This window comes from Mesorhizobium sp. YIM 152430 (assembly GCF_029210365.1).
GTDB lineage: Bacteria > Pseudomonadota > Alphaproteobacteria > Rhizobiales > Rhizobiaceae > Aliihoeflea.
The window spans coordinates 55,769-111,423 of record NZ_JARGES010000015.1; the positions used below are offsets into that span (position 1 = coordinate 55,769).

The following is a 55,655-nucleotide window of genomic DNA, read 5'->3' on the forward strand; positions in this document are numbered from 1 at the left end:
ATGCCGGCCCCTTGGCCGCTTCCGGCAGGCCGCTGACACCCAGCGGACGCCCGAGCCGCACATTGCGGCCCAGAACCCGGCGCGCCGCCTCGGCCATGCCGGTCAACTGGCTCGCGCCGCCGGTCATCACGACCCGCTTGCCGACCACGTTGCCGTAGCCCGACTTGTTCAAGCGGTCGCGCACGATCTCCAGCGTCTCCTCGACGCGCGCGCGAATGATTCGGTTCATCACGGAGCGCGGCACCTGAAGCGGCACCTCGCCGTCCTCGCCCATCGGGTTGATGGTGACAATGTCGCGGTCGTCGCCGCCCACGGTAAGCGCCGAGCCGTGCATGACCTTGAGACGCTCCGAATGGGAGAGCCGCGTGGAAAGTCCTTTGGCAAGGTCCATCGTGACATGCGTGCCGCCGATCGGCATCGCGTCGACATGGACGAGCTTGCCGTCAGCGAAAATGGCGAGCGTCGTCGTGCCGCCACCCATGTCGATGCAGGCCGCGCCCATCTCCATCTCGTCCTCGACCAGCGAGGCGAGGCCGGAGGCGAAGGGCGTGGCGACGAAACGCTCGACCGACAGATGCGAGCGGTTGATGCAAAGTTCGAGATTGCGCAGCGGGGCGGCATCGGCGGTTAGGACGTGCATGTCGACGCCGAGCGTCTCGCCGACCATGCCGCGCGGATCGCGCACGCCGCGCTCGGCATCGAGCGAAAAACCGATCGGCATCGAATGGACGACCTCGCGCTCGGTGCGCTGCACCTGCTTTGCGCCGGCGGCAAGAACGCGGGTGATGTCGCTCTCGTCCGCTTCGTGACCGCCGAGATTGACGGTGGCGCTGAAGACGCGGCTCTTCAGCCGTCCGGCGGAGGTGTTGACGATCAGCGAATCGACCGTCAGGCCCGCCATGCGCTCCGCCGCATCGACGGCGAGCCGGATCGCCTGCTCGGCGCGGTCGAGATCGACGATGACGCCGGACTTGATGCCGAGCGACTTCTGGTGCCCGATGCCGAGGACGCGCGCCTGATGCGTGCGTCCGGGCAGCATGTCGCTCTGCTCGCGCGGTTGCAGCTTGGCGATGATGCAGCACACCTTGCTCGACCCGACATCGAGCACCGTGACGATGCCCGACCGCTTTGCCTGCTTGGGCTTGTCGGAGGACAACCAGCTCATGTGCGCTTCTCCGGGACGTATTTCTTGCCGAGCCGCTCCTTGAGCATCGCCTGGCGCTGTTCCATGGCCGCTTCGGTGAGCTTGAGCACCATACGGCCGGCAAGACGCATGTCGACAACGGTCACGTCGCGCGAGAAGAGTTCCTGCGCGCGATCGGCCTCGATCACCGCGGCGAGCGCCTTTTCGTAGCCGGTTGCCGGAAGCTTGACCGTGGTCCCGTTGCGCAGGCGCAGGTCCCAGCGCCGGTCGGCGACGCGGATATAGGCGCGGGTCTTCGAGGCGAGTTCGGGATAGGCCGCCATCGTCTTGAGGAATTCGGCGGCATGATCCTCGGCGCCGCGACCGACGATGACGGGCAGTTCGGCGTGCTGGCTGCGCGCCAGCGGCGTGATGACCCGGCCGTTTTCCTCGATGACCCACAGACGATTGCCATGCTGCCAGACCGCGAACGGCACCCGCTCGACGAGCGTCACGGCGAGCGTGGAGGGATAGACTTTCTGGACGTCGACGCTCTCGACCCAGGGAAGCTGCGCGATGCGGCCCCGTGCATCCGCGGCACTGAAGCCGATCAGCGAGGTGAAGCCGTCGAGCCCGACCGACTGGAAGATGTCGATCTCGGAGGTGAAGCGGTTGCCGACGATCTCGATGTCCTCGATGGCAAAGCCGGTCCGCGCGGTGATCGACTGGACGACGCCCGGCATGTGGCCGCCGACGACGGCGCCATAGACCACGGACGACCCGATCAGAAGCGCGCTCGCCATCAAGGCGGCGAAACGCGGCGGCTCGACCTCGCCGGAGGTCCAGCGATAAAGGTGGCGCGCGGGGCGGCGAAGGAGGCGCGGCAAAACGAACGCATCACGCGCCGACCATGTCGACCGTCCGGTTCGATTTCCTAACGCAGGCACGATGCGTCCTCCACCATCCAACTCAACAATTCGCCGAAGCCGTGACCGGCATGTTCGGCCAGTTCGGGCACAAGGGACGTCGGCGTCATGCCTGGCTGCGTGTTCACCTCCAGCCAGATGATCTCGCCATTTTCCGAATGGCGGTCGTCGTAGCGGAAGTCAGAACGGGAGACGCCCCGGCAGCCGATTGCCTGATGTGCCTTGAGCGCGAGTGTCTGTATTTTTTGGTAAATATTTGGTGAAAGATTTGCCGGGCATTCATGTTTTGAGCCGCCTGCGACGTATTTCGAATCGTAATCATAGAAGGAATGGCCGACCGGGATGATCTCGGTGACGCCGAGCGCCACATCGCCCATGACCGCGCAGGTCAGTTCGCGCCCATGCACGAATCGCTCGACCATCACAACGTCGCCATAACGCCAGTCGGACGAGCCGATGACCTGCGGCGGATGCGCCTGATCTTCCTTGACGATGACCACCCCGAAGCTCGACCCTTCATTGACCGGCTTGACCACGTAGGGCGGCTTCATCGGATGGTCGCGGCCGATCGAATGGCGATTCATGACCCGCGATTCGGCCACCGGAATGCCCGCCGCCTTCGCGACGCGCTTGGCCTGCTCCTTGTTCATCGCCAGGGCAGAAGCGAGCACGCCGGAATGGGTGTAGGGAATTTCGAGATATTCGAGGATGCCCTGGATGGTGCCGTCCTCGCCGAACGGGCCATGCAGCGCATTGAACGCGACGTCGGGCCGAAGCTCGGCGAGCACGGAGGCGACGCTGCGGTCGACGTCGATCCGGGTGACGCGATAGCCCGCCGATTCCAGCGCGTCCGCACACGGATTCCCGGAGGCAAGAGACACCGGCCGCTCGGAGGAAAATCCCCCCATCAAGACGGCAACGTGCTTTTGTACCATACCCGGAAATCCCCTCTTCCGTCGGATCGAAACCTGCGTCGATCGAGCCCCATGAATCCGCAATCGGCAGGCACAATTCGCCTCCCGTCCCCTCACGCATCATGCGTGGCCGACTCAAATCAGATAACGCCGCAAGTCCAAGGAATCAGATCGCGGATTCCGTGGCAAGGGCTTCGGATTCAGGGAAGATTATTTTTTATGAACCGGCGTGATTGAAGGTTCAGGAACTGGGTGGCGAACCGGCGAATGGCTCGACCGCATGGCCGGCTTTCGCCACGCCCAGGCGCTTGATTTCCCAATCGAGGACGATGCCCGAATTTTCCGCGACGCGGGCACGGACCGTTTCGCCGAGAAGTTCCAGATCATGCGCCGACGCATTGCCGGTGTTGATCATGAAATTGCAGTGGAGCGGCGACATCTGCGCGCCGCCGATCATCAGCCCGCGGCAACCGGCCTTGTCGATCTCCTTCCAGGCCGAGCTGCCCTCGGGATTCTTGAAGGTCGAGCCGCCGGTCTTCTCCTTGATCGGCTGCACCGTCTCGCGGTGATGCTGGACCTCGTTCATCGCCTTCTGGATTTCGGCAGCGTCTTCGCGATGGCCCTCGAAAAGCGCACCGGTGAAGATCAGATCGGGAGAAACCGACGAATGGCGATAGGCATAGCCCATCTGGGCATTGGACAGGATGTGCCGATTGCCCTTGCGATCCATGGCATAGACGTCGACGACGCGCTCGCGCGTCTCGGTGCCGTTGGCGCCTGCATTCATGCGCAGCGCGCCGCCGATGGCGCCGGGAATGCCGTGGTAGAAATGAAAGCCGCCGATACCCGCGTCGAGCGCGGCTGCCGCAACCCGTTTGTCCGGTGCGGCTGCGCCGGCGCGGATGCGCGTCTCGTCAAGCACTTCGACCTGCCCGAACCCCTTGGCCGACAGGCGGATGACGACGCCCGGAATGCCGCCGTCGCGGACGAGAAGGTTGGAGCCGATGCCGACGACCAGCACCGGCACGTCGGCCGGCAGGAGTTTCAGGAACGCGGCAAGGTCGTCGTCGTCGGCCGGCTGGAACAGGAGTTCGGCCGGCCCGCCGACGCGAAACCAGGTGATCGTCTCCATCGGCGCGTTCGCCGTCAAACGCCCGCGGATGGCCGATACATCACCAAGCCGTGCCAGGAGCGCATTGCCGTCGATCATGCCGCCGCCTCGAGCGAGCCGAGATCCTTGGGCAGCGCATAGGCCCATTGCGTGATGTTGCCCGCGCCGAGGAAGACGACGAAATCGCCGGGCTGGACGAGATCGCGGATCGCAGGCGCAATCGCTTCCGGCCCGGCGAGCAGGCGCGCATCGCGGTGCCCCCCGGCCCGGATCTGCGCCACCAGCGTTTCGGCGCTGACGCCCTCGATCGGCTCCTCGCCGGCAGCATAGACCGGGGCGATCATCACCGTGTCGGCATCGTTGAAGCAGGAGGCGAAATCGTCGAACAAATCGCGCAGGCGCGTGAAGCGGTGTGGCTGGGCGATCGCCACGATGCGGCCCTGGCAGGCCTCGCGCGCGGCCTGGAGAACGGCCCTGACCTCGACCGGATGGTGGCCGTAATCGTCAAAGATATGCGCACCGTTCCACTCGCCCGTCAGCGTGAAGCGCCGCTTGACGCCGCCGAAGGCCGACAGGCCCTTGCGGATCGCATCCGCGCCGAGGCCCAGTTCGTGCGCGACCGCGATGGCGGCGGTGGCATTGGAGACGTTGTGGCGGCCCGGCATCGGCAGGCGAAGCCCTTCGATGATCAAGGTCGCATCGCGCTTGCGGTTGCGGATCATCACGTCGAATAGCGACGATGCGCCGTCCATGCGGTGATTGTAGAAGCGGACATCGGCCTGCGGATTCTCGCCATAGGTGATGACGCGCCGGTCCTCGATGCGGGCGACGAGCTGCTGCACTTCCGGGTGGTCGATGCACATCACGCCGAAGCCGTAGAAGGGCACGTTCTCGACGAACTGGCGGAACGCCTCGCGCACCTTCTCGAACGAGCCGTAATGGTCGAGATGTTCCGGGTCGATATTGGTGACGACCGCGATTTCGGCCGGCAGCTTCAGGAAGGTGCCGTCGCTCTCGTCGGCCTCCACCACCATCCACTCGCCCTCGCCCATGCGGGCGTTGGTGCCATAGGCGTTGATGATGCCGCCATTGATGACGGTCGGGTCGAGCCCGCCGGCGTCGAGCAGCGTCGCGACCATCGAGGTCGTGGTCGTCTTGCCATGCGTGCCGCCGATCGCGACGGCCTGGCGAAAGCGCATCAGTTCGGCGAGCATTTCGGCCCGGCGCACGATCGGCAGAAGCTTCTCCCGCGCAGCAGTGAGTTCGGGATTCGACTTCTTGATCGCGGTCGACACGACGACCACCTCGGCCTGGCCGAGATTTTCGGCCCGGTGGCCGACGAAGCACTCGATGCCCTTGTCGCGCAGGCGCTGGACATTGGCGCTCTCCGACTGGTCTGAGCCCTGCACTTGATAGCCCAGATTGTGCAGCACTTCCGCAATGCCGCTCATGCCGATGCCGCCGATGCCGATGAAATGCACCACGCCGATTGTCTGCGGCATTTTCATGGGGTGCCTCCTTGGCTGAATTGCGTGACTGTCTGGCCCGCCGCAATAGCCTCCGCGAGGTCGGCAAGCAATGTCGCCGCATTGGGTTTGCCGACAGAATGCGCCGACTGCGCCATTTTGGCAGCGCGGTCGGGATCGCTCATGAAGCCTTCGATCAGTTCGGCGAGCCGCTGCGGGGTCAGCCCCGGTTGCGGCTCGACCAGCGCGCCGCCGGCAGCGGCAAGCGCGGCCGCATTCGCCGCCTGGTCATGGTCGAGCGCATGGGGATAGGGAACGAGGATCGAGGGGCGGCCGATGACCGCGAGTTCCGAAACCGTCGACGCGCCCGAGCGCGAGATGACGAGTTGGGCCGAGGCGATTCGTTTCGCCATGTCCTTGAAGAAGGGCGAGACCTCGGCCTCGATGCTTAAGTCTGCATAGGCCGCCTTGACTGCCGCCTCGTCGTCGGCGCGCGCCTGCTGGGTGATTTTCAGCCGCGCCCGCAATTCGGGCGAGAGCGCGCGGATCGCCTCAGGCAGGGCGCTGGAGAAGAACTGCGCGCCCTGGCTGCCGCCGAAGACGAGAAGGTGGAACGGATCGCTGGCGCGCGAGACGGTGTAGGGCATCGTCGACGCCTCGATGACCGAGGGGCGGACGGGATTGCCGGTGACGACGATCCGGCTGTCCTTGCCCGCTTCGAGGAAGCCGCCGGCGATCGCCTTGGCGCGGGTCGCGAGCGCCTTGTTGGCGCGCCCCATGACGGCGTTCTGCTCATGGAGCATGGTCGGCACGCCGCGACGCGTCGCGGCATAGAGCGGCGGCAATGTCGGATAGCCGCCGAAGCCGATGACGACCTTCGGGCGGATTGTCTCGATGATCTTCGAAGCCTGCCTCACGCCCGACCACAGCGCCCAGAAGGTGCGCGCGAGCGCGATCGGGTTCTTCGAGCCGATCGTGGCGGAATGGACCGGATGGACCTTGGAGGCCGGAAAATCGCCGGCGAAGCGCCCTGCCCGGTCGTCGGTCGCCAGATGGACGAGCCAGCCGCGCGCGATCAGTTCGTGGGCGAGCGCCTCTGCCGGGAAGAGATGACCGCCCGAACCGCCGGCCGACAGGAGCATCAAACCCTTGCTCATGTCATTCCGCCGCCGGCAGGGGTTCGGTCATCGGCTGGGCGCCGAAGCCGCGGCCGGAAAGAACGCTGCGCCGCTGAGGCTTCTTGCGCGACAGCGCGAGCACCATGCCCATCGAGATCGCCATCGCGACGAGCGACGAGCCGCCATAGGAGATGAAAGGCAGCGTCATGCCCTTGGCGGGAAGAAGCTGGAGGTTCACGCCCATATTGATGATCGACTGGAAGCCGAAGAGGATGACGAGGCCGCTGATCGCGAAGCGGGAGAAATCGTCGCTCTCGCGGCTTGCCGCCGCGATGCCGCGCAAGACGACGAAGGCGAAGAGGCCGGCGATGATCAGGCAAAGGATGAGACCGAATTCCTCGGCCGCGACCGCGAAGACGAAATCCGTGTGGCTGTCCGGCAGGATGCGCTTGACCGAGCCTTCGCCCGGCCCCTGCCCGAGCCAACCGCCGCGCACCATCGCCTCGTGGCCCATATCGGTCTGGTAGTTGTCGCCCTCGCCGGTGAAGAACCGGTCGATGCGGCCCTGGACGTGATCGAAGGAGAAATAGGCGCCGGACGCGAATGCGACCGCGATGCCGCCGAGGACGACGATCCACAGCCACGGCAGCCCGGCCATGAAGAACATCACGCCCCAGGTCGCGACGACCAGGATCGACTGGCCGAGATCGGGCTGGGCGACGAGAAGCGCCAGCACGACGCCCAGCAGCATCATGGAGAAGAGATTGCCGGGGACGGCATTCGACCGCGCCCGTTCGGCAAAGAGCCAGGCGCAGATCACCACGAAAGCGGGCTTCATGTATTCCGATGGCTGGATCGAGATGCCGGCCAGATGAAGCCAGCGCCGCGAGCCCTTGATCTCGGCCCCGACGAAAAGCACCGCGACCATCATGACGAGCGAACCGACGAGCATGACGAGCGCGAGACGCCGCACGAGCCGCGCATCGAGGAAGGAAACCAGCAGCATCACGACGAGCGCCGGCACCATGAAGATGATCTGGCGGGTGACGAAGTGGAAGCTGTCGAGGCCGATGCGCTCGGCGACGGCCGGGCTTGCGGCGAAGGAGAGCACGACGCCAAGCAGCATCAGTGCCATGAACGCCGCCAGGAACCAGCGGTCGATGGTCCACCACCACTGCGCGACAGGACTGCGGTCGACGCGACTGATCATTGGGAAGTCCCTCCGAAAGAAACGAGCCCGTCGAGCGCATGGACCGCGCTGCGGAAGGCTTCGCCACGAACCTCGAAATTCTTGAACTGATCGAAACTGGCGCAGGCCGGCGAAAGCAGCACGACCGGTTCGCTCGAGGCGTCACCAGCAGCATCGCGCGCGGCGTGCGCGACGGCCGCGTCCAGCGTGCCGGCGATTTCGAACGGTGCCGCCTCGCCAAGAGTGGCGGCGAAGGCGGGTGCGGCCTCGCCGATCAGATAGGCACGCGCGATGCGCGGGAAGAAGGCACGCAGCGGCTCGATGCCGCCTTCCTTGGGCAGGCCGCCGGCTATCCAGTAGATGCGCCCGAAGCTCGACAGCGCGGGCGCGGCGGCTTCCGCATTGGTCGCCTTGGAATCGTTGACGAAGAGGACGCCCCGGCGCGTGCCGATGATTTCCATCCGATGTGCAAGACCCGGAAAGGTCGAAAGGCCGGCCTGGATTTCCGCACGCGTCAGCCCAAGCGCGTCACACGCGGCAATTGCGGCGAGCGCATTTTGGGCATTGTGCTGGCCGCGCAGCGTGCCGATGCCTTCGAGCGAGGCGACCGTCTCGCGCCTGCCGCCGGACGCGCGGACGAGATCGGTGCCGGCGGCGAAATAGCCATCCGTCAGTTCAAGCCGCTTGGAGATGCGGATGACGATATGGCCCGCCGCTTCGAGCCGCGCTGCGATCTGCTCGCAGTGAACGTCGTCGACGCCGACGATTGCGGTATTGCTGCCGGCGACGAGGCGTTCCTTGATCGCCGCGTAGTGCTGCATCGTGCCGTGGCGGTCGAGATGGTCTGGCGTCAGATTGAGGAGGATGCCGACGGTCGGATCGAGCGACGGCGCGAGGTCGATCTGATAGGAGGAACACTCGACGACATAGTGGCGCTCGGGCGTGATCGACTCCAGCGTCATCACCGCCTTGCCGATATTGCCGCCCATCTGCGTGTCGCGGCCCGCATGGGAAAGGATGTGGGCGATGAGCGCCGTCGTCGTCGACTTGCCGTTGGTGCCGGTGATGGCGACGAGCGGCGCTGCTGGCGCGCTGCGCCGGCGCTCGCGCGCGAAGAGTTCGATATCGCCGATGATCTCGACGCCGCTGCCGCGCGCCAGGTCGACCGTCCAGTGGGGCTTGGGATGCGTGAGCGGCACGCCGGGCGCCAGCACGAAGCTGGCGAAGCCGTTCCAGTCTGCCTGGCGCAGGTCTCCGACGGGAACGCCTGCCGCTTGAGCGGTCTCGACGCTCTGCGGATTGTCGTCGAAGGCCATGACGTCGGCACCGCCCTCGACCAGCGCGCGAGCGGTGGCGACACCGGAGCCGCCGAGCCCGAAAAGCGCGACCTTGCGATTGGCGAAGGAGGCGGCCGCGATCATGACGTCACCGCAGCTTCAAAGACGAAAGGCCGACAAGGGCGAGGATGACAGCGATGATCCAGAACCGGATCACGACCTGGCTCTCCGTCCAGCCGAGCTTTTCGAAGTGGTGATGGATGGGCGCCATCAGGAACACGCGCTTGCCGGTCATCTTGAACCAGCCGACCTGGATGATGACGGACAGCGCCTCCATGACGAAGAGCCCGCCGATGATGGCAAGCACGATCTCGTGCTTGGTGGCGACCGCGACCGTGCCGATGAGACCGCCCAGCGCGAGCGAGCCAGTGTCTCCCATGAAGATGGCGGCGGGCGGCGCGTTGAACCAGAGGAAGCCGAGCCCCGCCCCGATCACGGCGCCGAGAATGACGGCAAGCTCGCCCGTGCCGACCACGAAATGGATTTGCAGATACTCGGCGAAGACGGCATTGCCCGACAGATAGGCGATGACGCCGAACGCGCCGGCCGCCACCATCACCGGGACGATGGCAAGGCCGTCGAGGCCGTCGGTCAGGTTCACGGCATTGCCCGCGCCGACGATGACGAAGGCGGCGAAGGGGACGAAGAACCAGCCCAGGTTGAGCAGGAAGTCCTTCACGAACGGAAAGGTCAGCGAGGAGGAGAACGGCGCCTCGCCGGCATTCATGATGACGAAGGCCGCAGTCCCGGCAATCAGGAATTCGACGGCAAGGCGCGCCTTGCCGGAAAAGCCCATATGCGACTGCTTGGTGACCTTGAGATAGTCGTCGTAGAAGCCGATGGCACCGAAGCCGAGCGTGACGAGCAGCACCGTCCAGACATAGATGCTGGTCAGGTTTGCCCATAGCAGCGAGGCGCCGATGATGCCCGTCAGCATCATCAGCCCGCCCATCGTCGGCGTTCCGGCCTTCTTGAAATGGGTCTGCGGTCCATCGGCGCGGATCGGCTGGCCGCGCCCCTGCCGGATGCGCAGCGAATCGATGATCATCGGCCCGAAGATGAAGACGATCAGCGCCGAAGTGATCAGCGCGCCGCCGGTGCGGAAGGTGATGTAGCGGAAGACGTTGAAGGCCGAAACCTGGTCCGCCAGCGCTACGAGAAGCAATAGCATTGTTGTTCTTGTCTCCGCCTGGCCTCAGGCCGTGTTTACTTCGTCCGCAACAAGGGTCTGCGCTGCGGGAAACGTATCGCGCAAGGCTGTCACGAGCCTTGATGAGCCGATGCTCTTCGACGACTTGATCATGACGACGTCGCCGGCGCGCACCATGCCCAGAAGCACCGGCTGGAGGTCGGCAACGCTATCGCGGTGCTCGACGCGCAAACTGTCGGGCAGCGCTTCGGCGAGCGCCTTCATCTCGGGGCCCGCAAGAAGCACGACGCCTGTTGCCTGCGGATCGATCGCCTCGGCGAGTTCCGCATGGAGTTTTCTGGAATGTTCGCCCAGTTCCAGCATGTCGCCAAGGACCGCGATCCGCCGGCCATGGCCGTTGATCGGCGCGGCCTGCAACACGTCCATCGCGGCGCGCACCGATGCCGGATTGGCGTTGTAGCTCTCGTCGATCAGGAGGAATTCGCCCTGGCGGTGGCGCAGGCGGTGGCGTGCGCCGCGCCCCTCCTCCGCCGAAAGGTCGGCCAGCGCATGAGCGACCTTCGCCATGTCCGCGCCCGCGAGATAGGAGGCGGCGAGAACGGCGATGGCGTTCTGCACCATATGTCGGCCCGGCGCCCCGATCTTGGCGACGAGTTCCTCGCCCGCCATCTTGGCGGTGAAGGTCGAGCCTTCCGGCATAAGCTTGGTCTTGACCAGCTTGAAGGTCGCGCGCGAATGCTCCCCGAAGCCCCAGACATTCTCGACGCCGGCTGCGCGCGCAGCCTTTTCGAGCTGCTTGAAGCGGGTATCGTCGCGATTGATCAGCGCGTGTCCGCCCGGCTCGACGCCTTCGAAAATCTCGGCCTTCGCCGTCGCGATCTCTTCCAGATTGCGGAAATGGCCGAGATGCGCAGCGGCGATCATGGTGACGATGGCGATGTGCGGGCGCACCAGCTTGACCAAGGGACGGATCTCGTCCGGGTGGTTCATGCCGATCTCGAACACGGCATAATCGGTCTCCGCCGGCATCCGCGCAAGCGTCAGCGGCACGCCCCAGTGATTGTTGAACGACTTGTCGGAGGCGTGGACGCTGCCGACCGACGACAGCGCCTTGCGCAGTGCTTCCTTGGTGCTCGTCTTGCCGGCCGAGCCGGTGACGGCGATGATCTTGCCCTTGGCGCGCGCGCGCGCGGCGATGCCCGCCTTCGACAGGGCTTCGAGCACGTCCGGGACGACGATCATCGGACCGTGCAGGCGGCCGAGGGCCGGCAGCTTCCCCTCGGAAACGACCAGCAGGCCGGCGCCGGCCTTGATCGCGGCGGTGGCAAAGTCATGCCCGTCGAACTGGTCGCCCTTGATGGCGAAGAAGGCGTCGCCTGGCTTCAATGTCCGGCTGTCGATGGAAATGCCGGTGATGCCTTCCGGCATCGTGCCGACGGGACGGCCAGCCATGGCAGCGACGAGATCGGCGGTGGTCCAAAGCAGGCTCATGCTGCGCGCTCCCTCAGCGCCGCCCGCACCTCGTCATGATCGGAGAAGGGCAAAGTGACGTCGCCGACCGTCTGCCCTTCCTCATGTCCCTTGCCTGCGACGATCAGCGTGTCGCCCTGGCCGAGTTGCGCCACCGCCTGGCGGATCGCCTCGCGGCGATCGCCGATCTCGGTGGCGCCGGGCGCGGCTTCCAGGATCGCGGCGCGGATGGATGCCGGTTCCTCGGAGCGCGGATTGTCGTCGGTGACGATCACGAGATCGGCGAGACGGGCGGCGATTTCGCCCATGATCGGCCGCTTGCCCCTGTCGCGGTCGCCGCCGCATCCGAACACCACGATCACTCGGCCCGTGGTGAAGGGCCGGACGGCGGACAGGACGTTTTCGAGCGCTTCGGGCTTGTGCGCGTAGTCGACATAGACCGGCGCGCCGGCCCTGGTCGTGCCGACGAGTTCGAGCCGGCCGGACGCGCCCTCGAGCTTGCGCAGCGCCGCCATCGCGGTTGAAGCCGGTGTGCCGGTCGCCATGCACAGACCGGCCGCGACGAGCGCGTTCGAGACCTGGAACTCGCCGGCGAGCGGCAGGTCGACCTCGTAGATCGTGCCGGCATGGCAGATCTCGGTGCGCTGGCGGTGGCGGCCGTGCTCGACCCGCTTCAGTTCGAGGAAATTGCCGGCGCGGCCGACGGTCAGGACGTCGAGCCCCGCAGTGTTGCTGGCATCGATCGCGCGCGCCGACCACGGATCGTCCGCGAAGATCACGGCCGGCGCGGATTCCGCCATCAGCGTATCGAAGAGGCGCATCTTGGCGTCGAAATATTCGTCCAGCGTCGCATGGTAGTCCATGTGATCGCGGCCCAGATTGGTGAAGCCGGCGGCCGCGAGGCTGACGCCGTCGAGGCGGCGCTGGTCGAGACCGTGGCTCGACGCCTCCATCGCCGCATGGGTGACGCCTTCGCCGGCGAGTTTCTTCAGAAGCTGGTGCAGCGCGACGGGATCGGGGGTCGTCAGCGACCCGTATTCGGTGAAGTTCGGCGAGATGACGCCCGTCGTGCCGATACTGGCGGCGGCAAAGCCCTCATGCGCCCAGATCTGGCGCGCGAAGCTGGCGACCGACGTCTTGCCGGCCGTTCCGGTGACGGCGACCATGGTCTGGGGCTGCGCGCCGTAGAAGGCGGCGAGGGCGAGTGAGAGGCTGCGGCGCGGATCGGCGGTTTCGATCAGTGGCACGCCGGCGGGAATTTCGGTGCCGGGCATGGCGAGAACGGCAACCGCTCCCCGCGCAACCGCGTCGGACACGAACTTCGCGCCGCTCGTCTTCGCGCCGTCGAAGGCGGCGAATACGTAGCCGGGCTCGACCTTGCGCGAATCGAGCGCAAAGCCCGCCACTTCGATCGCGCCGGCTTCCGGCGGAACGATGGCTTGGGCGGTGGCGAGGTCGGCGAGTTTCATTCGTTTCCAGTCGGATGGCTGCCGGCGGTCGTGCGTCGCTGGCGGGAATCACTGATAGGCGGCGAGCAGAGCCCCACTTTCATGGCTGAAATCTGGCTTGACGCCAAGAAGCGAGGCCGAGCGACGCACAATGTTACCAGCCATCGGGGCAGCGTTGAGACCGGCCGTCGCACCGAGGCCGGGTTGTTCGGGTTTGGGTTCGTCGATGATGGTCAAGACGATGTATTCGGGATCGTTGAGCGGGAAGCCGGCGAGGAAAGCATTGAAGCGGATGCCGCTGACATAACGCCCGTTGACGACCTTTTCGGCCGTTCCGGTCTTGCCGCCGACGAAGTAGCCGGGCACGTCCGCCCGGCGGCCCGAACCGCTTTCGGTGTTGTAGCGGAAGAGATAGCGCATCGCATCGCTGGTCGACGGATTGAGCACCTGAAGCGCCGACCCCATCGCCTGTTCCTCGGTGCGCGGCAGGAAGGTCGGATTGATCAGCCGCCCCCCGTTCAGCACCGCCGCCGTGGCCACCGCCGTCTGCAACGGCGTCGTCGCCACGCCATGTCCGAAGGAGATCGTGATCGAGTTGATCTTCCTCCACGTCGCCGGCTCGGTGGGGCGGGCGACTTCCGGCAGTTCCGTGGTCATGCGGTCGAGGAGGCCGAGCCGTTTCAGATAGTTCCGGTGTCCCTCGATGCCGAGGACGTCCGCCATGCGGGCGGTGCCGATGTTCGACGAATATATGAAGACTTCCGGCACCGTCAGCACACGGCCCTTGCCGCGAAAGTCGCGGATCGTGTGGCCGCCGATGCGGATTGGCGCCGTCGCGTCGAAGCGGTCCGACATCTTCACGAGGCCCGAATCGAGCGCCATCGCGGTGGTGAAGCCCTTGAAGGTGGAGCCCATTTCGAAGACGCCCGCCGACATGCGGTTGAGCCTGTCCTTTTCGAGCGCATTGAATGGATTGTTGGGGTCGTAGTCCGGCAGCGACGCCATGGCGACCACTTCGCCGGTCTTGGCGTTGAGCACGACGGCGCCGGCGGCAATGGCCTGGTATCTCTCCATCGCCTGCGTCAGTTCGTCATGGACGATATGCTGGACGCGCAGGTCGATCGAGAGCTTGACCGGAGCCAGGTCGCCGGCAATCGCCAGACCGCTCGCCTGAAGATCGGCAAGGCCCTGGTCGTCGATGTATTTTTCCATGCCCGCCGTGCCGCGATTGTCGACATTGACGAGGCCGAGAATATGGGAAGCGGTTGCACCGCCCGGATAGAAGCGTTTCTTTTCGGTGCGGAAGCCGACGCCGGGAATGCCGAGCGCCATGATGTCGGCCTGCTGGCGCGGCGACAATTGCCGGCGCAGCCAGACGAAGCCGGCGTCCGTGGAGAGGCGCTGATAGGTGCGGTTGTAGTCGAGATCCGGCAGCACCGTGCGCAATTTCTCGATCGCCTCGTTGGGGTCGACGATGCGGCGCGGCTCGGCGAAGAGCGAGGCGGATTTGATGTCGGTCGCCAGCACCAGTCCGTTGCGGTCGACGATGTCGGGCCGGTTGGCCGTGACGCGCGAGGGGGGCGGGCCGCCGGCCGGCAATTCCTCGATGCCCAGATAGACGATCCGCCCGCCGATGACCGCATAGACGCCCATGAAGAGCGCGAAGGTGATGGCCATGCGCGAGCGGGTCGAGCCGCCCGAACGCTTGCGCGCGCCGTCGACCACGATGGCCGCCTCGTCCGTGCGCCGTGTCGAGCGCTTGAGGAGCGAGGTGATCCGGCTGACGATCCTCATTGAATGATGCTCCCGGTGGCGATTTCGTCGATCAGCCCATCGCCGGCGATCAAGTCCTCGATCGCGAGCGGACGGCGGGGCAGTTCGGAAATGGTGGCGAATTGATAGGGCTGGACCGGATAAAGCTGGAGCTCCTCCGTGAAGGTTTCCTTCAGCCGTTGCAGCCGCGAAGGCTGGTTGAGCAGGCTCCAGTCGGCGTTCAGCACGTCGATGGAGTCCTTCTCGAAGGCGATCTGGTTTTGCAGGCGTCGCACTTCGGCAAGCTGGTTTTCCGCGTCGTGCTTGGTCTTGTAGGTAAAGGCGGCTGCCGAAACCATGACCATGATGAGAACGATGTCGGTTGTGCGGAACATGTCAGTTCGTCTCCTCGGCGTCGCCGATGGCGGGCAGTTTGGGCAATCCGAAAATCGAGAAATCGGCGGCGCGCGGCACCGTGTCGGTGCGCGTCGCGGCGCGAAGTCTGGCCGAACGGGCGCGCGGATTGGCCTCGGCCTCCGCCTCGCTGGTGGCGACGGCCTTGCCGGCATCGGTGAAGGTCGGGGCGATGAAATGCGCTTCCGGCAGATGCCGCGAGCCCGATGCCCTGCCCGCGCGGTCGGCGATGAAACGCTTGACGATGCGGTCTTCCAGCGAATGGAAGGTGACGACGACGAGCCGTCCGCCCGGTTTCAGCACCCGTTCGGCGGCGAAGAGCGCGCGGGCGAGTTCGCCGAGTTCGTCATTGACGTGGATGCGCAGCGCCTGGAAGACGCGCGTCGCCGGATGGATCTTGTCCTTCGGCCCGCGCCCGACCAGCGTCTGGATGGCATCTGCGAGTTCGGCGGTACGCGAGAAGGGCCGGCGCGCGCGCTTGTCCTCGATCATGCGGGCGATGCGCCCGGCCTGGCGCTCCTCGCCGAGGAAGCCGAAGACGCGGGCGAGATCGCCGAGCTTGTAGGTGTTGACGACGTCGGCCGCGCTCGCGCCCTTGCCCGACATGCGCATGTCGAGCGGCCCGTCATGGCGGAAGGAAAAGCCGCGCTCGGCCTCGTCGATCTGCATGGAGGAGACGCCGATGTCGAGCACGACGCCGTCGACGGTTCCCTCGGCATATTCGTCGAGCCGCGAAAACGGTCCTTCGACGAGCCTCAGGCGGCCGGAAAATTCGGTCACCATCGCGCGGCCGGCCGCGATCGCGGTCGGGTCGCGGTCGATGGCGACGACGCTGGCGCCTGTTTCGAGGATCGCGCGCGTGTAGCCGCCCGCGCCGAACGTGCCGTCGACGATCGTGTGGCCGGCCTTGGGCCGGAGGGCGTCGAGCACCTCGGCCAGGAGGACCGGAATGTGACGGACCGGTCCGCCACCGGCACCCTCGTCGCCGGGGCCCGCCATCATTCCGATTCTCCGCGCCGGTTGGCTGCTGCGGCCTGCCTGAGCCTCAGGAGACGCGCCCGCACGGCTTCGCCATGTGCCTTCAGCCGCGACGGCTCCCACATCTGGAAAAACGTGCCTCGGCCGACAAAGGCCACCTCCGCCTCGATGCCGGTATGTTCGCGCAGGAAATCCGTGACCGTGATCCGCCCGTCCTGGTCGAGCTTCAGGAACGCGCCATCGCCATGGCAGAAGAAGGACATGTCGTCCGCCGTCTGCAAAAACGGATCCTCCAGCGCGATCCGTTCCTCGTAGCGGTCGAGAAGGTCGAGGCCGCCCACATCCAGCGCCGGCACGTCGAGTGCCCGCAAGGCATAGAGATCGCCATAGCCGCGCTTTTGCACGACCGCCCGGAAATGCGCCGGAACCGACACCCGGCCCTTCGAATCGATGCGGTTGATCGCGCTGGAAAGAAAGCGGTCCATCAGCCGGCTCGCCGAAAAGCGGCGCGCTCATATCGCGCTCGATGGCCCAAATTCTTTTCTCCCCTGCCGTCCCCTGCAAGCCGTCGAATTTCCAGAAGAGCGCGCGCGCCCGAGCGAATGCCGCGGACCTTGAGGACGCTCGAACAGGAACTGGAACGACGACTGAACCGGGCTCTAGGGCTATCATGGGCGAATATGGGCGTCAACGGGATCGATTGGTCTAGAGGATCACGAAACGCAATCCCCGAGAGGCTTCTCGCCATCCTCGTTTATGCTCCATTAAGCCTAATGAACCGTTTACCCCGAAGGGTCGGCTGCCATTGCGGTCTTGCGGAAAAAAGTGGCGCAGCATAGCGTCCGCCCCTCGCTCAGAAGCCAGGGTTTCCGAAATGACCGACGACGTTTCCAACCGCGCAGCCGCGCTCTCGCATCTTCGCCGCGGCAAGCTTCAAAAGGGCGATCCGGTCGCGCTGCCGCTGACGATGGCGTCTATGTTTCATCTGCCCGGCGCGCCGGCGGGGTTCGCGCAGTACGGGCGCTTTTCCAACGACACCTGGGAAGCCGTCGAGGAGTTACTCGGCCATCTGGAGGGTGCGCCGGCGCTCGGCTTTCCCTCCGGCATGGCGGCGATTGCGGCAGCCTTTTTCGCGACACTCGAGGCGGGTGACAAGATCCTGTTGCCGTCCGATGGCTACTACACGACGCGCGTGCTGACCGAACGCTTTTTGACCCGCCTCGGCGTGACCTACGAGACGCGACCGACGGCGACCTTCCTCGATGGCGGGTTCGATGGATTCAAGCTGGTCTTCCTCGAAACCCCGGCCAATCCGGGCCTCGACCTTTGCGACATCAAGGCGGTGGCGGATGCCGCCCATGCGTCCGGCGCGATCGTCGTCGCCGACAACACCACCATGACGCCGCTCGGCCAGCGCCCGCTGGACCTCGGCGTCGATATCGTCGTCGCCTCCGACACCAAGGCGCCGAACGGGCACTCGGACGCGCTGTTCGGCCATGTCGCCAGCCGCGATGGTGAGATCATGCAGGCCGTTTCGGACTGGCGGAAACTCGCCGGCGGCATACCAGGTCCTTTCGAAGCCTGGCAGGTCCACCGCGGCCTGGAGACGCTGGACGTGCGCTTTGAGCGCATGTGCGACACGGCCGAGTTCCTCGCGGAAAAGCTGCGGGGGCGCGATGATGTGAAAGCCCTGCGCTACCCGGGTCTTAGCGGCGACCCATCGCACAATCTCGCCCGCGCCCAGATGCTGCGCTTCGGCTTCCTGATCGGACTGACGCTCGAAAGCGAGGCCAAGGCGGAAGCCTTCATCGACGGCTGCGCCCTCCTCCAGCCCGCGACCTCGTTTGGCGGCGTCCATTCCTCGGCCGAACGACGCGCGCGATGGGGCGATGCGGTCGATCCGGGCTTCATCCGCCTGTCGGTCGGCTGCGAGCCGGCGGGCGAACTCTGGCGCGCGATCGAAGCCTCGCTTGATGCGGCCAGACGCTGATTCGGTTTTGAAGCAAGCACCCAAAAGCTTTTGATAAGAAAAGCGTCAGTCGGCCTGTAAGCCGGGTTCTGTATGGCCCCGGCGCCCGAAGGCGCCGGAACGTGGCGGCCATTCTTCTGGGACGCGTCTTGCGACGCGCCTCAAGCAACCAACCCGGACGGCCGGGCCGGAAATGCCCTGAGGGTTGCCCCTCGCGCCGTCCCTATTCGGTTTTGCTCCCGGTGGGGTTTGCCGTGCCACTCCCGTTGCCGGCAGCGCGGTGGGCTCTTACCCCACCCTTTCACCCTTGCCGAACCCCGAAGGGCGCGGCGGTCTGCTCTCTGTTGCACTTTCCCTGGGGTCGCCCCCGCCGGCAGTTAGCCGGCACCGTTCTTCCGTGGAGCCCGGACTTTCCTCCCCGCAAGGCAAGCCTCGCGAAGCGGCCGCCCGGCCGACTGACCGGGCGTATAAAGGATGGCGGCGCTGAAAATTCAACCGAATTCGGCGCCACTCCTTTGGTTCCTCAGGCGCCCGCCATGATCCGCTGCACCTTGGCGCAATAGTTCGCCGAGATCGGGTTCATGCGCTTGGCGCCGTGGCCGGCATTGTATTTGAGGATCGTGCCGCAGGTCGTGCCGTCGCCGACGGCCTGCGCCTTGGCGAGATATTTCATGCCGAAGCGGATATTGGTTTCCGGGTCGTAGAGCCCCTTCGCGCTGCCCGAATAGCCCATCATGCGCGCCGTCGCCGGCTTGATCTGCATCAGGCCGATTTCGCCCGCGCGGCCGGTGACGTTCGGCCGGTAGTTGCTCTCGACGCGGATGACCGCATGGGCAAGCGCCGGCGGGACGCCGTGCTCGGACGCGTATTTGGCGACGATGTTGGCGAATTTGGCATCGGTGATCGCCGCCGCCTTGGCTTCGCCGGCCTCGGTTGCGGCGATCGAAGCGGTCGTCTGCGGGTCTACGCCCGGCAGGCCGTTGTCTCCGGTTTCATCGGGCTTGGCGAGACCGGCATGGGCCTTCATGGCGTGTAGGTCGGTTTCGGCAAGCGAATAATTGGCAAAGGAGGTCACTCCGGCGGCAAGAGCCGCCGCCGCAAAGGTCAGCTTCGTCATGAGTTCCTGTGTCATGTGGGCGTCGTGATCGATACACGACTGGGTGGTCGGGTTGGGGCTGGCGAGCGCTGCCCCGGCGTCTGCATGGACGGGGAATTGGGGGCCGAACCCGCCGCAAAGATGGCCCGGCGAATCACAAAGAGTTTCGCGGCGTTACGTGAGGTTCAGCGTGTGGCGAGCCCCGCCGGCAGTGCGGAGAGCAGCCGGTGCAGCGTTTCGATGGTCGAGCGGTCGGCGACACCGTCGACGCGGCTCTGCCTGAAATGGCGCTGAAATGCCTCGACCACGCGCCGCGTCTGGTCGTCGAAGACCGCGTTGATCTCGACGTCATATCCATAGAGCGCCAGCATCGACTGCAACGCCTCGACCGGCTCTCCCCTGTCGCCGGCGGCCAGGAACCTGCCGCCCTGGACGGGCGTCGGCGCGACGAAATGACCGACCCCGGCAGCGGCCAGCACCGCCCACGGAAAGCGCTCGCCCGGATCGACCTTGCGGCCCGGCGCGACATCGGAATGGGCCAGAACGCGCTCGGGCGCGATGTCGTTGCGCGCGAGGATGTCCCTGGACAAGGCGATGACGGCGTCGATTTGCGCATCGGGAAAGGCCGGCAATCCGCCATCATGGCCTGGATTGACGATCTCGATGCCGATCGAACAGGAATTCATGTCGCGGCAGCCACGCCAGAAGGACTGGCCCGCGTGCCAGGCACGATCGGTCTCGCGCACCATCTGCACCACGCGCCCATCCTCATGGACGATGTAGTGCGAGGAAACCGAACTCGCCGTGTCGCACAGCCAGGCTTCCGCGCTCTCGCCGCTCGGCATCCCGGTGTAGTGGAGGATCAGGCTGTCGACCGCCACGCCGTCTCGGCGCGGGCCGAAATTGGGGGAAACGCGCGGTTCGGCCGAAGCATAGTCGACGACGAAACCCGTCATGCGTGCATCCGCTGGCGCTCGATCATCTCGAACGCGGCATTGATGGCGGCAAGCCGGGTGGTTGCGATCGCGACGAACTCTTCGGGCACCCCGCGGGCGATCAACCGGTCGGGATGGTTTTCGGCGACGAGTTTTCGATAGGCGCGCCTGACCTCGTCGAAGGGAAGATCGGCCGGGATTCCGAGCACGAGATAGGGATCGCTGTCGCCGCCGAATGTGTGCCGGGCCAGGATGCGCTCGAAATGCCCACTGTCGATCTCGAAGATTTCGGCCACGTCGCCGAGGAAGGCGAGTTCCCGCTCGTGGATGTAGCCGTCGGCCTTGGCGATGTGGAACAATCCGTCGAGAATGTCTTCCAGCATGGCGCAGTTCCGTTGACCGGAACCGCACAGCGCGGCCATCTGGCGCGCATAGGCGTCGAATCCGGCGACGTCCTGCTTGGCGAGGTCATAGAGCCGCGCGACATTGCGCGCTTCCTCATCCGGGATCTCGAATATTTCCTGGAACGCATTGACTTCGCGCGCACTGACGATTCCGTCCGCCTTGGCCATCTTGGCCGAAAGCGCGATCATGGCGATCGAAAATGCCACGCGGCGGCGAAGTTCTGGATCGGTCGCGAAGATGGAACGGATGGTGTCGGCAAGCGAGAACAGCGCGTTTGACGACACGCGCGAAACGAAATCTCCGAGGCGGAACCAGATCGACATCGATTCCAGTCTTACGAAGATTGTCACGGCTTGGCGACCCCGGATCGCGTCGGGGCACGCGTCCGATGCGCGCATGAAAAAGGGCCGGCAAAAGCCGACCCTTTGGGATAGTTCCGATGAAGGCTGCTTATTCAGCCGGAGCCGGAGCCATGCCGTCCGTAGCGGGCGGTGTGGTTGTGTCGGCCGGAGCCGCTGCCGGATCCTCGTTCATGACCGGTGCGCCAGTGTCAACGGCCGCCGGATCCTCGGCGTCGGTGCAGGCAGCAAGACCCATCAGGGCCAGACCGGAAACGGAAGCAAGAATGATCTTCTTCATTTGGATTTCTCCTTCTCTCATTGGCGCCCGCCGTAGCAGGCGTTCGGGATAGAAATGCCTGGTCGGCGGGATCGTTTCGTAACGTTGAATGACTCGGTGTTACAGCGACCGGTGAAGTAAGCCCGGTGCCCGTTGCCCCCCGCACGAAAGCCGACTACCACCAGACGCGAAACCAAGAGGGAGTTGGCCATGCCGGGTATGATGTCGGGACGCTGGGATTTCTGGATCGATCGTGGCGGCACGTTCACCGACGTCATCGGCCGCGACCCTGACGGCAACCTTCATGCGCGCAAGCTCCTCTCCGAAAACCCGGAAGCCTATCGCGACGCCGCCATCCAGGGCATCCGCGACCTGATCGGCGTCGAGAAGGGCGCGCCGATCCCGGCCGGGCGCGTCGGCGACATCAAGATGGGAACGACGGTCGCGACCAATGCGCTTCTGGAGCGCAAGGGCGACCGGGTGCTGCTGCTGATCACCAGGGGATTCCGCGACGCCCTGAAGATCGCCTATCAGGCGCGGCCGGACATCTTCGCCAAGGAGATCATCCTTCCCGAACAGCTCTATGAACGCGTGATCGAGGTGGACGAACGCGTGCGCGCGGATGGAACGGTCGAGGCGGAACCCGACCTGGGCTTGGTCGAAGCGGAACTCGCCAAGGCCCGCGCCGACGGCTTCGACGCCGTTGCGGTCGTCTTCATGCATTCGTGGAAATTCCCGGCCCATGAAGAGGCCGTGGCAGGGCTCTGCGAGAAGGCCGGCTTCGGCCAGATTTCCGTGTCGAATCGCGTCTCGCCCCTGATGAAACTCGTCGGACGCGGCGACACGACGGTGGTCGATGCGTATCTGTCGCCGATCCTCGCGCGCTACGTGGCGCAGGTCGCGGGGGAATTGGGTGCGACGCCATCGGCCGAAGGCCGCAAGCCCGACCGGGCGTCGGCCGGTCAGGCCAGCGAGCAAAGCGAGCGCTCCGCCGTGAGCCCGAGATTGATGTTCATGATGTCCTCCGGCGGCCTGACCGCTGCCGACAAGTTCCAGGGCAAGGACGCGTTGCTCTCCGGTCCGGCCGGCGGCGTCGTCGGCATGGTGGAGACGGCGAAGCTCGCCGGCTTCGACAAGGTCATTGGCTTCGACATGGGCGGCACGTCCACCGACGTCGCCCATTATGACGGTGAATATGAGCGCGCCTTCGACACCGAGGTCGCGGGCGTGCGCGTGCGTGCGCCGATGACGCGCATTCATACGGTCGCCGCCGGCGGCGGCTCGATCCTGCATTTCGAGGCCGGCCGGTTCCAGGTCGGCCCGGATTCGGCCGGCGCCAATCCCGGCCCTGCCTGCTACCGGCGCGGCGGGCCGCTCGCCGTCACCGACGCGAATGTCATGCTGGGCAAGCTCGTGCCCGACTATTTTCCGGCGATCTTCGGCCCGAACCAGGACGAGAGACTGGATACCGATGTCGTCCATGCGCATTTCGCGGACCTTGCTGAACGGGCTGGCGACGGCCGCACGCCGGAAGCCGTTGCCGAAGGCTTCGTCACCATCGCGGTCGAGAACATGGCCAACGCCATCAAGAAGATTTCGGTGCAGCGCGGCTACGACGTCACCGAATATCTGCTCAACTGCTTCGGCGGCGCGGGGGGCCAGCACGCCTGCCTCGTCGCCGACGCGCTCGGCATGGAAGCGGTGCTCGTCCACCCGTTCTCCGGCCTGCTCTCGGCCTATGGCATCGGCCTCTCATCCGTCTTCGCCTCGCGCCAGCAGGCGCTGGTCAAGCCGCTCGACGACACCGCGCGCGGCGACATCGATGCAACGATCGACGATCTGCGCAAGGCCGTCTTCGCCGAGCTTGCCGAACAGGGAATAAGCGAGGCGGACCTGTCCTGGCGGCCGATCCTTCAGATTCGATACGACGGCACCGACACCGCCCTGCCCGTTCCCTTCGAAGGCTCGCTGGATGAGGCCCGCAAGGCATTCGAGATCGCGCACAAGGCGCAGTTCGGCTTCGTCTACGACAACAAACCGATGATCGTGGAAGCAATCAGCGTCGAGGGCCAGGACGCGCGCGCGGCCCACCGCGACGAGGCGGATGTGGCGGCCGAAGACGCCATCGCGTCGACCGACGAGCGCCGGCGCATGTTCTGCGAAGGCACCTGGCACGACGCCGGTGTCTATCGCCGCGAGGGGCTGGCTCCCGGCAACAGGGTCACCGGGCCGGCTCTGATCATCGAGAGCCACCAGACCATCGTCGTCGAGCCGGGCTGGCAGGCTGAGATCACGCCGAAGAACCATGTCCTGATGCGCCGCGTCGAGAAGAAGCGGCGGCTGGCAGCGCTCGGCACGGAAGCCGACCCGGTCATGCTGGAGGTCTTCAACAACCTCTTCATGTCGATCGCCGAACAGATGGGCGTGACGCTCCAGAACACGGCCTATTCGGTCAACATCAAGGAACGGCTGGACTTTTCCTGCGCGGTCTTCGACCGCACCGGCGCTCTCGTCGCCAACGCGCCGCACATGCCGGTGCATCTGGGCTCGATGGACCGCTCGGTGGAGACGATCATCCGGCTGAACGAGGGCGACATCCGTCCGGGCGACGTCTTCGCGCTGAACGCACCCTATAATGGCGGCACGCACCTGCCCGACATCACGGTGGTGACTCCGGTGTTCGACGATGCAGGCAAGGAAATCCTCTTCTACTCCGCCTCGCGCGGCCACCATGCCGATGTCGGCGGCACGGCGCCGGGCTCGATGACGCCGCTCGCGACCACCGTCGACGAGGAAGGCGTGCTGTTCGACAATTTCCGCATCGTCGAGCGTGGCCGGTTCCGTGAAAAGGAACTGCACGACCTTTTGACCGACCATCCCTACCCGGCCCGCAACCCGCACCAGAACATCGCCGACCTGAAGGCGCAGATCGCCGCCAACGAGAAGGGCGTCGCCGAACTGCGCAAGATGGTGACCCATTTCGGGCTCGACGTGGTCGAAGCCTATATGGGCCATGTGCAGGACAACGCGGCCGAAAGCGTCGCCCGCGTCCTCGAACGCTTGCCCGACATGTCGGAATACGAGTATCCGACGGACACCGGCCAGGCGATCAGGGTGAAGATCACCGTCGACCGCGACAGGCGCGAGGCGACGGTCGACTTCACCGGCACATCGCCGGTCATGAAGAACAATTTCAACGCGCCGGAACCGGTCGCGCGCGCGGCGGTGCTCTACGCCTTCCGGGTGATGGTCGAAAACAACATCCCGATGAACGCGGGCTGCCTGCGGCCGATCAACATCATCATCCCCGATGGCTGCATGTTGCGTCCCGCCTATCCGGCGGCCGTCGTCGCCGGCAATGTCGAAACGTCCCAGCATGTGACCAACGCCATGTTCGGCGCGATGGGCGCGCTTGCCAATGCGCAAGGCACGATGAACAACCTGACCTTCGGCAACACGCAATACCAGTATTACGAGACGATCTGCTCCGGCTCACCGGCCGGCCGCATGAATGACGGCCGCGGCTTTGGCGGCACGTCCGGCGTTCACACTCACATGACGAACTCGCGCCTCACCGACCCCGAAGTGCTGGAACTGCGCTTCCCCGTCCTGCTCGAGGATTTCCACATCCGCGAGAATTCAGGGGGAACGGGCAAATGGAACGCCGGCAACGGCACGCGCCGCACCATCCGGTTCCTCGAAAAGATGGAATGCGCGATCCTTTCCTCCCACCGCTCCCACCCGCCCCGCGGCGTCGAAGGCGGCGGCGATGGGAAGGTCGGCAGAACGGAAGTGCGCCGGCTGTCGGGCGAGGTCGAGACCCTGAAAGCCTGCGACCAGACCGTTCTCGAAGCAGGCGAAGCGGTGATCGTGACGACGCCGACGGCGGGCGGGTTCGGGCGGTAGTTCCTACGCGCCCGCCGCGACCAGTGCCGCGATCATCGGTGCCGGCGAATAGTCGAGGCTGGATGGCGTGAGGCCGAGACGCAGCACGATCAGACTGCGCGACGGGATGATCGCCATCGACTGCCCGTCATGGCCGCGCAGCCAATAGGTGTCGGCGGGCAACTCGGCCTGGCGACCGCGGCCGGGTCCGGCGAACCAGAGCTGGCCGCGGCCATAAACGCCGTTGGAAGCGGGAGCGGCTTCGCGCATCCAGTCGACATATCCGGCGGGCAGGATCTGTTCGCCGTTCCACTCGCCGTCCTGAAGCAGGAACTGGCCGAAGCGCGCCCAGTCGCGCGCGGTGGCATAGAGATAGGACGAGCCGACGAAGGTGCCGCTGGCGTCGGTTTCGAGAACGGCGCTTTCCATGCCGAGCGGGCCGAACAGCGCGCGGCGCGGCCAGCCGAGCGCCTGCTGAGGGTCGTCGAAGCGATCCTGCCACAGACGCGACAGGATCACGCTCGTACCGCTCGAATAGCTGAAATCCTCGCCATGCGGGTGGATAAGCGGCTTGGCCGCGGCAAAGCGGGCCATGTCGGATTCGAGATAGAGCATCCGCGTGACATCGGCGACGGCGCCGTAGTCCTCGTTGAACTCGAGCCCGCTCGACATCGCCATCAGATCGGCGAGCGTGATGGTTCCGCGATCATCGGACCAGTCGGCGTGCAACGAAGCGGCATCGCGCGCGAGGCGGTTGTCGAGCGTTCCGAGAATGGCGGCGGTCACGGTCTTGGTCATCGACCAGCCGAGCAGCGGCGTCGCGGCCGAGAATCCCTCGCCATAGCGCTCGCCGACGATCTGCCCGTCGCGCACGACGACCACGGCGCGCATTCCCGGACCGACCATGTCCGCATCGTCGAGGATCGCGGCGACTGCCGGGTCTTCGGCGGCCACGGTTTCGCCTGCCGGCCATGGCGCGGCCTCGTCGCGCTCTGCCGTCTCGACCCGGGCTGAAGCACCGAGCGCGGGGACACGCTCGATCGCGCCCGCCGGAACGCTCGCGCAGCCGAGCCCTTCGCGGTGAACGGCCTGATTGCGCCCGAAAAGACCGAGCAGCGCAGCCGAGACGGTTTCGCGTTCCCGGTCGACATTGACCGAGATGAAGCCGAGCAGCGGATGGCCGGGTGCCTGGACGTCGACGGCCAGAACCTCCTGCGGATCGCGCCCGGCGATGAAGACGTTGGAACAGACGATCTTGGCGGTATAGCCCGTTCCGACGCGGATCAGGTCCGGCGGCGCGAAATAGAGCCAGCCGGCCAGCCCGGTCATCGCAATGAGAACGAGAACCAGGGCGCCCTTGAGCATCTTCACCAAAAGCCGCATCGAATCCCTCCCCGCGGACATAACGGCCGTGAATTCATCGCGTCGGCGAATGGAAAGCAAGTGTTGCCGCAGGGTCATCGCGCGCGGATCGACCCGTTGTTAACGTGGCCTCAACCATGTGAGCCCGATCTTTCGCGGATACGAATCGCCGGCGCCGTCCGGCCAGCACCCGGATTTTTCATGCGCGCACTCATCGCAGCCCTTCTCGCCGCAACGCTCGCCGGCTGCTCCTCGACGGGGCTCGACCTCGCCGCCATCGCGCCGACCGCGGCGAACGCTTCGCCGGCGGCAATGGCCGTGGATGCGCCCGTCATGGTGACCAATCCGCGCTTCGGCGACCGCAAGCCGGTCGACTGGAAGGGCAAGACGCCCTGGTCCTACGCGGTCCACGGCACCGACGTCTCGCGCTACCAGAGCGACATCGACTGGCCGACGGCGAAGGCGGCCGGTATCTCCTTCGCCTTCATCAAGGCAACCGAAGGCGGCGACCGCGTCGATCCGATGTTCGCGCAGAACTGGGCCGCGACGCGGGCCAACGGCATCCCGCGCTCGGCCTACCATTTCTACTATTTCTGCCGGCCGGCGATCGAGCAGGCTGAGTGGTTCATCCGCAACGTGCCGAAGGAGGCAGGCACCCTGCCCCACGTCCTCGACATGGAATGGAACCACCTTTCGCCCTCCTGCAAGCTTCGGCCGAACTGGCAGGTCGTCCACCGCGAGATGAAGGTGTTCCTCGACGCGATCGAACGCCATTACGGCCAGCGTCCGATCATCTACACCTCGGTCGATTTCTACGAGGACAACCGGCTCGCCAGCTTCAAGGGCTACGACTGGTGGCTGCGCTCGGTCGCCGCACATCCGCACGACCGCTATGGCGGCGAAAACTTCCTGTTCTGGCAGTATACGGGCACCGGCATCGTGCCGGGCAAGACTGGCGACGCCGACATCAACGTCTTCAACGGCTCCGTGCGCCAGTGGCGCGACTGGGTGGCGAGGAACACGTCGACGAGTTGAGCGTCAGCTCCGCGTGCGCAACTCGCAGCGGCGCCAGAACTTCGCGCCTTCGCTGGCCGGCATGACGTTGAGCCCCCGCACCGGGAAGCCGCCATTGCTGTAGACCCAGTTGGCGATGTCGTGGGAATGCTCGGGATCGTGCCGGCGGATGCGCTCCCATTTGCGCACGCCGCCCAGGTCCTGCGCGCGAAAGACGCTGGCCTTGTGAAAGCCGAAGGTGGCGCGCTTGGTGATGCAGACGCGTTCGCGCGCGACGTCGGCGAAGATCGCGCAGGCCGAGGCGCACTGGCCGTCGATCACGACGCGCTTGCCGCTACGGCGGATTTCCTTGGCGGCGGCGAGGAACTTGCGCACGTCGCCGCCCGGATTGTCGCGGATGATGCAGGTATTGCCCCGGCAGGCGCCGAAGACGGATTCATAGGCGGAACCGCGCGATTGCGCATGGGAAATTGAACTCGTCGCCAAGAGTGCGACGAAGGCGGCCGCAATCGCCAGTGATAGCTGCATTCCAAGACCCCGCATTTGGTCCGACATGTCCCTGCGGCATCATCACGACATGGAGAGCGCGTTTCTCCAATTAACTTTTATCTATTTGAACGAAATGTGATCGGGAGCGCTCAATCGGCCATCGTTTCGAGGCTTGCAAATCCTTCCGGCGCGCTCCCCTCGTCGAACGGCGTCGCCACCTCGACGAAGGTGTCGGGATAAAAGCCGTTGAAGCGCGTGCGCAGCGACAGCGAATAGGCGCCGATATGGCCGATCTCGATCCAGTCGCCCGTATCGACCGTTTCGGGCAGCCAGAACGGCCGCGACAGGATGTCGACCGAATCGCAGGTCGCGCCGCAGACCTTGAACGGCACGATGTTCTCCGCCTTGCCGTTGCGCGAGCGGATCGCCGGGTCGGGAATGAAGCGCGCCGGCAGCGTGATCTTGCCGGTCCATGAATCCGACAGCGACGCCCAGATGCCGTCATTGATGTAGAGCCGGCGGCCCTTGCGCAAAAGGACGCGCACGATGAGCGAAAAGGCGCGCGCGACGATGACGCGGCCGGGTTCGGCGACGAGCGGCACGTCCGAAAAGCCCCATTCGTCGATGTCGTTGCGCAGCCGCGACATCAATTGCCCGAGCGAAGGCATGACGGGCTTCTTGCGGTTAGGGTCATGGCCGTATTCGGCCGGGAACCCGCCGCCGACATCGAGCCCGGCGATCGGCACGCCGCAGCGGTTGCGCACCCAGTCGGCCGAAGCAAGGGCGCGCTCATAGGTGTCGGGGTCCTCGATCTGGCTGCCGACATGGAAGCAGATGCCGACCTTGTAGCCCTGCCGGTGCAGGCGCTGCATCAGTTCCACCGCTGCCGCCGGCCCCGCCCCGAACTTCTTCGACAGTTCATAGGCAGCGCTGCCCTTGGTCTGGATGCGCACGAAGACGGTGATCTGGCCCGGATCGATGTCGAGCGCGCGCACCACGCGCGTCAGCTTGGTGATCTCGTCCTCATGGTCGAGCGAGATGACGCGGATGCCGTAGGTTTCGAGCGCCAGCCGGATGTCGGACTGCGCCTTGACCGGGTGCATGTAGAGCATCTCGGCATCGGGCGCGACGCCGCGCACGGCGGCGAACTCGGCAGGCGAAGCCACGTCGAAGGCGTCGACGCCGATTTCCGACAGCGCCTTCAGCACCATCGGCTCGCCATTGGTCTTGACCGCATAGGCGGTCTTTCCGGGGAACATGCCCATGAACTGGCGCGCATCCTCCTTCAGGACGTCCGGCCGGAAGCAATAGACCGGATCGTCGGGACGAAGGGCGAGCGCGGCCTCGCGCGCATTGTCGAACTTCTGCATGGAATCTCCTGCGAACCTGGCCAGACCCTAACGCACGAGCATGACGGAGAGAACCGACACGCCCCGGCAAAGCGGTTGATAAGCTGGACCAAGCTTTTCGGGTGGCGGGCGTCGACGGCCGGGCGTAGGGAGCGGTTCAATGAGGAATTTCGCATGTCGACCGTCGCCATTTCCGCCCCGACCTACATGTCCTTTCGCGATTGGACGATGCTCGTCCTGCTCGGCCTTTTGTGGGGTGGATCGTTCTTTTTCGCCCGTGTCGCGGTGCTTGAGATCGACCCGCTCGTCCTCGTATTGCTGCGTGTTTCGATCGCGGCCGCCGCGCTCCACATCTATCTTTCCGTTCGCGGGCCGTCCTTCGCCACCGCTCTGCCCATGGCAGGCGCGTTTTTCGGCCTCGCCATGCTCAACAACGTCATCCCGTTCTCGCTGATGTTTTTCGGCCAGACCGAGCTGGGAGCCGGCCTCGCCTCGGTGCTGAACGCGACGACCCCGTTCTGGACGGTCATCCTCGCCAACGCCTTCACTGCCGACGAGAAACTGACCGGACGCAAGCTCGCCGGCATCGGTCTCGGCATCGCGGGAACGGCCGTGATGATCGGTCCCGGCCTCTTCGCCGGTCTCGGCGGTCCGGTATGGGCGAAGTTCGCCCTCGTCGGCACCGCGATGTCCTATGGCTGCGCGGCGATCTTCGCACGCCGGTTCCGCGCCCTTCCCGCGCCGATCGTCGCAACCGGCCAGTTGACGGCGTCGACGGTCGTCATGGTGCCCGTCGTGCTTTTGACGGGAGGGCTTGGAATGCTTGCCGACACGTCGCCGCAAGCCTGGGCCTCCGTCGTCGCGCTGGCGCTTTTATCGACCGCGATCGCCTACATCCTCTACTTCTCGCTGATCGCGTCTGCCGGCGCCACCAACGCGTCGCTGGTGACGCTGATCGTCCCCGTCTTCGCCATACTGCTCGGCGCACTCTTCCTTGCCGAAAGGCTGGCCTTGTTCGAACTGGCCGGCATGGCGCTGATCGGTTCGGGCCTCGTCGTCATCGACGGGCGCCTCTTGCGACGCAGGACGGACTGAAACGGCACAATTTCGACGCTTCGGCGTCTCATTTATGAACAGGTCGTTAAGCGCGGATTGCTGAATGAATTGAACGGGATGCCCATCACGGCAGGTCGCATTTTCTACAGACGTGTCGCATTGCAGCAATATTTCTTCTTGCTTGAATAGGGAACTCGCCTAGATTCCAGTCTCGCGAAGTCTGTAGAGGAGGCACCGCTTATGGGACTGGCCCGGCCTATCAACGCCTTGATGATTTGTGCTGCGTTTGCGTTCATCGGCGCCTTGGTCATGGGAATCGTCGTCTAGCGACGAGGAACCCGACAAGACCGATCAGACGACAAGGAAAGGCCGGGTTCGCCCGGCCTTTCTGCATTTCAGGCCGCGATGCTCGCCTCTTCGGCGCGCGGGCGTATGCCGATCAGGTGGCAGATCGCGAAGACGAGGTCGGCGCGGTTCATCGTGTAGAAGTGGAAATCGTCGACGCCGCGCTCGATCAGATCGAGCACCTGTTCGGCCGCGACCGCCGAGGCGATCAGCGCATGGGTCTGCGGATCGTTTTCGAGGCCGTCGAACCGGTCGGCGAGCCAGGCCGGCACATGCGCGCCGCAGCGTCCGGCAAAGCCGGCGACCTGTGCGAAATTGTGGATCGGCAGGATGCCCGGAACGATCGGTATGTAGATGCCGGCCCGGCGGACGCGCTCGACATAGCGCTCGTAGACGTCGTTGTCGAAGAAGAACTGGGTGATGGCGCGGGTGGCGCCGGCATCGACCTTGCGTTTCAACACATCGATGTCGGTGGCGAAATCGGCGCTTTCGGGGTGCTTTTCGGGATAGGCCGAGACCGAGACGTCGAACCCGCCGATGCCGCGCAGCGCGGCGACGAGTTCGGCGGTATTGCGATAGCCGTCGGGGTGCGGCCGGTAGACCGCGCCTACGCCCTCGGCCGGATCGCCGCGCAGCGCGACGAAGCGGCGGACGCCGAGAGCGGCGAACTCGCGGATCACCGCATCGACCTCGTCGCGGCTTGCATCGACGCAAGTCAGATGCGCGGCCGGTGCAAGCCCGCTCTCCTGGCTGAGCCGCGCTAAGGCGCGCGTCGTGCGCTCCCTGGTCGATCCGCCCGCACCATAGGTCACCGACACGAAATGGGGCGCCAGCGGTTCGAGCCGCGCGATCGTTTCCCAAAGGCGCGCTTCCATAACGTCATTCTTCGGCGGAAAGAACTCGAAGGAAACGTCGATACGGCTGCCGAGGTCGGAACGGCGGGAAAACTGGGAATCCTTCATCAGACGAGCGCCTTTTTCGATGTGGATTGGAAGGGAGAGGCGATTTCGACGCGCGGATCGCGCGCGATCCAGATTTTCACGGTCAGGCGCTGGTCCCCTGCGTGGTCATGCGGAACGGTCTCGTTCGCTTCGAGATCGAGACCCGCTTCGCCGAGCCAGTCGGCGATCTGCGCATCCGACACGCCCAGACGGACATGCGCGTGGTCCTCGCGCAGGAAATCGAGCGCGTGGGGGGCGAAATCGACGATCGCCAGCCGGCCGGCGGGCCGCAGCAGACGGGCCGCCTCGCGCACGGCAAGCGCCGGTTCCTCGAGATAGTGGAGAACCTGATGCATGGCGATCAGGTCGAAACTGTCGCGCTCGACCGGCGGGGCATAGAGGTCGCCGAGACGCACCTGCGCCTGGGTGATCCCCGCCTTGTCGAGATTGGCGCGGGCGACCGAAAGCATCTCGCGCGACAGGTCGATGCCGGTCGCGCGGCGATAGAGCGGCGCGAAGAGTTCCAGCATTCGGCCGGTGCCGGTGCCAAGGTCGAGCATCGCCTGGAACGGCTTCTTGCCGATCAGCCGCGTGAGCGTGGCTTCGACGGCCTTGTCCGGCGCATGGAGGGAACGCAGCCGGTCCCATTCGGCCGCGTTTGTGCTGAAATAGTCGCTCGCACGCGCCTGCCGGCGCTGCTTGACCGCGTCGAGCCGCTCCTGGTCGCGCTCGATGGTCGGGTCGGCGGCATCGAGCCGCGCGATCATCGCGGAGAGGAAGTCGCGCACCCAGTCGCTGTCCGACAGGCCGAAATAGGCCCAGGAACCTTCCTGGTAGCGCACGATCAGGTCCGATTCGAGCAGGAGTTTCAAATGGCGGGAGACGCGCGGTTGCGACTGGCCGAGGATTTCGGTCAGGTCCGACACGGTCAGATCGCCGCGTGACAGAAGCACGAGAATGCGCATCCGGCTGGATTCGGCCGCGGCCTTCAAGCTATCAACGAGCGAGGCCAGATTGATGGCTGGCGTGGACGGGGAGGCAATCATCGACGACTCCGACAAAGACATAAAGATATGTTTATGTATTTTCGCACGCTTGGCAAGAGTGCAGGCGAGGCTTTTTGCATGAACGCAATACGGGACAGTGAGGAAGCCCTGACTTTCGACCCGGTCGAATTGCCCGGCGACGGCCATGTCGTCTTCATCGGGCGCATCGCTTCGCCATGGGCTAGCCGGGCGGACTGCCCGAAGAACATGGCGGCCGCGCGGGACACCGGACGCCCGGCGCAGGCCATCGTCGATGAGGAATACCGCCGCGGCCTTCTTGGGCTGGAGAGTGCGAGCCACGTCATCCTTTTGACCTGGCTCGCCGATGCGGGGCGCAACCTCATCCGCCAGCGCCCGCGCCACAGGTCGGAGGCAACCGGAACCTTCGCCCTGCGCTCGCCGGTGCGGCCGAACCCGATCGGATTGCATGTCGTGCGCTTGCTGGGCGTGGACGAAATGAATGGCATCCTCGACCTCGAAGCGATCGATGTCCTCGACGGCACGCCGCTTCTCGACATCAAGCCCTATTTCGCCTCGACCGATGCGATGCCCGACGCGATCATGGCCAGGAGGGATGCGTGAAGCCCTCGACGGGCCGTCAGAAGGCACTGGCGAAGGCGCTCACCGCGCTCATTCCGCTGGCGCCGTTTTCAGACGCCGAAGCGATCCGCGAGGCCGCCGGCCAGCGCAAGCTGCGCGAACTGCCGCCTTCCATCGCCGTGTGGATCGCCACCGTCGCCCATGTCCGCCACGAGCACAGCGACTATGACGCGCTGCTCGACGAAGGCTACGATCGCGACTCCGCCCGGCATTTCGTCATCGACCAGATGAATGCCGTGCTGACGACCTGGCGGGCGACGCGGTTGGTGGAGGGGGATGAGGATGAAGGGGAGTAAGGGAGTAAGGGGGATCGCGCCTGGTCCGCGAAGGTCAAGCAGATTTACTCCACCTATTCCCCTACTCCCCTATTCCCTCACCTATACACCCACTGCTCCGGCACCCGCACCGACACCGCCTCGCCCGTCTCGATGACGCCCGGCTTCTCGATCCAGGCGACGAGGCCGCGCAGGCGGCGACCGAATTTAGGGAAGGCCAGTTCGCCGGCCTGAATATCCGGCATCCCAGCGTGCTCGGCAACCGAGCGGCCGGCGAGACGGCAAGGAACGTTCTGCCCGTCGACCTTGAGCGTCACGCCGCCCTTGAAGAACAGCATCGTGCCGGACGGCAGCATGGACAGGCGCGGCACGCCGTCGAGGACAAGATTGGCGCCGATCCATTCGGGCGCGATGCGCGCGATGCCCATGCTCTTGGCGATGGCGGCGAGCTCGTCGGTGGCGACGATCGACAATTGCCGCTCGTTGCGCATTTCGGTGCCACGCGGATACCACGGCTCGCGCCCGCCCGACCGCCGCGTCTCGCCATAGTGAACATCACCGACGACGCCGCGAAAGTCGAGCGTCAGCCCGTCGACCTTCTGCGTGACGAAATCTTGCCCCGGCGCCTGAAGGACAGCGGATACGGACCCGAGCAGCTTTCGTGCGGGATGGATTTCGGGTTCGTCGGCGCGGCGTTCGAACAATTCGGCCATGCTGTCTGTCTCCGGCTGGATGCGGCTAGGTGACAGAGTTCAGGCGCGAAATCCAGTAAATTGCCGCGATGGCCGCATTCGCTTCCCTGATGCGTCACATCATCCGAAGGAGTACGCCACCGATCGAATAGCCCGCACCGAAAGCGCATAGCAGGCCGAAATCGTTCGGCTGCATGTCGCGATGGTTCTGCTCGAGTGCGATGATCGCGCCGGCTGCGGCCGTGTTGCCGAGTTCCTCCAGAACCATCGGGGCGCGGTCGTGACCGACCTCGTGGCCGAAGGAGAGCTTCAGGATCATCGCGTTCATCCGCGCATTGGCCTGGTGCAGCCAGAAGCGGCGGATGTCCTGTGGCGTGTGGCCGTGTTCCTTCAGAAAATCGACGATGAAGCGATGGCCGGCCACGGTCACTTCCTTGAAGACCTTGTTGCCGACCTGCTTGATCATGTTGCCTTCCATCGGAACGGAAGACGGGTCTTCGAGGCCGGCCCGGTTGAGGAAGCCGAAATTTGTGCGGATGTTGTTGGAGAACTGGGTCCAGCTTCGCGTATCGACGATCTCGAAGCGGCCGCGCCGTTCCTCCGCTTCGTCGACGCCTTCGAGCAGAAGCGCCGTCGAGGCGTCGCCGAAGATGAAATGGGTCTGCCGGTCGCGGAAATTCAAGTGAGCGGTGATGATCTCGGGCGTGACGACGAGAACGCGGCGCTGCGCCCCGGTCCTGACGAGATTGAACGCCACATGGAGGCCGGCCACGGCCGACGAGCAGCCGAGGCTCATGTCGAAGGCGGCGCCCGATGTGCCGAGTGCCTTCTGGATTTCGATCGCCTGCGCGGGATAGGGCCGCTGCTGGTGAGCGGCAGCGCAGATCACCATGTCGATGTCGGCAGGATCGACCCCCGCATCGGCGATCGCCTTGCGGGCCGACTTCGCGCCGAACTCGGCCATGACCGACAAATCATCGTCGTCGCGCTCGGCGATGCGCGGCGTCATCCGGTGCGGGTCGAGAATGCCCTCGCGCGTGTGGACGTGCCGGTTCTTGACGCCCGACGCATAAACGATGAACTCGCTGTCGGATTTTGCCAACGGTTGCTCGCCGCGGGACACACGCTTCGGATTTTCGAGGTCGACCCAGGCGTTGAAGCTCTCGACCAGTTCGTCGTTGCTGATGGATTCGGAGGGAATCTCGATTCCGATGCCGCTGATGATGACGCGTTTCATGCTCGCTCGTTCGCCGGTTCGCCGGTCCCGATCAGGGACCAAGTCTAAAGCCGCACGCCTCTTCCCCCGCCGGCCGGAACTTTCAAGGTCGCGCAAGCACCTTTATGCCCGATTAAGCCGAGCAGGAAAATGGCGGCGATGCACCGCACAATCGCCGATCCGCACGCAGGATGTGACTTTCTCCACAGAAAGCGACCTCAGCGTTGCCGCACGGCCTTCACCAGGCTGCCGGACACGTCGTCCATCGTATAGGGCTTCTGCAGGATCGTGTTGCCGTGCCAGGCTTCCGGTAGGCCCGCCTGTCCGTAGCCGGTGGCAAAGATGATCGGGATGCCCTTGGTCGCCAGTTCCTCGGCGACGGGAAAGACCAGTTCTCCGGCAACGTTGACGTCAAGGATCGCGACGTCCGCCTGAAGCGCGTCGGCGAGCATCTCTTGCGCCCTGGCGACGCGCATCGCCGGCCCGACGATCGTGCAGCCCAGATCCGCCAGCATGTCTTCCAGGTTGAGCGCGACCAGCGCCTCGTCCTCGACGACGAAGACGCTCAATCCCTGAAGTTCGCTCGATGCGTCAATCGACATGCTTGACCCTGCCATAGGAGGAATAAGGAATGGTCAACACGCAGGCAAAGCCGTGCGGTTCGTAGCGGGTCTCGAAGGCGCCGTTCAGTTCGCCGCGCATGACGAGGCTCATCATCCGCGAGCCGAAGCCGCTGCGCGAGGGCGCCGTGACCGCGGGACCGCCGCTCTCGACCCAGTCGATCCGCAGTTCGCCATCGGCCTCGTCGACCCGCCAGGAAAGGTCGAGCCGCCCCTCCTCACCGCTCAGCGCTCCGTATTTTGCTGCGTTCGTCGACAGTTCGTGCAGGACCATGGCGACCGCGATGGTCGCCTTGGGGGTGAGCACCACGGCAGGCCCGGACGCGGCGATGCGCGTGCCGTCATAGTGGCTGAGTTCGTGGCAGACGAGCGACGCCATCGTCGTCGAATCCCACGCCGTCTGGGAAAGCAGATTGTGCGCCTTGGAGAGCGCGACCAGGCGGCCTTCGAAATCCTTGCGGGCTGTTGCCAGGTCCGGCGCGGCCCGCATGGTCTGCGCCGCGATCGATTGCACGGTCGCCAGCGTGTTCTTGACCCGATGGTTTAGTTCATCGAGCAGAAGCCTTTGATGCTTCAATGTCTTCACGGCTTCCGTGCGATCCATCCCCTGGACGAAGACGCCCGTGACCTCGCCATCGAGATTGCGCACGGCGTCATAGGAGAAGTCCAGATAGCGTTCCTGCAATTCTCCGTTTCCAGACTGGAGCAGCACGCGCGTGCCCTCGCCGCCGCGCGTTTCGCCGGTCGCATGGACATGGTCGAGCATTTCGATGAAGCCCTGTCCGCTGATCTCGGGCAAAGCCTGCGCGACCGTTTTTCCGATGACCTGTCGTCCGCCGACCAGGCGGATGTAGGAATCATTGGCGAACGCGAAAACATGATCGGGGCCCGTCAGAACCGCGATGAAGCCCGGTGCCTGCTCGAACATGCGCCGGAATTCCGCGCTTTCGGCTAGAAGATTTCGATGGGCGGTTTCGGCCTCGCGCGCGCGCTCGACAAGCTGCGTCTCGGGCGAATAGCTGCGATAGGGGAGCGATGCGACTTCGCGCAACCGCACCACGTCGGTCACGTCGACCGTGTTTTGCGCCAGATAAGCGACATCTCCTTTGTCGTCGGTCAGCGGCACATGGACAGCCGTCCAGTAGCGCTTCTCCATGCCGCCGCCCTGACTTTCCGGACGCGGAATATCGTAGGGAATATAGGCGATCGTGTCGGTCTCGCCCGTCGCGAACACGCGCTCGAAGGAAGCGCGCAACGCCTTTCCGCTCTCGCCTTCATTCGGAAAGACGTCGAAGAGCGACTGGCCCTCGATCTCGCCCAGCGACCGCATCACGGCCTTCTCATAGGCCGGATTCACCGCGACATAGCGATATTGCCTGTCGATGATCATGTAAGGGCTGGTGAGCCGATGGAAGAGTTGCTTGAAATCGATGTCCGGCATGTTTTCTGAACGACGCTTTGCGCCGCCAGCCCCTTACCCTCATTAAGCCCGCAAACTCTTCTGCCGACAAAAAGTTCCGGCCGCCATAACAATTGTTTGCGGCCGGAACGTAATTCGTACGATCAGCGCGTCAGGCGCTTATAGGTCATGCGGTGGGGATTGAGGGCATCAGGGCCGAGCCGTCGTACCTTGTCCTTCTCGTATTCCTCAAAATTGCCTTCGAACCATTCGACATGGCTGTCGCCTTCGAAGGCAAGGATGTGCGTGGCGAGGCGATCGAGGAACATGCGATCGTGGCTGATGACCACGGCGCAGCCGGCGAAGTTTTCCAGCGCGTCCTCGAGCGCCGCCAGCGTTTCGGTGTCGAGATCGTTGGTCGGCTCATCGAGAAGCAGGACGTTGCCGCCGGTCTTCAGCATCTTGGCCAGGTGGACGCGGTTGCGCTGGCCGCCGGACAGATTGCCGACCTTCTGCTGCTGGTCGCCGCCGCGGAAGTTGAACGACGAGCAATAGGCGCGCGTATTGGCCTCGTGCTTGCCGAGCTTGACCACCTCGGCTCCGCCGGAAATCTCTTCCCAGACGGTCTTGGCCGGATCGAGCGCATCGCGGCTCTGGTCGACATAGCCGAGCTTGACCGTCTCGCCGACGCGGATCGTGCCCTCGTCGGGCGTTTCCTGACCGGTGATCATCTTGAAAAGGGTCGTCTTGCCGGCGCCGTTCGGGCCGATGATGCCGACAATGCCGCCGGGAGGCAGGCGGAACTGCAAGTTCTCGATCAGAAGCTTGTCGCCGAATCCCTTGGAGAGATTCTCCACCTCGATGACGACATTGCCCAGCCTTTCGCCATGCGGGATGACGATCTGCGTATCGGACGGCTTGCGGCTGTCGGCTGCTTCAAGCAGGTCCTGGAACGCCTGGATACGGGCCTTGGACTTGGTCTGCCGGGCCTTGGGGCTCGATGCGATCCATTCGCGCTCGCGGCTGATCGCACGCTGGCGCGCATCGTCCTCGCGGCCTTCCTGCTTCAAGCGCTTGGCCTTGGCGTCGAGATAGGCGGTGTAGTTGCCTTCATAGGGAATGCCCCTGCCGCGGTCGAGCTCGAGAATCCAGCCGGTGACATTGTCGAGGAAGTAGCGATCGTGGGTGATCAGCATGACGGCGCCCTTATAGGCACGCAGGTGCTTTTCGAGCCATGCGGTCGTCTCGGCGTCGAGATGGTTGGTCGGCTCGTCGAGGAGGAGAAGGTCGGGCTCGGACAGGAGCAGCTTGCACAGCGCCACGCGGCGGCGCTCACCGCCCGACAGATTGGTGACGTTGGCTTCCTTGGGCGGGCAGCCGAGCGCTTCCATCGCCATCTCGACCTGGCTTTCGAGGTCCCAAAGATTGAGGCGATCCATGTCGTCCTGGAGCTTGGCCGCCTCGTCGGCGGTCTCGTCGGAATACTCCATCATCAGTTCGTTGTAGCGCTCGATGATGGCCGTCTTCTTGGCAACGCCGTCCATGACGTTTTCGAAGACGGTCTTGGAATTGTCGAGTTCCGGCTCCTGCGCGAGGTAGCCGACGGTCGCGCCCTCGGCGAGCCAGGCTTCGCCCGACCACTCCTTGTCGAGACCGGCCATGATCTTGAGCACGGTCGACTTGCCCGCGCCGTTCGGCCCCAGAATGCCGATCTTGGCATCCGGGTAGAACGACAGATGAAGATTTTCGAGCACCTTCTTGGCGCCATAGGCCTTGGTCAGGCCGGACATGTGATAGATAAACTGGCGTGCCATGGCGCGCGTCGAACTCCGTTCTTCGGGGTCGGGGGAATTTCGTCGCGCCGTATGTAGGTGAAACGGGCGCCGGGAGCAATGCGTGCGATGGCCCGCCCGCCCTTTCCATCCGCATCATGATCGGCTAGAGGGTGCGCCCTTCCCTCACTCGCACGAATTGCGCGTTACGCGCCGGTGCGGCGCATTTCAAGATGAGACCCCATGTCCACCACCGCCTGCGGCATCGATTTCGGCACCACCAACTCGACCGTCGGTTTGTGCAAACGCGGGGCAGAGCCACGGCTGATCCCGCTCGAAGGCCATCACCTGACGATCCCCTCGGCGCTGTTCTTCAGCCTCGAGGATGGCGGGACCTATTTCGGCCGGGCGGCCGTGTTCGAATATATGGACGGCGCGGAAGGCCGGTTCATGCGGGCGCTGAAATCGATCCTAGGCACCTCGCTGATGAAGGAGACGACGCAGGTCGGCCGCAACCGCATGACCTTCGAGGGCCTGATCGGGCGCTACCTGCGCCATCTGCGCGAAGGGATCGAGGGGCAGGAAGGGGCCGTGCCGGAAGCCGTCGTGCTCGGCCGGCCGGTCCGGTTCGTCGACGAGGACGACACGGCGGATGCCGAGGCGCAGGGCCAGCTTGAGGCGGCGGCGCGCGCCGAAGGCTTTTCGCATATCGAGTTCCAGTTCGAGCCGGTCGCCGCCGCGCTCCACTATGAACGGCTGATCGATGGCGAGGAACTGGCGCTGGTCGTCGACATCGGTGGCGGCACGTCCGACTTTTCCGTGCTGCGTCTGTCCCCTGAACGCGCCCGCGATCTCGACCGTTCGAGCGACATATTGAGCACGGCCGGCGTCCATGTCGGCGGCACGGACTTCGACCGGCATCTGAACATCGCCAAGGCGATGCCGCATTTCGGGCTCGGTTCGGGCACCAGGGACGGAAAGCGCCAGCTGCCGGTCTGGTATTTCAACGACATGGCGACCTGGCACCGCATCAACACGCTCTATACGCCCAAGAACGCGCGCGACGTTCAGGCGCTGACGCGCGAGGCGGCGGAGCCCGAGAAACTCGACCGCTACGCCCATCTCCTGAAGCACCGTTCCGGCCATCGGCTGGCCGCCGAGGTGGAGAAGGCCAAGATCGCGCTCACCGACGAGGACGCGGCGCGCATCGCGCTCTCCGAGCCCGGCCTCAGCCTCGATGTAGCCGTGAGCCGCGCTGAGTTCGACGAGGCGACGGCCGAACTCGTTTCGCGTATCGGGGCGTCCATCGAGGATGCGCTGTCGAAAGCGGGCATCGGCGCGGACCAGATTTCCACCGTCATCCTGACCGGCGGCGGCGCACTCGTGCCCGCCGTTCGCACAGTTGCGGAAGTCCGGCTTCCTGCTGCGCGCTTCACCGCCGCCGACCAGTTCGGTGCGGTCGGGCTGGGGCTTGCCATCGATGCCGCGCACCGCTTCGGCTGACGATCAAACTCTCGCCACGGTCGTCCCGCAGGGGAAGTGGATGCGGGGACACGAAGTGAATCGACGATCCATCACCCTTTGCGCGCTGATCGCCACAGTCATGCTGGCGTCCGCCTGCCAGTCCGGCGACGCCGCGGGCGCGGGCACCGAAACGGCGGCCGCTTCGGCCTTCATCGGCCCGATGCAATGCACGACGCGCCTGCCCTCCGGCCCGCCGCCCAAACCCGAACGCCTGTCCGCCTTCGGCACCGCGACGGCCTGGAACGTCGGCAAGAATGTGGGCCGCGGCGCGATCACCAGCGCCGGCACCATGGTTGCCGGCCCTGTCGGCGGCGCGGTCGCGGGCACCGTGGCCGCGCGCGCCCTGCCGTCCGAATTCGACATTCGCGGAACATGGCAGGCGACCGACGGCGCACCCGATTGCGGCTGTTCGCTGACGATCCAGACGCAATCGAGTTGGAGCGGCGCAAACCCCGCGCGCGGCACCGCGCAATCCTCCGGCTGCCGCAACTCGGCACTCGCCAACGCCAATGACTGGCGGCTCGACGAAACGATGACCGGGCTCGAAGCCGAGTTCCTGCTTTATGCCGCGAATGGCAACCGCATCGCGGTCCTGAAGCGCGACGGACCGGACTATTATTCCGGCCAACTCGCCAACGGCACGCCGATCACGCTCTGGCGCCAGCGATAACGCTCTGGACCGCGCCGGCGACTGGCTCTACAGGCGGGGCGACCAGATGAAAGACCTGACATGATCCCTTGGGTGGAACTCGATTCCGCGGAAGCGCCCGGCGGCAGGGAGCGCCTGCGGCTCAAGCAGCGCGGCACCGAATTTTCCATCATGCTCGGCGCGAACGAACTGATGAACAGCCGCCTTTCCGGTTCGGAGGAGGCGCTGGCGACGCTGACGCAGGAACGTCTCGCAAATGTCGCGAAGCCGACCATCCTGATCGGCGGCCTCGGCATGGGCTTCACCCTTCGCGCCGCGCTCGCCGCCTTCCCGGCCGAAGCGCGGATCCAAGTCGTCGAACTCGTGCCGGCGGTCGTGCGCTGGGCGCGTGGGCCGATGGCCGAACTCCATGCCGGCAGCCTCGCCGATCCGCGCGTGACCATCGTCGAAAGCGATGTCGCCAAGGTCATCGCCGAGGCGAATGCCGTCTACGATGCGATCCTGCTGGACGTCGACAACGGCCCCGAAGGGCTGACGATCGAAGCCAATGACGCGCTCTACGCGCATCGCGGTCTCGCCGCCGCGCGCGTGGCTCTGAAGCCCGGCGGCATCCTCGCCGTCTGGTCGCAGGGGCCGGATGCGCGCTTTGCCGCGCGCCTCAAACGGTCTGGCTTCGCCGTCGAGGAAATGCGCGTGCGCGCCAGCCGCTCGAAGCGCGGTGCGCGTCACGTCATCTGGCTAGCGAGGCGCGCTTAAGCCTGCGCCAACTGGCTGCGGTGCGCCCAGCCGGTCATCCGCATTTCGATCCACGCCATGACGGCATACATCGCGATGCCCTCGACGGCGAGCATGATGAGCCCCGCCCAGACCAGCGGCACGTTGAACTGCGACTGGGCGGCGAGCATCATGTGGCCGAGGCCCGAATTCGCCGCCACCGTCTCGGCGATCACCGACCCGACGAAAGCGAGCGTGATCGCGATCTTCAGGGAGCCGAAAAAATAGGGCATCGAACGCGGGATGCCGACCTTCAGCATGATGTCCATCTTCTTGGCGCCGAGCGCCCGAAGCACGTCCTCCATCTCCGGCTCGATGGTGGCGAGCCCCGTGGCGACGTTCACGACGATCGGGAAGAAGGCGATGAGGAACGCCGTCAATACCGCCGGGATCGTGCCGATGCCGAACCAGATGACCAGGATCGGCACCACCGCGACCTTGGGGATCGCGTTGAAGCCGATCATCAGCGGATAGAGCCCGGCATAGATGAAGCGCGACCAGCCGATGGCGATGCCCAGTCCGAGGCCGAAGACGACGGCGAGGATGAAACCGACGGTGGTCGTATAAAGCGTTTGCAGCGAATTCTTCCAGATCGCCGGCCAGAACTGGATGATGGCTTCCAGGATGCGCGTCGGCGCCGGCAGGATGAATTGCGGGATCGCGAAGGCGCGAACGATCAGCTCCCACACGATGAAGAGGCCGGCCGTATAGAGCCACGGCGCGAGCTTGATCCAGTTGATCTTGGAAGTGGTCATGCGGCCTTCCTCGCATCGGCGATGTTGCCGCGCAACTCATGAACCACGTCGTTGAAATCGGCCTGGTAGAGCAGCTCCAAATCGCGCGGGCGGGCAAACGGCACCGTTCGTTCCTTGGTGATGCGCCCCGGCCGTGCGCTCATCACGAAGATACGGTCGGCGAGGAACACCGCCTCGCGCAGATCATGCGTGACGAGCACGATGGTGACGCCCTGCGCGGCGTGGAGGTCGCGGATGACGCACCACAATTCCTCGCGCGTGAAGCTGTCGAGCGCGCCGAACGGCTCGTCGAGCATCAACAGTTCCGGCTCATGGATCAGCGCGCGGCAAAGGTTCGCGCGCTGCTGCATCCCGCCCGAAAGCTGCCAGGGAAATTTCTCGCCGAAGCCCTTGAGCCCGACGGTCTCGAGCAGCTTTTCCGCCTTGGCGACATATTCGCCCCTGTGCTTGCGCAGGCGCTTGCGGTGACGGTCGACGACTTCGAGCGGCAAGAGGATGTTGTCGAGCGTGGTCCGCCAGGGCAGCATGGTCGGGTTCTGGAAGGCCATGCCCACGATCGACACCGGCTTCGTCACCCGCTCGCCGGCGACCGTGACCTGCCCCGCCTGCGGGATGTAGAGCCCGGTGACGAGCTTCATCAGCGTGGACTTGCCGCAGCCGGATGGCCCGACGACAGCCGCGAACTCGCCCTTGGCGATGTCGAGCGTCAGCCCCTCGACGGCAAGCAAGCCGTCCGCGCCGCCATAGCGCATGTCGACATCGTTGATGGTGACGAGTGGTTGAGCCATGGGAATGCCGCGCGAAGCAGGAGCGCCCCCGTTAAAGGGAGCGCCGGTTGTCGTGGAAGGTCTCAACGCCGCTATTGCAGCATCCGCTCTTCCTTGGCGGGCAGGAACGAAGCGTCGAAGACGGCCGCACCGTCGACATTGCCCTCAAGGCCCATCGAGACCTTCAGATACTCGATCGACTGCGCAAGCTTGGCGTCGTCGACGCCGCCGAACCCGTTTTCCTGCACATAGGCCGTGTTGATGTTGAGTTCGTTCGCCATTTCGAGACGTTCGAGCTCGATCTCCTTGGTCAGGATTTCGTTGCGCTTCATCACCGCCTCGACGCCCGCTTCCGGATCGGCGACGGCATCGGCGAAGCCTTTGGCGAGCGCGCGCAGGAAGCCTTTCACGGCATCCGGGTTCTGCTCGGCGAAGTCCGTGTTGACGAGGATCGAGTTGCCGTAGAGGTCGAGGCCGTTCTCGGCCATCAGGATCATCGAGATGTCGTCCTCCGCCACCCCTTGAGCCTTGAGATTGAGCACCGAAGAGAAGGCGAAGCCGAAGATACCGTCGACCTGGCCCTGCGCCAGCATCGGCTCGCGCACCGGGAAGCCGACGCTCTCGATCGTGACCTTGCTTTCGTCGATGCCGGCGGCCTCGACGAAGGCGGGCCACTGGGCGAACGCGCCGTCAGGCGGCGGCGCGCCGAGCTTCCTGCCCTCGACCGACTTCGGATCTTCCGTGATGCCCTGGCTCTTGCGACCGATGATGGCGAATGGCGGGCGCTCATAGACGACCATGACCGCCTTCACCTTCTGCGCCGGGTCCTCGTCGAGGAACTTGATCAGCGAGTTGATGTCGCCGAATCCCATCTGGTAGGTGCCGGTCGCAACGCGCGGGATCGCCTCGACCGAGCCATTGCCCGAATCGATCGTCACGTTCAGCCCTTCGGCCTCGAAGTGCCCGTTGTCCTGCGCCAGGAAGAAACCGGCCGCCGGCCCCTCGAACTTCCAGTCAAGCGTGAAGTTGATGGCGGTGGTCTGGGCGGAAGCCGGCATGGCAGCCACGAAACCGCCGAGCACCGTTGCCGCAGCAAGCGTGAACAAACGTCTTGTTATCATTGTCGGAACCCCTCTGGCGCCTTTGTCTTTGTCGGCTCCATAAAAGCGCCGGTCCACAACCTTGGCAAGCGCCTTTTGCCCAAGTCTTGATCAAAATTGTGTATTGCACATGGTCTACGCATTCACCCGCGACGCTTCTCAAGCGCACCGCGCGTCTATAGCCTGTCGCCTTCGCAGGAGCCTGCCGCATGGCCTTCACCCGTACGATCGCCCACCCCTCGCCGACCGGCGCGACGCTGAACGTCCATTTCCGTGAGGCCGAAGGCGAGCCGCGCGGCGTCATCCAGGTCAATCACGGCATGGCCGAGCACGCCATCCGCTACGAACGCTTCGCCGATACGATGGCGGCCCATGGCTTCCATACCTATGCACACGACCATCGCGGCCACGGGCAGACGACCGCGCCCGACGCGCCACTCGGCCATTTCGGCACCGAACCGGCGCATGGCAAGGTTCTGGGTGACGTCGATGCGATTCACGACCTGATCGCGCGCAACCACCCGGGCCTGCCGGTCATCCTGTTCGGCCATTCGATGGGCGGACTGATCGCCCTGAACTACCTGATGGGGCATTCCTCGCGGGTCGCCGCCGCAGCGATCTTCAACGCGAACTTTTCCGCCGGCGCACTTGGCCGCGCGGCGCAGGCGATCCTTGCCTGGGAACGGTTTCGTCTCGGCTCCGACGTGCCCTCGCACATCCTGCCGAAATTCACCTTCCAGGCCTGGGGCAGACAGGTGCCGAATGCGAAGACCGCCTTCGACTGGCTGTCGCGCGACGAGGCCGAGGTCGCGAAATATGTCAACGATCCGCTGTGCGGCTTCGACGTGTCGGTCGCGACGTGGCGCACGGTCTTCGACTTCGTCTTCCGCGGCGCCGACGACCGCAACTTCACCATCATCCCGCGCGACCTGCCGGTCCTTCTCGTCGGCGGCAAAAAGGACCCGGCGACGGACGGCGGCACGGCGGTCGAAAAGCTGGCCGCCCGGATGCGGGCGATGGGCTTTTCGAATCTGCGATCAATCATTTACGCCGACACCCGGCACGAATCCCTCAACGAGGTGAATCGCGACATCATCACCGCCGCCTTTGCCGAATGGGCCCGGACCGCCGTGGCCTGATCCAATCCGGGTTCCGTGGCCCGGCGCGGTCTGCTAGGCAGGCTGGGAACGAGGGAGCTTCGCGTCAAATCCATGTCCCAGCCACCGCTCAAGGGCGTTCGCGTCATCGAACTCGCCCGCATTCTCGCCGGACCGTGGGCCGGACAGATGCTCGCCGATCTCGGCGCCGACGTCATCAAGATCGAGAACCCGGACGGCGGCGACGACACACGCAAATGGGGGCCGCCCTTCGTCACGGGCCATGACGGCGCCAATCTGTCGGCGGCCTACTATCACTCCACCAATCGCGGCAAGCGCTCCGTCGCGATCGACTTCTCGACGCCGGAAGGCGCCGAACAGGTGCGCAGGCTGGTCGCGACCGCCGATGTGATGATCGAGAATTTCAAGCTCGGGGGCCTTAAGAAATACGGCCTCGACTATGAGAGCCTGAAGGCGATCAATCCCCGCCTCGTCTATTGCTCGATCACCGGCTTCGGCCAGGACGGGCCATATGCTCCACGCGCGGGCTACGACTTCATCATCCAGGGCATGTCCGGCATGATGTCGATCACCGGCGAGGCCGGCCGCGAGCCGCAAAAAGCGGGCGTCGCGATCTCCGACATCTTCACCGGGCTCTATTCCGTCATCGCCATCCAGGCCGCCTTGCGCCACGCCGAGGCCACCGGCGAAGGCCAGCATATCGACATGGCGCTGTTCGACACGCAGGTCTCGGTGCTTGGCAACCAGAACCTCAACTATCTCGTCTCCGGCAATCCACCGAGGCAGATGGGCAACGCCCATATGAACATCGCGCCCTATGAGGTGCTGCCCTGCAAGGATGGCCACTTCATCCTTGCAGCCGGCAATGACGGCCAGTTCCAGCGTTTCTGCAAGGTCGTCGGGCTCGACCATCTGGCGGCCGACCCGGACTTCGCCACCAACCCCGCCCGCGTCGTCAATCGTGACCGCTTGCGTGCGACGATGATCGAGACGCTCGCCACCTGGACCCGCGCCGACCTGTTGCCGAAGCTCGACGCGGCCGCCGTGCCGGCAAGCCCCATCAATAACATCGCGGAAAGCTTTTCCGATCCGCAGACCATCGCGCGCGGGATGCGCATGGACCTCGACGACGGCCACGGCAACAAGCTGCCTTCGGTGCGCGCGCCGATGGTCATGTCGGCGACGCCCTGCGTGTATGAACGCCCCTCGCCGCGGCTTGGCGAGCACACGGAAGAAATACTGAAGGAAATCGAGGAGAAGGCACGATGAGGACTGGCGGACAACTGATTGTCGACGCACTCGAAGCCAATGGCGTCGAGCGCATCTATTCGGTGCCTGGCGAAAGCTACCTCGCCGTCCTCGACGCGCTTCACGATTCGAAGATCGAGAACATCGTCTGCCGCCAGGAAGGCGGCGCGGCCATGATGGCCGATTGCGAAGGGCGAATGACCGGCAGGCCAGGCATCTGCTTCGTCACGCGCGGCCCCGGCGCCACCAACGCGTCGGCCGGAATCCACATCGCCCAGCAGGACTCCAACCCGATGATCCTGTTCGTCGGCCAGATCGCCCGCGGCATCAAGGAGCGCGAGGCGTTCCAGGAAGTCGACTACAAGGCGTTTTACGGATCGATGGCCAAGTGGGTGGTCGAGATCGACGATGCCAGACGCATCCCCGAACTCGTCACCCGCGCCTTTGCGGTCGCGACCTCGGGCCGGCCGGGTCCGGTCGTCGTGTCGCTGCCGGAGGACATGCTGACCGATGAGGCCGAGGCACCCAAGCCGCTGCCTTTCACACCGGTCGAGACCCGTCCGGGCCAGCCCGAAATGGACCGCCTCGTCGAATTGCTCGAGGGTGCGGAGCGGCCATTCCTCGTTCTCGGCGGCACACGCTGGACCGAAGAGGCGGTCAGGCAGATCTGCGCCGGCATTTCGAAATGGAAGCTGCCCGTCGGCTGCTCCTTCCGCCGCCAGACGCTCTGCGACCAGTTGCACGAATGCTATGCCGGTGACATCGGCATCGGCGCGAACCCGAAATTAGCCAGCTACATCAAGGATGCCGACGTCGTGCTTCTCGTCGGCTGCCGCTTCGGGGAAATGCCGTCGGCCGACTACACGCTCCTGAAAAGCCCCTATCCCGACCAGAAGCTCGTCCACATCTTCCCCGACCCGGAAGAACTCGGCCGTGTCTTCCGGCCGGACCTGGCGATCAACGCGTCGAACACCGCCTTCGCCGAAGCCTTTTCGCGCACCGGCCCCGACGCCTCGCCCGTCTGGGCGAACCGCACCGAACAACTCCACCAGAGCTATCTCGACTGGTCGACCCCGCCGACCGACGGCCCCGGCGCCGTCAAGATGGGCCCGGTCATGGCGTGGCTGGAGGAGAACCTGCCCGAAGACGTCATCGTCGCCAACGGCGCCGGCAATTTCGCCACTTGGATGCACCGCTTCCACCGCTACCGCCGCTTCAACGGCCAGGCCGCCCCGACATCGGGCTCGATGGGCTACGGCGTGCCCGCCGGCGTCGCCGCCAAGGGGCTGTTTCCCGAACGCGAGGTGGTCGTGTGGGCCGGTGACGGCGATTTCCAGATGCACGGCCAGGAATTCGCCACCGCGATCCAGTATGACCGGCCGATCATCGTCGTCATTTTGAACAACGGCATCTACGGCACGATCCGGATGCACCAGGAACGCGACTACCCCGGCCGCGTCTCCGGCACGACGATGAAGAACCCGGACTTCGCCGCGCTGGCCCGCGCCTATGGCGGCCACGGCGAGACGGTCGAGCGCACCGAGGATTTCGGCCCGGCCTATGAGCGCGCGCGGGCAAGCGGAACCTCCGCGATCATCGAAATCCGGCTTGATCCCGAGGCGATCACGCCGACGAAGACGCTGACGCAGATTCGCGAGGGGCGTTAGACAAGCTAGAAAAGGCCGGAATTCGCTGCCATTATAGAGGCAACAGTTATCCAGGAGCCGAATTTGCCGCAGGATACCGTAAACATACAGTTTTTGGGCAAGCAGTTGCAGGGCCTGATCGAAGAGACGCGTCACCTGCGAAAGGAAGTGTCTGATGTGCGGTCACTGACTCTGCAGACCTATGAGTTCCCCAAGCGTGTCGAACGACGGAATGCTGAACTCAAGGACGATCTGGAAATCACCATTAAGATGGAACTGGGTGGTGGGCTCAAAAATCTTCAGGCGGCGATCGAGGGATCGCTTGCCAGAATCGAGGGTCTTGAAGAGCGCGTATCCGTCATCGAAAGTTCACCCGGCGCTCGATAATCTCAAGCCGCGTCGAAATCCAGCACCAGTCTTTTCGAGGTCGGGCGCGTCTGGCAGGCAAGCGTGAAGCCAGCTTCGATCTCCCAGGGCTGCAACGAATAGTTAACGGCCATCTCCGCCTCGCCTTCCACCACCCGGCAGCGGCAGGTGCAGCACATGCCATTGGCGCAGGAATAGGGAAGTTCGAGCCCCTTGCGGTGCGCCGCCTCGAGCACGGTCGCGTCCTGGTCGATCATGTCGAACGAGCGCCGCACGCCGTCGACCACCACCTCGATGGCGATGCCGTCCTGCGCGGCCTTTTCGGCCTCGGCCGAGCGCGGGCGCGGCTTCGGCGCATCGCCGGAAGGCGTGAAGCGCTCGAATCGCACCTTGTCGGCGTCGACGCCAAGCGCCGTCAGTTCCGCCGAAACGCTGTCGATCATCTCGCCGGGACCGCAAAGAAAGATGCCGTCCGCCGCCAGCGGGTCGATCGCGCCGCGCGCGGCAAGTTCGCGGATGCGCGCGCCATCGATGCGGCCGTTCAGAAGCTCGACGTCCTGCGTCTCGCGCGAGAGCACATGGATCAGGCTGAACCGGCGCATGTGCCGGTCCTTCAGGTCTTCGAGTTCTTCGAGGAACATGATCTGGTCGGAAGCGCGGTTGCCATAGATCAGCGTGACGGTGCTGTCCGGCTCATGGCCGAGCACCGTGCGGGCGATGGAGAGCATCGGCGTGATGCCCGACCCGGCAGCGATCAGGATGTAGTCGTGGCGTTCGCCGACAAGCGAGGTAAAGCGGCCTTCCGGCGGCATGACGCGGATCACGTCGCCGATGGACAGCGTCTCATTGACGAAGGAGGAAAAGCGCCCATCCGCCACCCGCTTGACGCCGACGCGCAAGTGCGGGTCGCCGGGGGCGGAACAGATCGAATAGGACCGGCGCGCTTCCTTGCCGTCGATATCAGTCGAGAGGGTCAGATACTGGCCCGGCTTGAAGGCGAAGATTTCGCGCAATTCGTCGGGCACGTCGAAGGCGACGGCGACGGAATCGGGCGTCTGCCGCTCGATGCCGGAAACCTTCAATTCGTGAAAATGCGGCGCCATCGGGACCTCAGATGCATTTGAAATAGTCGAACGGTTCGCGGCACGACGTGCAGCGATAAAGCGCCTTGCAGGCGGTCGAGCCGAATTCGGAGACGCGTGTCGTCTCGCTCGAGCCGCATTGCGGGCAGGCGACGACAGTTTCGCCGAAAAGCGAGCGGATCGAGTTCGACCCGTTCACCGGCGGCGCGATACCATAGGCGCTGAGTTTCTCGCGGCCTTCCTCGGTGATCCAGTCCGTCGTCCAGGCCGGCGAGATCACCCGCTCGACGCGGGCATCGAATCCGGCATCGCGAAGTGCGGCTTCGACGGCGAGTTCGATCGCCAGCACGGCCGGGCAGCCCGAATAGGTCGGCGTGACCCTGGCGACGGCAACGCCATCGATGATTTCGACGGAGCGCAGGATGCCGAGATCGGCGACGGTCACGCAGGGAACTTCGGGATCGAGCACGGCGGCCGCCGCTGCATAGGCGCGGCGCTGGTCGAGGGTGGTGTCGACAGCAAGCATCGCGCCTACCACACCGCCCCCGGAAACGTCCGCTGCATGTATTGCAGGTCGGCCAGCAGGAAGCCCATCGCCTCGCCGTGCCTCCCTTCGCGCCCGCCGCGCTGGGCGAACGGCGCGGTCGGCATGTCCAGGAACGCCTCGGAAAAGATCGTCGCGATCGTCCGGTCGAAGGATTGGCGCAGCGCTGCCGGCTCCGGCGCGATGCCTGCGTCCACCATCGTCCGCGTCACCGCGTCGGCATCGAACAGTTCATCGACATAAGGCGCCAGTTCCTCCACCGCCTGCTTCATGCGCGCCGCGCTTTCCTCGGTGCCGTCGCCAAGCCGGATCACCCATTCGCCCGCATGGCGGATGTGGTAGGCGACTTCCTTGACGGCCTTGGCGGCGATGCCGGCCAGCGTCTCGTCCTTCGATGTCGCCATGGCGCGCCACAACGGTTCCATGAAGGCGGCGAAATAAAGCTGACGCAGCATGGTGTGTGCGAAGTCGCCATTCGGCCGCTCGACCATCAGGCAGTTGGTGTATTCCCGCTCGCGCCGCAGATAGGCGAAGTCATCTTCCGTGCGGCCCTTGCCTTCGATCTCGGCGGCATACTGGTAGAGCGCGCGCGCCTGTCCGATGAGGTCCAGCGCCATGTTCGGCATGGCGAGGTCCTCTTCCAGCATCGGCGCATGGCCGCACCATTCCGACAGGCGATGGCCGAGGATCAGGTGGTCGTCGGCGAGCCGGACGACGAAGGCGAGAAGCGCGTCGTTCGCCATCACATATGCCCCACTTCGTCGGGAATCTTGTAAAAGGTCGGATGACGATAGACCTTGGAGGCGGCCGGCTCGAAATTCTCGTCCTTGTGCTCGGGATCGGAGGCGGTGATCGCCGCCGACGGCACGACCCAGATCGAGACGCCCTCGCCGCGCCGGGTGTAGACATCGCGCGCCGCGTTCAGCGCCATCACCTCGTCGGCCGCGTGGACCGAGCCGCAATGCTTGTGCGACAGGCCGTTGCGCGGCCGGATGAAGACTTCCCAGAGCGGGATTTCGTTCTTCGCCATATCTCTCACTCCGCTGCGATCTTGGCCGCCGCGCGGCGGGCCTTGCGCTTTTCGGCATGGGCGAGCGCGGCTTCGCGCACCCATTCGCCGTCTTCCCAAGCCTTCTTCCGCGCTGCGATGCGCTCCTTGTTCATCGGGCCGCCACCCTTGACCACGCGCCAGAACTCGTCCCAGTCGATCGCGCCGAAATCATAGTGTCCGCGCTCCTCGTTCCATTTCAGGTCCGGGTCGGGCAGCGTCAGGCCGATGAAGTCGGCTTGCGGAACGGTGGAATCGACGAATTGCTGGCGCAGTTCGTCATTGGTGAAACGCTTGATCTTCCAGGCCATCGACTGGTCGCCATGCTGGCTGTCGCCATCATGCGGCCCGAACATCATCAGGGACGGCCACCACCAGCGGTTCAGCGCGTCCTGCGCCAGTTCCTTTTGCTCGGGCGTACCTTGCGCCAGCGTCATCATGATCTCGTAGCCCTGGCGCTGGTGGAAGCTTTCCTCCTTGCACACGCGGATCATCGCGCGCGCATAGGGCCCGTAGGAACAGCGGCAAAGCGGAATCTGGTTCATGATCGCCGCGCCGTCGACCAGCCAGCCGATGGCGCCGATATCGGCCCAGGTCAGCGTCGGATAGTTGAAGATCGAGGAATATTTCGCTTTTCCCGACAGAAGCTCCTCGGTCATCTGCTCGCGGGAAACGCCCAGCGTTTCGGCGGCGGAATAGAGATAGAGGCCGTGCCCGCCCTCGTCCTGCACCTTGGCGAGCAGCGCCGCCTTGCGCCTCAGCGACGGCGCGCGGGTGATCCAGTTGCCCTCCGGCAGCATTCCGACGATCTCGGAATGGGCGTGCTGGCCGATCTGGCGGATCAGCGTGCGCCGATAACCTTCCGGCATCGGATCGTTGGGTTCGATCTTTTCCTCGGCGTCGATGCGCGCCTGAAAGGCGGCGAGGAAGGCTTCGTCCTCGGTCGTCTCGGTTTTCGCGCCGATCAGGCCCTGGCTGTACATGGCAATTCCTCCGTGATCCGTTACGATCCGATTTCCAATATGTAACAAAAAATCGGCATGACGGCAAGTTTTCGTAACATATTTTCCAGGAGGGGTAATGACGGCTTTTGGCATCGAGGACGCGGAGCATCTGATGCGCACGATGTTCGCGCCGTGGGTCGGCGAATTGAACCTGAAGGCGATCGCCTTCGACGCGGCCGGCGGCGACTTTATGATGCCCGCAAACCCGCGACTCGTCCATGGCGGCGGCGTCGTCTGCGGTCAGGCTACGGCGTCAGCCGCCGATACGGTGGCCGTCATGACGCTGTCCGCGCTGAATGGCAGGTTCCGTCTCTGCACGACGGTCGATCTGACGACGCACTTCATCCGGCCGCTCAAGCCCGGCAACGTCGACATCCGCGTCGACGTGCTCTCGAACGGAAAACGCATGGCCTATGTTCGCATCGAGATGCGCGCCAGCGGCGACGCGCGCATCGCCGTCAGCGCCACCGGAGCCTTCGCCTACATGGCGGATTGATCGTCGCGCTGGATGAAGCCCGCCGCATCGAGTTCCGCGAATAGCGCGCGCGTGTCGCGCGAGATTCGCGCGGCCGGCTCGTCCGGAAACGCCTCGCACAAGATCGCCTCAGCCTCGCGCGCGGAAATCGGATCTGCAAGCAGGTTCCAGATGCCGGTGCCGATCGCATTGAGATGGTAGATTCCCGCGCCATCCGCATCGGCAAGGAAAAGATCGCCCTCGACCTGACGCAGTTCGATGCCGTCGGCCTGCCGGAACGGGCGATCGGCGCTGAAGCCGTCTGCGGCGTCGCCCGCCACGGCCTCCGTCGCCGCGCTCCGGTAAACGCTGAGATCGTCGGTCGCGATCGGCCATCGCCGGAAGCGGCTTTCCAGAAGCGACACCCCATCTTCCAGATCGCTGTAGGTGAGCTTGAGGCAGGGCAGCCCGGCGACGAGCAAGTGCAGCCGGTCGAGTTGCCGCGCAGCCTGGTCGTCGCCGGTGAAATTCTGGCGGATCAGCGTCTGCAAGGTCTCGCTGTCGGTGGCCCGCGAAAAGCGCGCTTGTATTTCATCCTGTCGATCGAGAAGCACGACTGCGCCGATTTCGCGTGATGTGCCACGCGGTGCGAGTGCGCCGCAATCGGCATCAAGATAGAGATAGCGGCCGTCCGATGCGGCCGTATTGTCGGCCACGAACCGGCCGAAGGAGGCGCTGGCCCCCACCGGCAGCGGCAGGCGCAGGCGCGGCGCGATGCCAAGCGCGATTCCCTGCCGGTCGTCGTCGCTCAGGGGCAGGATGTCGTCTCCAAGAACGGTATGGCCTGCGCTCGCGAGCCGGGCCGTCAGCGTGCTCTTTCCGGCATGGGAATGGCTGGGAAAAATCACCAGCCGCCCGCCGAACTCCACCGCTGCGCAATGCAGCCAGAGCCGGTTCGGTGCCTCCGCGATGGCCGCGTCCGCGACGTCGACGATCAGGCCGCAGACCGCCTCGACGGCACTTGCCGCGACCGGCTCGCGGCCTGGCGATTCCAGCAGATACCGGCCACCAGCCGGCACGACGCGGCTGACCGGCTCGCCGGACGCCACCTCCGTCACCGACCAGTCGAAGGCCGCGGCCCGCAACGCCTGTTGAAACTCGACAGCGGCGGGGATATCGACGACGATTTCGGTCTCTTCGAAACGAACGAGCATCACATCCTCGATAGACGGGCCGGCAGGGCGCCGGCCCGCCTATCCGTTATCGGCTGAAGGAGCGGCGTGAGAAGCTGCGCCGCGAAAAGCTGCGGCGGTCACCACGGATCGGACGGCGCGGACGGCCGCGACCGCTGAAGCTCGACGCCTTGGCCTCGCCGATTTGCAGCAGGACCGGCGCTGCGTAGATTGCGCCTGCGGCAAGCCCGAGTTTCGCCAGCATGGCGCGGCGGGAAAGCTTTGCGTCGGATCGGTCCATGGTCGTTCTCCTTTTCGTTCCATCCCTTCGATACATGGGCAGAACGACCCTGATGCCATTTTATTCCATGACGATTTCGTCAGAAACTAACCGCCGGCCGGAATGACCGGCGCAGCGCCGGCGGCATTGCAGATGTCGGGCGCCTGCACGAGACCCCAGCCGAAGGTCGCGTCGCGCCCCGGATCGCCCAGATCGACCACGCCTTGCGCAAGCGCATCGATGAGGTCCTTGGAATTCGCGTCCGGCGTCGAAGCACGCGCCGCCGCCAACGCCGCCGAGACGAAGGGCGCGGCATAGGATGTGCCTGAGCGATAGCGCCCGCCGCTGACCGAGGCGGCGGTCCACAGCTGGACGCCGGGTGCTGCGAAATCGACGTGATCGCCGGCATTGGCGCGGCGATAGACCCGGCTCCGGCTGTCGACGGCCGTCACCGCGACCACGCCCTCATAGGCGGCGGGGAAGAGCGGATCGGCGTTCGGCCCGGCATTGCCGGCCGCCGCGACGAGGATCATGTCCTTGGCGAGCGCCGCATCGACGATGGTCTTCAGCACCGCATTGTCCGGCCCGGTGAAGCTCAGATTGACGACGCCAATGTCGCGCGTGACCATCTCGTCCAGCGCACG

General features: G+C 65.1%; 54 protein-coding genes and 1 other RNA gene (2 of these 55 running past the window's edge). 14 read left to right on the top strand and 41 right to left on the bottom strand.

Going from position 1 to position 55,655, the window contains the following annotated elements:
* The 15 genes from ftsA to mraZ all read right to left on the bottom strand — a co-directional run.
* A protein-coding gene (gene ftsA / locus PZ895_RS01040) for a cell division protein FtsA (RefSeq protein WP_275837172.1) crosses the window boundary here: on the bottom strand, window positions 1–1,165 show its 5' portion. The gene continues 146 nt to the left of window position 1, outside the view; the window shows 1,165 of its 1,311 coding nt (coding positions 1–1,165); the start codon lies at window positions 1,163–1,165; its stop codon lies off the left edge, out of view.
* Entirely contained in the window at window positions 1,162–2,010 is an 849-nt protein-coding gene (locus PZ895_RS01045; protein ID WP_275837173.1) for a cell division protein FtsQ/DivIB, read from the bottom strand. Before PZ895_RS01045 ends, ftsA begins: the two co-directional genes overlap by 4 nt.
* 47 nt (window positions 2,011–2,057) lie before the next feature.
* Window positions 2,058–2,984, bottom strand: coding sequence for a D-alanine--D-alanine ligase (locus PZ895_RS01050; RefSeq protein WP_275837174.1), 927 nt, complete (start codon window positions 2,982–2,984; stop codon window positions 2,058–2,060).
* Between the two features lie 220 nt (window positions 2,985–3,204).
* A complete protein-coding gene (gene murB, locus PZ895_RS01055; protein ID WP_275837175.1) occupies window positions 3,205–4,173 on the bottom strand; it encodes a UDP-N-acetylmuramate dehydrogenase in 969 nt (322 codons plus the stop codon).
* Window positions 4,170–5,582 (bottom strand): UDP-N-acetylmuramate--L-alanine ligase, encoded by a 1,413-nt coding sequence (murC, locus tag PZ895_RS01060; protein ID WP_275837176.1) that lies wholly within the window; start codon window positions 5,580–5,582, stop codon window positions 4,170–4,172. The genes murB and murC overlap by 4 nt, the downstream gene beginning before the upstream one ends.
* Window positions 5,579–6,697: an undecaprenyldiphospho-muramoylpentapeptide beta-N-acetylglucosaminyltransferase gene (gene murG / locus PZ895_RS01065; RefSeq protein WP_275837177.1), complete on the bottom strand. Its 1,119-nt coding sequence runs from the start codon at window positions 6,695–6,697 to the stop codon at window positions 5,579–5,581. Before murG ends, murC begins: the two co-directional genes overlap by 4 nt.
* A gap of 1 nt (window position 6,698) precedes the next feature.
* A complete protein-coding gene (gene ftsW / locus PZ895_RS01070; protein WP_275837178.1) occupies window positions 6,699–7,868 on the bottom strand; it encodes a putative lipid II flippase FtsW in 1,170 nt (389 codons plus the stop codon).
* Window positions 7,865–9,268, bottom strand: a complete 1,404-nt coding sequence (murD, locus tag PZ895_RS01075) for a UDP-N-acetylmuramoyl-L-alanine--D-glutamate ligase (RefSeq protein ID WP_275837179.1) — start codon at window positions 9,266–9,268, stop codon at window positions 7,865–7,867. The genes ftsW and murD overlap by 4 nt, the downstream gene beginning before the upstream one ends.
* Window positions 9,269–9,272: 4 nt before the next feature.
* Window positions 9,273–10,355 carry a phospho-N-acetylmuramoyl-pentapeptide-transferase gene (mraY, locus tag PZ895_RS01080; protein WP_275837180.1) on the bottom strand — a complete coding sequence of 361 codons (1,083 nt, stop codon included), beginning with the start codon at window positions 10,353–10,355 and terminating at the stop codon, window positions 9,273–9,275.
* Window positions 10,356–10,379: 24 nt separating this feature from the next.
* Window positions 10,380–11,825: a UDP-N-acetylmuramoylalanyl-D-glutamyl-2,6-diaminopimelate--D-alanyl-D-alanine ligase gene (locus PZ895_RS01085; RefSeq protein ID WP_275837181.1), complete on the bottom strand. Its 1,446-nt coding sequence runs from the start codon at window positions 11,823–11,825 to the stop codon at window positions 10,380–10,382.
* The gene (locus PZ895_RS01090; protein WP_275837182.1) at window positions 11,822–13,273 is read right to left on the bottom strand and encodes a UDP-N-acetylmuramoyl-L-alanyl-D-glutamate--2,6-diaminopimelate ligase; all 1,452 of its coding nucleotides are present in this window, start codon (window positions 13,271–13,273) and stop codon (window positions 11,822–11,824) included. Before PZ895_RS01090 ends, PZ895_RS01085 begins: the two co-directional genes overlap by 4 nt.
* A 48-nt stretch (window positions 13,274–13,321) precedes the next feature.
* Window positions 13,322–15,046: a penicillin-binding protein 2 gene (locus PZ895_RS01095; protein ID WP_275837183.1), complete on the bottom strand. Its 1,725-nt coding sequence runs from the start codon at window positions 15,044–15,046 to the stop codon at window positions 13,322–13,324.
* Window positions 15,043–15,399: a hypothetical protein gene (locus PZ895_RS01100; RefSeq protein WP_275837184.1), complete on the bottom strand. Its 357-nt coding sequence runs from the start codon at window positions 15,397–15,399 to the stop codon at window positions 15,043–15,045. Before PZ895_RS01100 ends, PZ895_RS01095 begins: the two co-directional genes overlap by 4 nt.
* A gap of 1 nt (window position 15,400) precedes the next feature.
* The gene (rsmH, locus tag PZ895_RS01105; RefSeq protein ID WP_345803512.1) at window positions 15,401–16,420 is read right to left on the bottom strand and encodes a 16S rRNA (cytosine(1402)-N(4))-methyltransferase RsmH; all 1,020 of its coding nucleotides are present in this window, start codon (window positions 16,418–16,420) and stop codon (window positions 15,401–15,403) included.
* On the bottom strand, window positions 16,417–16,881 hold the full coding sequence (gene mraZ / locus PZ895_RS01110) for a division/cell wall cluster transcriptional repressor MraZ (protein ID WP_345803513.1): 465 nt from the start codon (window positions 16,879–16,881) through the stop codon (window positions 16,417–16,419). The genes rsmH and mraZ overlap by 4 nt, the downstream gene beginning before the upstream one ends.
* Window positions 16,882–17,270: 389 nt before the next feature.
* Between mraZ and PZ895_RS01115 the strand changes: the two genes are divergently transcribed.
* Entirely contained in the window at window positions 17,271–18,386 is a 1,116-nt protein-coding gene (locus tag PZ895_RS01115; protein ID WP_275837185.1) for a cystathionine gamma-lyase, read from the top strand.
* Window positions 18,387–18,427: 41 nt separating this feature from the next.
* Here the strand turns inward: PZ895_RS01115 and rnpB are convergent.
* The 5 genes from rnpB to PZ895_RS01140 all read right to left on the bottom strand — a co-directional run bounded on the left by rnpB (window position 18,428) and on the right by PZ895_RS01140 (window position 21,440).
* Window positions 18,428–18,824, bottom strand: an RNA gene (gene rnpB, locus PZ895_RS01120) — RNase P RNA component class A.
* 64 nt (window positions 18,825–18,888) lie between these two features.
* Window positions 18,889–19,497, bottom strand: a complete 609-nt coding sequence (locus PZ895_RS01125) for a lytic transglycosylase domain-containing protein (protein ID WP_275837186.1) — start codon at window positions 19,495–19,497, stop codon at window positions 18,889–18,891.
* Window positions 19,498–19,646: 149 nt separating this feature from the next.
* Window positions 19,647–20,417, bottom strand: a complete 771-nt coding sequence (locus PZ895_RS01130; RefSeq protein ID WP_275837187.1) for an N-acetylmuramoyl-L-alanine amidase — start codon at window positions 20,415–20,417, stop codon at window positions 19,647–19,649.
* A complete protein-coding gene (locus tag PZ895_RS01135; RefSeq protein ID WP_275837188.1) occupies window positions 20,414–21,124 on the bottom strand; it encodes a DnaJ family molecular chaperone in 711 nt (236 codons plus the stop codon). Before PZ895_RS01135 ends, PZ895_RS01130 begins: the two co-directional genes overlap by 4 nt.
* Window positions 21,125–21,251: 127 nt before the next feature.
* Window positions 21,252–21,440, bottom strand: a complete 189-nt coding sequence (locus PZ895_RS01140) for a hypothetical protein (protein ID WP_275837189.1) — start codon at window positions 21,438–21,440, stop codon at window positions 21,252–21,254.
* A 201-nt stretch (window positions 21,441–21,641) separates the two neighbouring features.
* Here PZ895_RS01140 and PZ895_RS01145 point away from each other — a divergent pair, with 201 nt between their 5' ends.
* A complete protein-coding gene (locus PZ895_RS01145) occupies window positions 21,642–25,325 on the top strand; it encodes a hydantoinase B/oxoprolinase family protein (RefSeq protein WP_275837448.1) in 3,684 nt (1,227 codons plus the stop codon).
* Between the two features lie 3 nt (window positions 25,326–25,328).
* On the opposite strand, the gene PZ895_RS01150 is transcribed toward PZ895_RS01145, so the two are convergent.
* Window positions 25,329–26,687 (bottom strand): serine hydrolase, encoded by a 1,359-nt coding sequence (locus PZ895_RS01150; protein ID WP_275837190.1) that lies wholly within the window; start codon window positions 26,685–26,687, stop codon window positions 25,329–25,331.
* A 180-nt stretch (window positions 26,688–26,867) separates the two neighbouring features.
* Between PZ895_RS01150 and PZ895_RS01155 the strand changes: the two genes are divergently transcribed.
* Complete coding sequence (locus PZ895_RS01155) at window positions 26,868–27,701, top strand: GH25 family lysozyme (protein WP_275837191.1); 834 nt, start codon at window positions 26,868–26,870, stop codon at window positions 27,699–27,701.
* A 3-nt stretch (window positions 27,702–27,704) separates the two neighbouring features.
* Here PZ895_RS01155 and PZ895_RS01160 read toward each other — a convergent pair whose 3' ends face one another.
* Both PZ895_RS01160 and PZ895_RS01165 read right to left on the bottom strand, forming a co-directional pair.
* Window positions 27,705–28,208, bottom strand: coding sequence for a hypothetical protein (locus tag PZ895_RS01160; RefSeq protein WP_275837192.1), 504 nt, complete (start codon window positions 28,206–28,208; stop codon window positions 27,705–27,707).
* Window positions 28,209–28,318: 110 nt separating this feature from the next.
* Window positions 28,319–29,539, bottom strand: coding sequence for an alanine racemase (locus PZ895_RS01165; protein ID WP_275837193.1), 1,221 nt, complete (start codon window positions 29,537–29,539; stop codon window positions 28,319–28,321).
* A gap of 153 nt (window positions 29,540–29,692) precedes the next feature.
* Here PZ895_RS01165 and PZ895_RS01170 point away from each other — a divergent pair, with 153 nt between their 5' ends.
* Window positions 29,693–30,613 (top strand): DMT family transporter, encoded by a 921-nt coding sequence (locus PZ895_RS01170; protein WP_275837194.1) that lies wholly within the window; start codon window positions 29,693–29,695, stop codon window positions 30,611–30,613.
* A 356-nt stretch (window positions 30,614–30,969) separates the two neighbouring features.
* Here the strand turns inward: PZ895_RS01170 and metF are convergent, their stop codons facing one another.
* Together metF and PZ895_RS01180 are read right to left on the bottom strand one after the other, a co-directional pair.
* Window positions 30,970–31,881: a methylenetetrahydrofolate reductase [NAD(P)H] gene (metF, locus tag PZ895_RS01175; protein WP_275837195.1), complete on the bottom strand. Its 912-nt coding sequence runs from the start codon at window positions 31,879–31,881 to the stop codon at window positions 30,970–30,972.
* A complete protein-coding gene (locus PZ895_RS01180) occupies window positions 31,881–32,906 on the bottom strand; it encodes a metalloregulator ArsR/SmtB family transcription factor (RefSeq protein WP_275837196.1) in 1,026 nt (341 codons plus the stop codon). Before PZ895_RS01180 ends, metF begins: the two co-directional genes overlap by 1 nt.
* A 78-nt stretch (window positions 32,907–32,984) precedes the next feature.
* On the opposite strand from PZ895_RS01180, the gene tsaA reads away from it, so the two are divergent.
* Both tsaA and PZ895_RS01190 read left to right on the top strand, forming a co-directional pair.
* Window positions 32,985–33,488, top strand: a complete 504-nt coding sequence (gene tsaA, locus PZ895_RS01185; protein WP_275837197.1) for a tRNA (N6-threonylcarbamoyladenosine(37)-N6)-methyltransferase TrmO — start codon at window positions 32,985–32,987, stop codon at window positions 33,486–33,488.
* A complete protein-coding gene (locus tag PZ895_RS01190; RefSeq protein ID WP_275837198.1) occupies window positions 33,485–33,802 on the top strand; it encodes a DUF2293 domain-containing protein in 318 nt (105 codons plus the stop codon). The genes tsaA and PZ895_RS01190 overlap by 4 nt, the downstream gene beginning before the upstream one ends.
* A 77-nt stretch (window positions 33,803–33,879) precedes the next feature.
* Here the strand turns inward: PZ895_RS01190 and PZ895_RS01195 are convergent, their stop codons facing one another.
* The 5 genes from PZ895_RS01195 to ettA form a co-directional block, all read right to left on the bottom strand.
* A complete protein-coding gene (locus PZ895_RS01195) occupies window positions 33,880–34,494 on the bottom strand; it encodes an MOSC domain-containing protein (RefSeq protein WP_275837199.1) in 615 nt (204 codons plus the stop codon).
* Window positions 34,495–34,588: 94 nt separating this feature from the next.
* Window positions 34,589–35,710 carry a beta-ketoacyl-ACP synthase III gene (locus tag PZ895_RS01200; RefSeq protein WP_275837200.1) on the bottom strand — a complete coding sequence of 374 codons (1,122 nt, stop codon included), beginning with the start codon at window positions 35,708–35,710 and terminating at the stop codon, window positions 34,589–34,591.
* A gap of 197 nt (window positions 35,711–35,907) precedes the next feature.
* Window positions 35,908–36,291, bottom strand: coding sequence for a response regulator (locus PZ895_RS01205; RefSeq protein ID WP_275837201.1), 384 nt, complete (start codon window positions 36,289–36,291; stop codon window positions 35,908–35,910).
* Window positions 36,281–37,750, bottom strand: a complete 1,470-nt coding sequence (locus PZ895_RS01210; RefSeq protein ID WP_275837202.1) for an HWE histidine kinase domain-containing protein — start codon at window positions 37,748–37,750, stop codon at window positions 36,281–36,283. The genes PZ895_RS01205 and PZ895_RS01210 overlap by 11 nt, the downstream gene beginning before the upstream one ends.
* A gap of 122 nt (window positions 37,751–37,872) precedes the next feature.
* The gene (gene ettA, locus PZ895_RS01215; RefSeq protein ID WP_275837203.1) at window positions 37,873–39,522 is read right to left on the bottom strand and encodes an energy-dependent translational throttle protein EttA; all 1,650 of its coding nucleotides are present in this window, start codon (window positions 39,520–39,522) and stop codon (window positions 37,873–37,875) included.
* Between the two features lie 201 nt (window positions 39,523–39,723).
* On the opposite strand from ettA, the gene PZ895_RS01220 reads away from it, so the two are divergent.
* The 3 genes from PZ895_RS01220 to PZ895_RS01230 are packed head-to-tail and all read left to right on the top strand — an operon-like array spanning window position 39,724 to window position 42,409.
* Complete coding sequence (locus PZ895_RS01220; RefSeq protein ID WP_275837204.1) at window positions 39,724–40,983, top strand: Hsp70 family protein; 1,260 nt, start codon at window positions 39,724–39,726, stop codon at window positions 40,981–40,983.
* 55 nt (window positions 40,984–41,038) lie between these two features.
* The gene (locus PZ895_RS01225; RefSeq protein ID WP_275837205.1) at window positions 41,039–41,674 is read left to right on the top strand and encodes an AprI/Inh family metalloprotease inhibitor; all 636 of its coding nucleotides are present in this window, start codon (window positions 41,039–41,041) and stop codon (window positions 41,672–41,674) included.
* A 60-nt stretch (window positions 41,675–41,734) separates the two neighbouring features.
* A complete protein-coding gene (locus PZ895_RS01230) occupies window positions 41,735–42,409 on the top strand; it encodes a hypothetical protein (protein WP_275837206.1) in 675 nt (224 codons plus the stop codon).
* Here the strand turns inward: PZ895_RS01230 and PZ895_RS01235 are convergent.
* The 3 genes from PZ895_RS01235 to PZ895_RS01245 all read right to left on the bottom strand — a co-directional run bounded on the left by PZ895_RS01235 (window position 42,406) and on the right by PZ895_RS01245 (window position 45,070).
* A complete protein-coding gene (locus tag PZ895_RS01235; RefSeq protein WP_275837207.1) occupies window positions 42,406–43,182 on the bottom strand; it encodes an ABC transporter permease in 777 nt (258 codons plus the stop codon). The genes PZ895_RS01230 and PZ895_RS01235 overlap by 4 nt on opposite strands.
* A complete protein-coding gene (locus PZ895_RS01240; RefSeq protein WP_275837208.1) occupies window positions 43,179–43,970 on the bottom strand; it encodes an ABC transporter ATP-binding protein in 792 nt (263 codons plus the stop codon). Before PZ895_RS01240 ends, PZ895_RS01235 begins: the two co-directional genes overlap by 4 nt.
* 71 nt (window positions 43,971–44,041) lie before the next feature.
* Complete coding sequence (locus PZ895_RS01245; RefSeq protein WP_275837209.1) at window positions 44,042–45,070, bottom strand: ABC transporter substrate-binding protein; 1,029 nt, start codon at window positions 45,068–45,070, stop codon at window positions 44,042–44,044.
* 188 nt (window positions 45,071–45,258) lie between these two features.
* Between PZ895_RS01245 and PZ895_RS01250 the strand changes: the two genes are divergently transcribed.
* The 4 genes from PZ895_RS01250 (at window position 45,259) to PZ895_RS01265 (ending at window position 49,448) form a co-directional block, all read left to right on the top strand.
* Entirely contained in the window at window positions 45,259–46,188 is a 930-nt protein-coding gene (locus PZ895_RS01250; RefSeq protein WP_275837210.1) for an alpha/beta hydrolase, read from the top strand.
* A 72-nt stretch (window positions 46,189–46,260) separates the two neighbouring features.
* The gene (locus PZ895_RS01255) at window positions 46,261–47,436 is read left to right on the top strand and encodes a CaiB/BaiF CoA-transferase family protein (RefSeq protein ID WP_275837211.1); all 1,176 of its coding nucleotides are present in this window, start codon (window positions 46,261–46,263) and stop codon (window positions 47,434–47,436) included.
* On the top strand, window positions 47,433–49,082 hold the full coding sequence (locus tag PZ895_RS01260; RefSeq protein ID WP_275837212.1) for a thiamine pyrophosphate-binding protein: 1,650 nt from the start codon (window positions 47,433–47,435) through the stop codon (window positions 49,080–49,082). The genes PZ895_RS01255 and PZ895_RS01260 overlap by 4 nt, the downstream gene beginning before the upstream one ends.
* A gap of 63 nt (window positions 49,083–49,145) precedes the next feature.
* Window positions 49,146–49,448 (top strand): hypothetical protein, encoded by a 303-nt coding sequence (locus PZ895_RS01265; protein ID WP_275837213.1) that lies wholly within the window; start codon window positions 49,146–49,148, stop codon window positions 49,446–49,448.
* Window positions 49,449–49,450: 2 nt separating this feature from the next.
* On the opposite strand, the gene paaE is transcribed toward PZ895_RS01265, so the two are convergent.
* The 5 genes from paaE to paaA are packed head-to-tail and all read right to left on the bottom strand — an operon-like array spanning window position 49,451 to window position 53,084.
* Window positions 49,451–50,530, bottom strand: coding sequence for a 1,2-phenylacetyl-CoA epoxidase subunit PaaE (gene paaE / locus PZ895_RS01270; protein ID WP_275837214.1), 1,080 nt, complete (start codon window positions 50,528–50,530; stop codon window positions 49,451–49,453).
* Window positions 50,531–50,537: 7 nt separating this feature from the next.
* Window positions 50,538–51,035, bottom strand: coding sequence for a 1,2-phenylacetyl-CoA epoxidase subunit PaaD (paaD, locus tag PZ895_RS01275; RefSeq protein ID WP_275837215.1), 498 nt, complete (start codon window positions 51,033–51,035; stop codon window positions 50,538–50,540).
* A 5-nt stretch (window positions 51,036–51,040) separates the two neighbouring features.
* Complete coding sequence (paaC, locus tag PZ895_RS01280) at window positions 51,041–51,796, bottom strand: 1,2-phenylacetyl-CoA epoxidase subunit PaaC (protein WP_275837216.1); 756 nt, start codon at window positions 51,794–51,796, stop codon at window positions 51,041–51,043.
* Window positions 51,796–52,083 carry a 1,2-phenylacetyl-CoA epoxidase subunit PaaB gene (gene paaB / locus PZ895_RS01285; protein ID WP_024588744.1) on the bottom strand — a complete coding sequence of 96 codons (288 nt, stop codon included), beginning with the start codon at window positions 52,081–52,083 and terminating at the stop codon, window positions 51,796–51,798. The genes paaC and paaB overlap by 1 nt, the downstream gene beginning before the upstream one ends.
* 5 nt (window positions 52,084–52,088) lie before the next feature.
* Window positions 52,089–53,084, bottom strand: coding sequence for a 1,2-phenylacetyl-CoA epoxidase subunit PaaA (gene paaA / locus PZ895_RS01290; protein ID WP_275837217.1), 996 nt, complete (start codon window positions 53,082–53,084; stop codon window positions 52,089–52,091).
* A 97-nt stretch (window positions 53,085–53,181) separates the two neighbouring features.
* On the opposite strand from paaA, the gene PZ895_RS01295 reads away from it, so the two are divergent.
* Window positions 53,182–53,601, top strand: a complete 420-nt coding sequence (locus PZ895_RS01295; RefSeq protein ID WP_275837218.1) for a PaaI family thioesterase — start codon at window positions 53,182–53,184, stop codon at window positions 53,599–53,601.
* Here the strand turns inward: PZ895_RS01295 and PZ895_RS01300 are convergent.
* From PZ895_RS01300 to PZ895_RS01310, 3 genes are all read right to left on the bottom strand, one after another.
* Window positions 53,586–54,773, bottom strand: a complete 1,188-nt coding sequence (locus tag PZ895_RS01300; RefSeq protein ID WP_275837219.1) for a PqqD family peptide modification chaperone — start codon at window positions 54,771–54,773, stop codon at window positions 53,586–53,588. The genes PZ895_RS01295 and PZ895_RS01300 overlap by 16 nt on opposite strands.
* Before the next feature lie 46 nt (window positions 54,774–54,819).
* Window positions 54,820–55,032: a hypothetical protein gene (locus PZ895_RS01305; protein ID WP_275837220.1), complete on the bottom strand. Its 213-nt coding sequence runs from the start codon at window positions 55,030–55,032 to the stop codon at window positions 54,820–54,822.
* An 86-nt stretch (window positions 55,033–55,118) separates the two neighbouring features.
* Window positions 55,119–55,655 carry the end of a S8 family serine peptidase gene (locus PZ895_RS01310; RefSeq protein ID WP_275837221.1) on the bottom strand. Its footprint extends 735 nt past the window's final position, so only the last 537 of its 1,272 coding nucleotides appear in the window; its start codon lies off the right edge, out of view — the gene reads right to left on this strand; it ends in the stop codon at window positions 55,119–55,121.

Excerpts from the sequence above, each read along its gene's own strand:
- PZ895_RS01050 (WP_275837174.1), bottom strand. The coding sequence starts at position 2,984 with ATGGTACAAAAGCACGTTGCCGTCTTGATGGGGGGATTTTCCTCCGAG.
- murB (WP_275837175.1), bottom strand. The coding sequence starts at position 4,173 with ATGATCGACGGCAATGCGCTCCTGGCACGGCTTGGTGATGTATCGGCC.
- murC (WP_275837176.1), bottom strand. The coding sequence starts at position 5,582 with ATGAAAATGCCGCAGACAATCGGCGTGGTGCATTTCATCGGCATCGGC.
- murG (WP_275837177.1), bottom strand. The coding sequence starts at position 6,697 with ATGAGCAAGGGTTTGATGCTCCTGTCGGCCGGCGGTTCGGGCGGTCAT.
- ftsW (WP_275837178.1), bottom strand. The coding sequence starts at position 7,868 with ATGATCAGTCGCGTCGACCGCAGTCCTGTCGCGCAGTGGTGGTGGACC.
- murD (WP_275837179.1), bottom strand. The coding sequence starts at position 9,268 with ATGATCGCGGCCGCCTCCTTCGCCAATCGCAAGGTCGCGCTTTTCGGG.
- mraY (WP_275837180.1), bottom strand. The coding sequence starts at position 10,355 with ATGCTATTGCTTCTCGTAGCGCTGGCGGACCAGGTTTCGGCCTTCAAC.
- PZ895_RS01085 (WP_275837181.1), bottom strand. The coding sequence starts at position 11,825 with ATGAGCCTGCTTTGGACCACCGCCGATCTCGTCGCTGCCATGGCTGGC.
- PZ895_RS01090 (WP_275837182.1), bottom strand. The coding sequence starts at position 13,273 with ATGAAACTCGCCGACCTCGCCACCGCCCAAGCCATCGTTCCGCCGGAA.
- PZ895_RS01095 (WP_275837183.1), bottom strand. The coding sequence starts at position 15,046 with ATGAGGATCGTCAGCCGGATCACCTCGCTCCTCAAGCGCTCGACACGG.
- PZ895_RS01100 (WP_275837184.1), bottom strand. The coding sequence starts at position 15,399 with ATGTTCCGCACAACCGACATCGTTCTCATCATGGTCATGGTTTCGGCA.
- rsmH (WP_345803512.1), bottom strand. The coding sequence starts at position 16,420 with ATGATGGCGGGCCCCGGCGACGAGGGTGCCGGTGGCGGACCGGTCCGT.
- mraZ (WP_345803513.1), bottom strand. The coding sequence starts at position 16,881 with ATGGACCGCTTTCTTTCCAGCGCGATCAACCGCATCGATTCGAAGGGC.
- PZ895_RS01115 (WP_275837185.1), top strand. The coding sequence starts at position 17,271 with ATGACCGACGACGTTTCCAACCGCGCAGCCGCGCTCTCGCATCTTCGC.
- PZ895_RS01125 (WP_275837186.1), bottom strand. The coding sequence starts at position 19,497 with ATGACACAGGAACTCATGACGAAGCTGACCTTTGCGGCGGCGGCTCTT.
- PZ895_RS01130 (WP_275837187.1), bottom strand. The coding sequence starts at position 20,417 with ATGACGGGTTTCGTCGTCGACTATGCTTCGGCCGAACCGCGCGTTTCC.
- PZ895_RS01135 (WP_275837188.1), bottom strand. The coding sequence starts at position 21,124 with ATGTCGATCTGGTTCCGCCTCGGAGATTTCGTTTCGCGCGTGTCGTCA.
- PZ895_RS01140 (WP_275837189.1), bottom strand. The coding sequence starts at position 21,440 with ATGAAGAAGATCATTCTTGCTTCCGTTTCCGGTCTGGCCCTGATGGGT.
- PZ895_RS01145 (WP_275837448.1), top strand. The coding sequence starts at position 21,642 with ATGTCGGGACGCTGGGATTTCTGGATCGATCGTGGCGGCACGTTCACC.
- PZ895_RS01150 (WP_275837190.1), bottom strand. The coding sequence starts at position 26,687 with ATGCGGCTTTTGGTGAAGATGCTCAAGGGCGCCCTGGTTCTCGTTCTC.
- PZ895_RS01155 (WP_275837191.1), top strand. The coding sequence starts at position 26,868 with ATGCGCGCACTCATCGCAGCCCTTCTCGCCGCAACGCTCGCCGGCTGC.
- PZ895_RS01160 (WP_275837192.1), bottom strand. The coding sequence starts at position 28,208 with ATGCAGCTATCACTGGCGATTGCGGCCGCCTTCGTCGCACTCTTGGCG.
- PZ895_RS01165 (WP_275837193.1), bottom strand. The coding sequence starts at position 29,539 with ATGCAGAAGTTCGACAATGCGCGCGAGGCCGCGCTCGCCCTTCGTCCC.
- PZ895_RS01170 (WP_275837194.1), top strand. The coding sequence starts at position 29,693 with ATGTCGACCGTCGCCATTTCCGCCCCGACCTACATGTCCTTTCGCGAT.
- metF (WP_275837195.1), bottom strand. The coding sequence starts at position 31,881 with ATGAAGGATTCCCAGTTTTCCCGCCGTTCCGACCTCGGCAGCCGTATC.
- PZ895_RS01180 (WP_275837196.1), bottom strand. The coding sequence starts at position 32,906 with ATGATTGCCTCCCCGTCCACGCCAGCCATCAATCTGGCCTCGCTCGTT.
- tsaA (WP_275837197.1), top strand. The coding sequence starts at position 32,985 with ATGAACGCAATACGGGACAGTGAGGAAGCCCTGACTTTCGACCCGGTC.
- PZ895_RS01195 (WP_275837199.1), bottom strand. The coding sequence starts at position 34,494 with ATGGCCGAATTGTTCGAACGCCGCGCCGACGAACCCGAAATCCATCCC.
- PZ895_RS01200 (WP_275837200.1), bottom strand. The coding sequence starts at position 35,710 with ATGAAACGCGTCATCATCAGCGGCATCGGAATCGAGATTCCCTCCGAA.
- PZ895_RS01205 (WP_275837201.1), bottom strand. The coding sequence starts at position 36,291 with ATGTCGATTGACGCATCGAGCGAACTTCAGGGATTGAGCGTCTTCGTC.
- PZ895_RS01210 (WP_275837202.1), bottom strand. The coding sequence starts at position 37,750 with ATGCCGGACATCGATTTCAAGCAACTCTTCCATCGGCTCACCAGCCCT.
- ettA (WP_275837203.1), bottom strand. The coding sequence starts at position 39,522 with ATGGCACGCCAGTTTATCTATCACATGTCCGGCCTGACCAAGGCCTAT.
- PZ895_RS01220 (WP_275837204.1), top strand. The coding sequence starts at position 39,724 with ATGTCCACCACCGCCTGCGGCATCGATTTCGGCACCACCAACTCGACC.
- PZ895_RS01230 (WP_275837206.1), top strand. The coding sequence starts at position 41,735 with ATGATCCCTTGGGTGGAACTCGATTCCGCGGAAGCGCCCGGCGGCAGG.
- PZ895_RS01235 (WP_275837207.1), bottom strand. The coding sequence starts at position 43,182 with ATGACCACTTCCAAGATCAACTGGATCAAGCTCGCGCCGTGGCTCTAT.
- PZ895_RS01240 (WP_275837208.1), bottom strand. The coding sequence starts at position 43,970 with ATGGCTCAACCACTCGTCACCATCAACGATGTCGACATGCGCTATGGC.
- PZ895_RS01245 (WP_275837209.1), bottom strand. The coding sequence starts at position 45,070 with ATGATAACAAGACGTTTGTTCACGCTTGCTGCGGCAACGGTGCTCGGC.
- PZ895_RS01250 (WP_275837210.1), top strand. The coding sequence starts at position 45,259 with ATGGCCTTCACCCGTACGATCGCCCACCCCTCGCCGACCGGCGCGACG.
- PZ895_RS01255 (WP_275837211.1), top strand. The coding sequence starts at position 46,261 with ATGTCCCAGCCACCGCTCAAGGGCGTTCGCGTCATCGAACTCGCCCGC.
- PZ895_RS01260 (WP_275837212.1), top strand. The coding sequence starts at position 47,433 with ATGAGGACTGGCGGACAACTGATTGTCGACGCACTCGAAGCCAATGGC.
- paaE (WP_275837214.1), bottom strand. The coding sequence starts at position 50,530 with ATGGCGCCGCATTTTCACGAATTGAAGGTTTCCGGCATCGAGCGGCAG.
- paaD (WP_275837215.1), bottom strand. The coding sequence starts at position 51,035 with ATGCTTGCTGTCGACACCACCCTCGACCAGCGCCGCGCCTATGCAGCG.
- paaC (WP_275837216.1), bottom strand. The coding sequence starts at position 51,796 with ATGGCGAACGACGCGCTTCTCGCCTTCGTCGTCCGGCTCGCCGACGAC.
- paaB (WP_024588744.1), bottom strand. The coding sequence starts at position 52,083 with ATGGCGAAGAACGAAATCCCGCTCTGGGAAGTCTTCATCCGGCCGCGC.
- paaA (WP_275837217.1), bottom strand. The coding sequence starts at position 53,084 with ATGTACAGCCAGGGCCTGATCGGCGCGAAAACCGAGACGACCGAGGAC.
- PZ895_RS01295 (WP_275837218.1), top strand. The coding sequence starts at position 53,182 with ATGACGGCTTTTGGCATCGAGGACGCGGAGCATCTGATGCGCACGATG.
- PZ895_RS01300 (WP_275837219.1), bottom strand. The coding sequence starts at position 54,773 with ATGCTCGTTCGTTTCGAAGAGACCGAAATCGTCGTCGATATCCCCGCC.
- PZ895_RS01305 (WP_275837220.1), bottom strand. The coding sequence starts at position 55,032 with ATGGACCGATCCGACGCAAAGCTTTCCCGCCGCGCCATGCTGGCGAAA.